Genomic DNA, 57671 nt, shown 5'->3' on the forward strand with positions numbered 1-57671 from the left:
GGTAACTTTTTGCTCAAACTTGGCCAGTAGTTCAGCAAATCCCGCTATCTTGGAGCAAGCGGTCTGGAGGAGGTTCTCTTTTTTTTCATGATTGAAAACGGTTAAGAATGAATCAAAAAGATACCTCTTTTGGGCTGCTAATCGGAGAAACTACCGCAGGTTTAGTGCAACATCACCTATACGCAGGCAGGGGTTTTGTACTTCGTAGGAGAGGTAAGTAGTAAATTTGAAGTACAGTTCTTCGAAGGAATCTCAGTAGTAAAAACCTAGCTGCGTATAGATGAGAACCGTTGATCTCACCGTATAGAATTAGAAACTTTTTAGGAGACTTTTCCACTTTAGAAAATAATATACTTTCTCGAATAAGGCTATTAAAGCAAATAATTTGAAGAAAAATTATCAAATTAAATAACGAAACAAAATAAATTATGAAAAAATTATTTCTTTCGGCGATAATCTCTTTGATGACAATTTCCGCTTTTGCTCAAAGTTCCTTTGATGTTCCAATCCAAAATATTTCTGCAGACAGCAATATTGTTTATAGATTATTTTCAACAAAGAATATGTACACATTTATCAAATTAAACACGAAAAATGGACAAATGTGGCAAGTTCATTGGGATACAAAAGGCAATCAAATTACAACTCCTATTTCACTATCTTCAAGAGTAACAAATGAACAAGAAATCATTGGAAGATTCTTTCTTTATCCAACAACAAACATATACAACTTCCTTTTACTCGATCAAATTGATGGACGAGTTTGGCAAGTTCAATGGTCAACAGAACCAGAAGAAAGAATTGTAGTACCAATATATTAAAGGTATTGACGTAATATTTTTTTAATTATTTAACAATAGATTCTCGACTTAAGACTAACGCTTTTCTAAGTGGAGTTTCCTTAGGCGAAGAAAATCCAAGACAAAAGGTAATTATAAATAGATTGAAATCATGGAAGATCAAAAGAACGAATTAATGACGTCACAAAAGGCCAATAGTCTTTCAAAGAATTTAAACAGTGCTGCGGACGCGGTTCTTATCCTGGCAATTTTAGCAATCGGTATTTACCTATATCAAAACGCTCTAATCAAAGTCCAAGAAGGTGGAATTGGAAGTTTTGAAAGATTTGAGATTGACTGGAAAGTGATTTTCACTGGAATCATGACACTTCTTGGTTCAATCGGATTGAGTTACATCTTAAAAGGTATTTCTGGAATAATTAAGCTTTTGAACGATATCAAAGAAAAGTAATGTCACTCCCCACTGACTGCTACCAGAAAATCAATTAATATTTAAAGAAAAATGAGCAAAAGGTTACCAAGTGAATTTGCAATTAATATGATGCTTGATAAAGTTGCGATCTTACAACAAGGGGACTTAGAAAGTATTAATTCCCTTAATTATTTCAACAGTGACTCTCCATGCCACATTTACTTTATCTGCAAACGGCCAAGAGTATCTATTGATAAATCCCGAATTAAAGTCACAGAGGAATATTTTGAACTATTTTTCAAGATTCAAAGGGAGGAATCATTTGAAGAATTCTCCATTAAACTAGAAAATACTTATAAAACAACTGATATTTCAATCGAATCGAAATATCCAAATACCAGATTTCAACTTCTTGTTAATGGCGAACTTATATTGGCTGCGAGTGTTGCAGTTTTCTTGCAACATTTTTATCAATATCTTGAAAAAGGTGATTTTCTTGATTTAGAGGTTTTATATATTGGACAATCATATGGAGTAGAAGGTGCAAGAACGGCACCAGATAGATTAAAAAGTCATTCTACACTTCAAAACATATATTCAGAATCTATTCAAAACAACCCAGATTGTGAAATCTGGCTTATTCTTGCATCGTTTTCCCAAATTAACTTAATGATGTTTGATGGAAGAACTGAATTTACTGAAGAAGAGAGAGATAATGATAAAGAAAGATTCCAAAAAGTATATGATAAATTGAATTGGGAAGGAATAAATGAACAACAAAAGATAAATTTTACTGAAGCTGCCCTAATAAAATACTTTGAACCGCCTTATAACAAGATTTACAAAGAAACTTTTCCAAATCCGGCACATGCAACTTATTCTGAATGTTATGATTTGGATGTTAATGCTGTTTGTATAGAACTTCAGACATTTGAGCAAGCAAACTTTTGTTTATTCTCCCAAAAAATAAAATCAGCTCCTTGGTACATGGAGAATTTTCCTTTACACTCTCCAGAAGAAAGAAAAAGTATGTTTGACTGGGTGTAGTTTGTAACTACAACCTTTTATTTTTCTAACAACTATAATCATACCCCCCACTGGGAGTAGAATCGTGGCCTAAGCGGAGTTTGCAACCCCCCTCTGCTAGTACAAAAGCCAATTTGGACTAAGCAGAGTCCCTACAGCAGTTCGGGAAAAACTCTGCTTTCCTATTTAACAGTATTCGTAATTCTCTTAAGTTCAGAAAGCCTGGTATGGAATAGCCTAAAAGATTTCACTTCTTCAGCAACTTTTCCAAACGCTCCATCATCTCATCCTTTTCCTTCAGCATGCGCTCATATAGGGCGATTTTTTCCTCGTGGAGCTTAATAATTTGATCTACAGGATTGATGGAGGAATTATAAAAGATAGATGCAGGTTGATTGCAATGCTCAAAGGTATTTGATATGATATTAATCGCCTGCTCTTCATCAAAATTCTGAAAAGCCTCCACCGGAATTCTCAGAATCTCACCTACCTGCCGAAGCAGCCCCTCCTCCACTTCTTCCTTTTGCTCCAGCAAGCTTACTTTCTTCTGTGACCAATCGGGGCCGAGTTCGTAGGCCAAGCTCTCTTGCTTGATCCCCATCATCTCCCGAAATCGCTTGATATTTCTGCCGTGGTGGATTTTTTCGTTCATAGTCTGAAGTATTAGGAAGGGAAATTAACAAAATCTCTCAAAAGTCTTTGGACTAATTTATTCTATAAGGATGAGACCAGCAAGCAATCCGCGGGTTTGGATGATAAATCGAGACAAGAGGTGTCGGTATGGGTGATTTTGATTGCGAATTAGGGTGTCCATTAGCAAAGAGAATGACGCGGTAATCACAAGATGCAACATATATCGGTCATGCCTGCTTGCGGCAGACAGGCCTATGGCATTTGTAAGGGATCCTCAATGCTGTATTTCCAGTCATTTATGGTTCGACTTGGTTCGACTCCGCTCACCAACCACCGCTCACCAACCATGGCTGGTTAACTTATCGGTCATGCCTACGGCATTATTATCACGCAATTCCTCACCAGTCCCAGAGGGACGACCCATATCCATGCCAGAGGTTTCAACCTCTGGAATTTGGAATGACAATATCTCCAGGCAAAGTCCCATGGGGACGGACGATATTCACCTCCTAATCAGAATCCACCTGTTTTCATCTTTACAAAATCCCCCTAACCCACCTTGGAAAAGGGGGAGCAGCTCAGTTTTGAACTCCAATGTTTTACTAGAGAAATTGACGTTCATCTTCGAAGAGATTCATTCAAGTGAAGGGATAATTTATTCCCTCCAACTTCTATTTCATTCGATTGAGGAATGGGATAGAAATCCGGATTCATCCAATTTTCCTGAAACAAACTGAACGGAAACCATGAATTTCTTACACATTTCAAATATCCATAACTCAGTCCTCTCCCTGGGAGGCAACGTAAATGCCGTATATGGGATGGATTCTGGGATTTTTTCTGAGCTTTTGCTTCGGGCTTTGGAACTGAACAGAAAACTTGTTGCGGCGATCAGCAGGGAATGGGAATCGGAGGAACATTGTCTCGACTATGTCATTCGCCTAATAGAAGAATGCAAAAAACTTGAAGTCACCGTTTCCGAAAACCTAAAATCTCAATAGCTATGAATAGGTTAACCTGTATTCCCGGAAAAGAACTTTTTGAACTGCACGATCCCGCAACCATCCAAAAGTACCTTTGGGAAATGCACAAGGCTTGGATGCGCTACCTAAGCGAGGATATCGATGGAGAGGATCCTTCGCCCAGGCTTTTTTTCTTTGAATTGCTTTGGAACCTACTTGCTGAGTCTATACCCAGTCAAAGCCATTCCAAAAACCAAGACTCTAATTCCTAAGTTTATTTAGCCTTTCTTTAGCCTATTGATAGGTTTTCAATAGGTTAATATCAAATAAAACCTATATCACACCTTTCATAACCTTATGTGATACAATAAGTTATAGGCCTTACTATTTGGATTTTTAGCTGAATATTTTTTAATTAACCATCTAGTTACCAAACCCTTCAATTTTTAACCTATGGCTATTCTACCCAACTCCAATGTTTTCTTTCCCAAAGGAAAAGTGGGAAATCTTGTATTCTACACGCTCAATGGTAAGACAGTAGTTCGAAGTCGGCCTACCCACCCCCACAAAAACAAGTATAATCCCAGTCCACTCCAGCAAATCCAAAGGGAAAAGCTAAAAAACATCAATGCATTCCTAAAGCCCATCAAGCAAGCCTTGGACTTCGGGTATCAGGAATTTCTTACCCAAAGCAAAAAAGGAATCCACTTCGCTTATTCCGAAATAAACACCAAGGGATACAATCACACCCGCGAACCAAAAATAGACCCCGCCTATCTGCGAATCAGCAAGGGCAATCTCCTCGGTCCTGAAAATGCAGAGCTTGTAAAAAACGGAAATGCTTTGGAGTTTTCCTGGATAGATAACTCCACTGAAGGAAAGGCACAGCCTACCGATGAAACATTCATTTTGCTTTATTGCCCGGAGGAAAAAAAGTGCATCTGGCCCTCGGTAAAGTTCCGTCGTGAAACCGGTAATGCCCTGATCGAATTAGACCCCAACAATTTCTCTTTTTCTTGGCATGTCTATCTTGCCTTCAGTCAGCTGAACATTAAGAAAAAGGAATATATCCTCTCGGATTCTGTGTATTTGGGATTGATTTGATGGGGTACTTTTGGCACTTACCCCCCGCACTTGGGGACTTTATTCACGGAGTATTTGCATTCAAAGGTGTTCATGAATGCTTCCCATTTCACCCGTTGGAACGGTCATCGTTTTGACCTATATTCACTATTCATGACAAACACAGCATCAACCTAAAAATGGTGGTTCAGTGGTCAATTGAAGCTTTGTGTCCCGCACTTACGGGAATTTTGCTTGCTTGATCCCGAAGCTTTGTGACTTCAGAATCGCCTCCTTCGGGTACCGGCAAAACGTTGGCAGTAAATTAAAAATGAAATTGATGAAGATAACAATAATTGGTGGAGGAATTGCGGGTTTAACCACTGCATTGGCTCTCAAGAAACTAGGATTTGAGTGCGAACTTTTTGAACGAGCAAAACAACTAAATGAAGTTGGGGCAGGTATTTGGATACAACCAAATGCGATTAAGGTTTTAGATTGGTTAGGTGTAGGTAACCTTGTTAGAGAGAGTGGCACCTTGCTAAATCAGGTAGACATAACAAACGCTCAATTAATTCCATTTAAAAAAACGAAACAAGAAGTAATTCAAGACGAAAGAGGTAACAAAATTGTAGCTATCCATAGAGCAACATTGCAGAAAATACTTTTTGAAGCCATACCTGAGGAAAACATACATTTAGGATACGAATTCAAATCATTGGAGCAAAAAGAACATCAGGTAAAAATTTCTTTTGGCGAAAGAGAGGTTCTGTCTGATTTGGTAATAGGCGCTGATGGAATTAACTCAAAGGTTAGGGAAAGTATATTCTCAAATACTTCAAAAAGATTCTCAGGTCAAACCTGTTGGAGAGGCATTTCCGAAATTAGGCTACCCGATGAATTTCAAAATGCAGGAATTGAAAGTTGGGGGAAAAAAGTGCGTTTTGGATTTTCTCAAGTCACAGAAAATCAAGTCTATTGGTTTGCTGTTATTAAAGCTTCGCAAAACGGCACCGACAATGTCAATACACTAAAGACAGACTTAAAAAACCGATTCAGTGACTTTAACCCTTGGGTGCTAAATATCATAGAAAACACCAAGGCTGAAAAAATTATTAGAAGCGATATTTCAGACCTGAAAAGGTTGGATAAGTGGCACAAAGATAAAGTGGTATTGGTAGGAGATGCTGCGCACGCTACAACGCCTAGTATGGGACAGGGTGCGGGTCAAGGAATAGAAGATGCCTACTACTTGGCTAATATTTTAGCGAAACGCAACCCATTAGAGCAAGCCTTAAATTTATTTGAATCAAACCGACGGGAAAAAGTAGATTATGTGGTTAATAATTCGTGGAGATTTGGACAGATGGCACATAGTGATTTTGGGCAGATCGTAATGAAAACTATTATGAAATTGACACCTGATAAGGTAATGAAGCAACAAATGAATAAACTATATTCTATTCAGGAGAAGTTTTAAAAAAGGTACAGCCAACAAGACCTACCCAAGAATGGCGGTTCAGTGGTTAATTGAAGCATTTTGTTCCGCATCTACAGGATTTCTGCTTGATTGATCCCGAAGCTTCGGAACTTCGAAAACGCCACCTTCGGGTAGCTGCAAGCATGATAACAAAAGTAAAACAACAAAAAAGTATGAAATATGATAAGCTACACTAAGACAAAACCATACGCAGACTTGCTCTTATTTCTTGGAATACTTTTGTTTTTGTTTGGTCTACTCATTGGCCTATTTATTCCATTAATGACAAATCCTAGAATGGGACTTTCTGCACATCTTGAGGGGACAATGAATGGAATGTTCCTGGATATTCTTGGACTTATATGGCATAAACTTTTATTAAAAGAGAAGTGGTTAACTACCGCCTTCTGGTTAAGTATGTATGGTTCATTCGCAAACTTTTCGGCGGTGACCCTTTCAGCTATAACCGGCGCTGGAAAAATGATGCCAATTGCTGGGGGAAAAGAAGGAAATCCGGTTGTTGAAGTTTTAATTTCATCGCTACTTATTTCACTTTCTCTTGCCATGCTTGTTGTTTGTATCATTGTTTTAGCTGGGCTTTATAAGAACATGAAGCAAATCCCATCTGCCAGTAGAATAGCCGATTAGGACTAAACAGGGTTTTTAACTTCGCGTTTCATTTTAGGGAATTTGTAATTCCTCTGCTCTCCGGGGTAAAAAAACCAATGAAGAGCCCCTCCTGCCAGGGGGGAGTTGGTTCCCGTTCCTATCCAAAACCCGTTTTCTTTTGCGGTTATGAGCCTTCGTGCCCTCATTTTCCCCATTGTGCCCTTTGCGGTGATAAATAGACAAATGGGTAACCTTTCCAAATCTGAATTCCTTTGTGATTTAGCGCCTTTGTGGCCTAACAAAACTCTTTGTGCCCTTTGTGGTGAAAAATAGACAAATGGGGTACCTATCCAAATCTGAATTCCTTTGCGCCTTGGCGTCTTTGGGGCCTAACAATACTCTTTGTGCCCTCTGTGGTGAAATTCCTCCCCTTCGTTAAGTAGGATAGCCATTTAAGACTACGCTCAGTCCCTACAGCTGCGCGGAAGCCCACCGTGTTTTGATCTGATTCACGTCTCCTTACTCGCAGCACAGCTCCAGGACCGCTATTTAGCTCTCTTTTGAAAGCAGAACATTTGAAGGTTTCCTGCCTGCATAAAGAAAAATGAAAAAACCAGCCGAATAGAAAAAATTCATTTTTCCCCGGATAAACGGTTACGTTTCGACTGCCCTCTGCGACATAATGTGCCAATAATCATTTTCAACTTAATCGACAGATTACCATGAAAAACTTCAAACTCATCAAACAGAATATCCCAACTCAGCCATTTCTGGATCAAATCGCATCCATAGCAAATGCATGGGCCGGATCTACTGGTCGACAAGATAAAATTATGGTTCAACGTGAGGCACTAGCGATTCCTTTGAGAGGTCTGAGGAAATCGGCTATTGGGGATAGAAAGCGTCGGGACGTACACGAAAGCCGATGGACAACAGGCAGCAAACAATATCCTTTGTTTGTTCAATTCTTAAAGGACTTTGCCAAGGAAAGAAATGAAATTCTGGGAAGGGCAAAAATTGTTTGTTTGCCTGCTGGCAAACAGGTTTACCCACATATCGATCGAGGGGAATACTATCGCGTCAGAAATCGCTATCATTTAGTCCTAAGATCAAGCCTTGGGTCATGGATGAAAACAGGGGATGAAGAGGTACGAATGCAGGAAGGTGAACTATGGTGGTTTGACAACAATGAGGTTCACGAAGCCCGCAATGATGGAGATCAGGATCGCATTCACGTGATTTTTGACATGTTGCCTGCCGAACTTGAGGCGGAAGTTTTTAGAGTCCACTCGGCCGCTTTGTAGGCGGTTCCAGCCGTTTGTTCTATTCCTTACAGCATTACTCCCCCTGTTGGGAGTAGTGCCCTTACTTAAGCGGAGTCCTCGGTAGCATCGGGAGCAACCCCGCTTTTCTATTTTAGGGAATGTGTAATTCTCTTTACCAACTCTGTGGTAATAAAACCCATGCTAAGCCAATCCCCCATACCCCTCCCAAATCTAGTTCGGGACAGGCTTGCCAAGGGGGTTTGGATTCCATATCCCATCCCAATCTGAATTCCTTTGTGCATGGGCGCCTTTGTGGCCTAAAAATTACACTTTGTGCCCTTTGCGGTGAATAATTGACAAAAGGGTTACCCATCCCAATCTGAATTCTTTTGTGCCTTAGCGCCTTTTTGGCCTAAAAATTACTCTTTGTGCCCTTTGTGGTGAAAAATAGACAAATGGGTTCTATCCAAATCTGATTTCCTTTAAGTCTTTGTGCCTTCGCTGCCTCATCTTAAGGAACAAAAGCCCGAACCAAGGAAAAGATAAACAATGCAGTCCAGCCAAGTGCACGCCAGCGATTGACTCGGAGGAGCTTTTCGACCGTTTCCTTGGGATTTGCTCCTCGATCAAGTTCACCGTGAACGGGAACAGCGATGAAAAAGGTATTGATCCAAATCCCTACCAAAATCAATCCATCCACCAGGAAAAGGAGTGGCTCAAAAAGGATTTGCAGAGCAATTACCCCCGTTTGAATAAACAACATAGGCCCGACGAAATACAGGATTTTGCGGGTATATAGCCCATGCCAGTGATACAGCTTTTCTTTGTCTATATATCTGAAAGAGGGATAAATAATGACCTGCACCAACCAAATCAAAACAAAAAATCCCGAGTCTACCGAAAGTCGAATCCATTCCATTTTCCTCTATTTTTTTGTGGAGATTCAATGCCCGAAATCGAAAGCATGATCTCCATTAAAAAGCTCTTGTTTTTGCGTTAGCTGAGTTGCCAGCGGGTTTCGGTGTGGACTCTTTTCAGAATCAGAAAAAAGGGAACCCACCAAATCAGATCATTGGTGTACAGGGTATAGCTGAATTCAAAGGGAATTTCTTTTAGGACCAAATAATTGAACAAGAAACCGATCGGCCCAAAGATTTTACCCAAGAATCCGACAGCCACGATGGGCCAATGTTTGAGCGGATTGTAGCTTGCCCACCAATAGCCCAAGCCATATACGCCAACGATCATTCCGGTACCTTGCCAGATGCTGGGATGCTGAAGGGGAGCCATGCCCGTCCACTCGAAAAAACTATGAGGCCAAATGACCACCCAAGCACCCCATAGTATATTGTAAATTGCTGCCCATTTCAGACAGGCAGACATCCAATCGGGATAATTTTTTTCCATGTCCTAAGGACAATCCCCAAATCAAAAAGTTTGAAAATGTGCTGAATCTTTTTTCACGAAATAAAACAGATGGGGAAATATTCTCTTTCGATCAAGGGAACTGCGAGTCTAAGTAAAACTTACTCCCCCAGTTTCTGCATTAAAGACTTGTAATTCCCCCAGTTCCTTGCTAGGGGGGACTTGGTTCCGTTTCCCATCCCAATCTGAATTCCTTTGTGCCTTAGCGCCTTTGTGGCCTAAAAATTACTCTTTGTGCCCTTTGTGGCCTAAAAATTACCCTTTGTGCCCTTTGCGGTGAAAAATTGACAAAAGGGTTACCCATTCAAACATGAATTCATTTGTGCCTTAGCGCCTTTGTGGCCTAAAAATTACTCTTTGTGGCTGTCTAGGATTAAAATTGAGCTATCTCCGACTTTAGCGACCTCTATCCCAACAAATTTGTAATTTGGTTGCATCAACTGAATTTTGGCACTAAATCCTTCCCATGAATCGATTTTTGACTGGTACATTAAAGCCATTTCTTGTCCTTTGTTTTATAATGGTTTCCTATCGTGGTTATGCTCAGGAGATTGCTACACAGGATGGGGATAAGGCTCAATATGGAATCAAAGCAGGAATCAACTTTGCTGAACTTTGGGGTAAAGATGCCCTTCCTGAAAGTGACCGAAAAGTTGGCTACTCACTTGGTGCTTATGCTTCATACAAGCTCTCCAAGGACCTTAAGCTGCAGCCGGAAATCATTTGGTCACTGCAAGGGGAAGATTCCAAGGAAAGTGGTAGATATAAAATTTCTTACATCAATATTCCTTTAATGCTGAAATGGATCGAAGGGAAATTCTATTCTGAACTAGGCCCTCAGCTGGGTTTGCTGACTATCAACACATCCAAATCTGTTCCTGAGGAACTCCAACTTGAAAACTTCGAGACTTTTGATTTTTCCATTAATCTAGGACTTGGATATAAGGTAGCGGAAGACTGGACCCTTGGTCTGAGGTACAGCCAAGGACTAAGTAATATTGCAGAAGGTCGCGACTTGAAAAACAGTGTGATTTATGTGGGTTTGGCCTACAGGATATTTTAGTAAAATATCTTTGCCTTTACCTGTCGAGATGCAGAAAAACTGCTGATTCATTCATTTTTCAGGGGGATACCTAACCGGTCGTTTTCTCTATCAAGCCCCCTCTGATGGCAGAATATCCAATTAGAACCAAGCGCAGGTTTGCAACTCCGCTTTTTTGTTTTAAAAAATTTCTAACTCCTCCCCTGAAGGATGGCTTCCAGAAAGCATGTCCCAAGAATCAGAATTAACCGTCACTTGGGGACTTTCACTTTTAGGAACGACCGATATTTAATCTATATTCACCATTCCATGCATGCAAAGATCTGTTTTTGAAGGCATCCCGATTTCAGAATGGAGTCTTGTTCTTCCATTAAAGATTGTGACCTATGGGCCAAAAAAGTCCTGAGACAAGGACACCCTACAGAAGCCAAAGACAGTAAGTGATGATGAAAACCCTCTTTAAAAATCAAATCGATTAATCAAAAAAATGAAAACTTTAAGAGTTCACTACCTTCTTATTCTTTTCCTGTTACTTTTTCAAAAAGGATTTTCCCAAATCAATGCCAAAAGCAGGGTGATAATCCTGTCTGACATTGAAGCAGATCCTGATGATGCTCAGTCCTTTGTTCGTTTGCTTTTATATTCCAACCAAATAGATATCAAGGGAATGATAGCAACGACCTCTTGCTGGCAAAAAAACAGGGTAGCCCCTGAATCCATCAAAAAAATTGTAAAAGCCTACGGAAGAGTTCAAGCCAACCTGAATAAACACGAGGCTGGATTTCCTACCGAAAACGAACTTTTGCTAACCATAAAACAGGGATTGGCAAAATATGGTATGACGGGGGTTGGCAAAGGTCAGGATTCAGAAGGATCTGAATGGATTATTAAAACTCTTGAGGACGACGACCCAAGACCCTTGCATATATCAGTATGGGGCGGAGCAAATACGTTGGCGCAGGCATTATTCAAGTTAAAAGAGACGAAAAATGCCAGAGAATTACAGCGGCTCATTTCAAAACTCAGAGTTTACACGATTTCCGACCAGGATGACAGCGGTATTTGGATACGAAATACCTTCCCGGACCTTCATTACATAGTGAGCCCCGGTGATGATTATGGAAGTGCAACATGGATTGCAATAAACAGTCAAATAAAAGGAATCAGTAATGAAGAAATCAGCAACCGATGGCTAGCACAAAACATACAACAAGGTCATGGACCACTCGGAGCAGCCTATCCGGATGTGGCTTGGGGATTAGAAGGGGATACGCCTGCATATTTAAATCTAATTCCCAATGGATTAAACAATCCGGAACATCCTAACTGGGGGGGCTGGGGTGGTCGTTACGAGTTGTATAAGCCCGATTTCAGCAAGCAAAAGAAAGGTAATTCGGGTGTTCCTTTTGAACCTGAAACAAGGGCAATATGGACCAATGCCACAGACTATTACCGGCATTTCATTCCAAACAATTTCGGTAGAGCGATCAAATTAGACACTACCCAGTATAACGACAACAAAGCTTCTCTATGGCGTTGGCGTGAAGATTTTCAAAACGATTTTGCGGCTCGAATGGATTGGTGTTTAGCCGAATATAGCCATGCAAACCACCCCCCGGTCCCGGTAATTAATCAGGAAGATGAAATTACGGTAATATCCGGTCAGGGATTTGGTATAGATGCATCAGATACTTACGACCCGGATGGGGATAGCTTCAGCTATTTATGGTTTGACTATCCTGAGGCGGGTACCTATAAAAAATCCCTCAATATTTCTCCTGAAAATTATAATAATATTTGGCTAACCGCCCCTGAAGTAGAGAAACAAGAATCAGTACATATCATTCTAAAAATTACTGACAAAGGAACTCCTCAGTTATCCAGATATAAAAGAATTATTGTAACCGTATTACCAAAATAGCTATTTCCTACTGCCAAAGGACTAGCCTCCACTTTTCCTATTGACTTAGCTGGCTTTTTATGTTAACTCCTCAATCTCCCAAGGATTCCAGACAACCTGTAATCCCTGGCTTACTGATTTGTAAGTTGATTCTGATAGAAAAGCCTAAACGGCCTATTCAGCGGTTGGAAATCGGCTTTCATTTCAAAGGTGTTTGCAATTTTCCTCACCAATTTCCCTTTACCGCCTTTCCTCACCTAAAAATCATCCATCTTTCAACACATCCTTCAATACCCTAGCTGTATTATCCAGCAAAATCTTTTTTACCTCTAAAGAAGATAGGCCTCGCTCTATTAGTGCTGTGGCTAAAGTGGGAATTTGCTGATAAGTATCCAGCACAGGTTTGAAATTGCTGTCCATGTCGGTCCCGATTCCCACATAGTCAATTCCCACTACATCAACCAGGCGGAGAATATTTTCCACATATTCTTCAAAACTTTGGTTGAAGCCGGAGGGCCAGGCACCAATCACCCCTCCCGTTTGCGCGATGAGTTTGGCATGCTCCGGGGAAATCGCCCGAGCCGCAATGGGACGGTCGGCCTCCATTTTCAGGATACTGTGAGATAAAATAATTGGAGACTGAGTAAGGCTGACCACATCCTGAACAGTCTCAAATGAGGCATGGGCCACATCGATCACCATCCCTAGGGCATTCATCTTCCGAACAACCTCCTTTCCCAAGGGAGAAAGACCATGGTGGATGGCCTCATGAGTTTGCAAATCCCCCAAGGGATTGGGGGCATAATGCACCAACTGAATCGAGCGCACCCCATCCGTATACACTTCGTCGAGTTGATCTGCTGCCTCTAGGAAATCTCCCCCTTCACAACTGAGAAATCCTGCGGTCTGACCCTTTGCAATGGCTTGGGTTAGATCCTTTGGATTTTTGGCTAGGCTTAAGGAATTGATCGAAAAGAGATTGCTGAGCGTAGCCAATTGCCGCTTGTATTCTTTCCAGCCATCCCCTTTTCCAAACATGCCAGTAGGCACGATCCCGGTTTCGGTACGCTTTAGCAAGGGCCGATCCATGACCATACTGAGAAATACTCCCGACACATTTCCCATTTGCATGTCTCGAACGGTTTTGGACACGCCTTCCTCACCGGGAAAGGTTTCCATTCCTTTCATAAAGAAATTTCCGGGATGGGCATGCAGATCGAAGGCAGGGAAGATCTCGTTTTCATCCTCTTTCAAAAACGAAAAACTCATCCCGGTAAAGGAAAGTCCGGCTAAAGCAATCGCCTGTCGAAGAAACTCTTTGCGTGTGGTCATGGATATAAGATACAAAAAGTGGAAAGGATTTCATGATAAATCTCCCTTACCTCCTTTTAAAATGGGGGAGTTTTTCCTGTTCTAGGGCAATGTTTAAAATCCGAAAAGAACATTCTTTTATTGATAAATTTTGTTCTGAGCAAAAGTGCGGTGGGTGGAATTGGCCGCGAGGGTGCGGTAGGAAGGTGCGTGAGGAGCATAGCCAATTCTTGACCTTTTGGTTCTTTTGGGTCAAGCCAAAAGAACAGAGAAAAATCCTTAAGGACTGCTTAATAATACAATAACAAAAATTGGCTCCCCTTCTAATCAAGGAGAAATCTTACCATTTGAAACTACCCAGCCCCAGTTAAAAGAAGCTGATTTGCTACTTCTCGTACTCAATCTTCCTGATCTTCCAAGCCATCTGCATAGTCGGAGTTTGGACGATCGCCTCATCCCCTACTTCTTTTTTGAGCAGGGCCTGCGCCATTGGAGAATCTACTGAAATGTAATCCCTCCGTTCAAAAATCTCCTCCCCACCTACGATTCGGATGCGAATCTTGTGTCCTTTAGCATTTTCCACCTCCACCCAAGCCCCGAACATGACTTTTCCTTCCTGAAAAGGGGTGTAGGGAATCACCTTCAGATTATCCAGCATTTTTCGTAGGTAATGCACGCGACGGTCGATTTCCCGAAGACGTTTTTTGTTGTAGGTATAATCGGCATTTTCGGAGCGGTCCCCCAAGCTTGCCGCCCAGGCTACCTTTTGGGTAGTCTCCGGACGCTCCACCTTCCACAGGTGATCCAATTCGGCCTTCAGCTTTTCCAGGCCTTCGGGAGTAATCCACAGTGTTTTCATTTTGATAAGATTGGAAGATTAGAAGATTGAAAAATTAAAAGATTGATTTTAGTAAATCCATTGATCCATACTTATTGCTCATTGATGATTGGCTATTGATAATTGCTTCACTAGCGCAAGCCCGCCTGGAGGACGGACAGGTCTCCTGACCTGCCTGCAGCAGGCAGGCTTGTGCTTTGCATCAGCCCTTTCTTTAGCCTTTAAAATTTTCTATTGCAAAATAATTTATCGGCTAATTACCGTCAGCCAAATACTCCCGCAGACTTTTGAAGGTTTCGAATGGTCCTTCAGCCAGGGATAAATTCATCAGCCAGGCAGGGATAGAACCTCCCGGATCGATCAAAATGCTGTGTTTGATCTCTATATGATGATCATCCACCACCTGAATGTACCAATGTGCCTCACTCAGAGGAACTCGTACAAATCCATCACGGGGAGGAATAAATCCAGGTCTACCGATAGCAGAAAAATGATATTCGTTGGGCTTACTTCCCTTTGACATTTTCACCTGTAGGATCAAGTCCCTGTTGGAAACAGGCCAAGGAGTCTGCAGCTCAGCACGATAGACAAATTCCTCTGATGAAATTCGCTTCAGCATTTCCGTTTTCCGGATTTTGTATTGCCATTTGTGGAAGTTATCCAGATCAAACAAAGCCTCCGAAAGTGCTTCAATAGAAGTAGAAACCGTGAAACTCGACTGGATAGAATTAATCTTGGAGTCTTCCATTTTACAGGTGTAGACTTCGATGCCCTCAGCAGATTTTCGAAGCTCACAATCCTTTTGCTGTGTCCCAAATGGAAAAGTGAAGAAGGTTAAAAGGGCAATCGTAAGGGTAATTCTCAAGGCTTGGTATTTTCAGGGTTACTTGAAATCGAAAATAGGGTAAAAAGTTTACTTCCCTATTCTGAAAAACAAGCATATTCTTACTTTACCCTAGGGAAACCTACAAGCCCCATCTCGAGGGAAAGATTTTGTCAGACAATTAGGCTTTAGAAAAGAAAAAATAATCCATAAGTCTGAGTATTGGTCAGGCACAAAACTCCACCTTCCACCATTTACCAAAAAATCAGTAGATTAAGCATAAATGGCACTATCGATGAATTGTAAGAACTGCGGAAATCTGGTAGAGGAAAACTTTTGCGGGAATTGCGGTCAAAGCATAAAGATCAGCAGGATCAATTTTTCAGGTTTTATCAATGACCTTTCCGATTCGGTATTTCAAGTCAATCGGGGGCTGTTTTTCACTATTTGGGAATTGATTGTGAGACCCGGAATTGCTATAAAAAACTTTCTTCAAGGAAAGAGAAAACCCTATTTCAAGCCTTTTGCTTTTTTATTGACTACTTCTACCTTTTACTTCCTTTTGGCCGAATTCACAGATCAAAGTACCTGGCTGGACTCCTTTTATTCAGGCTGGATCTCAGGTGCCTCAGATCTAAACCAAGAATCCAATGCGGAAAAAGTGTTGAGCTGGTTTGTTTACAATTTTCGGATATCGACTTTGTTTCTTCTTCCTGTTTATTCTTTTGCATGCTTCCTTTCCTTTCGAAAATTTGGATTCAATTTTCTTGAGTTCATTGTCATCAACTGCTATGTCTCAGGGCAGCAAGCTTTAATTTACGGAATCTGTACTTTGGGAGAGGCCCTGTTTCAAAACCAGTTGTTTGAGAGTAGTTCCTTCTTTTTGTCCACGGGGTATGCCTTTTGGGTATTTTGGAAACTATTTGATCAAGCCAAGCCGGCCGGAAGAGTTTTCCGTACCCTTCTTACCTATTTGCTCTACCTCACTTTTGGGACACTCTTACTATTTGCAGCTATGGCTGTAATCACTTTAGCTCAAAAAATTTGATATCTTAAAGAATGATTTACCAGCTGAGTCGGAATGAAAACCGATTGAATGACTTTTAAAACCAATTGAAAAATGGAAAAGAATAATTATGAAGAGATGAGTAACGAGCAATTGCTAGCCGAGGTAAAAAAGGAAAAAACCTCCAAAAAATACCATGCTTTTGGGATTGGCTTTCTTGCCGGAATTCTGATTTTTGGGTTTGGAGCATGGATTCTTTCGCCAGAAAAGCGAATCGGATTCCTGATTCCGATGATTTTTCCAGTCTTTTTTATCTACAAACTCCTAAAAAATCCAAGAAACACTTCTGAACTAGAAAAGGTCCTGAAAGAGCGGGGTTTGATTTAAGTGAATCATTGGCTTTTTCTGAAAGGAAAAAAGAAAAGCCTTGAATTTTGGGTAACTTTAAACAAAGGCCAAGCCTTTTTTACAGCCACCAAACCCTCAATACGATGAAAAATTCAATCCTAATCCTGCTGGGACTATCCCTGACTTTTTCCTGCAAAAGCCCAAGTGAATCCAGTGAAGAAGCCCTTTCCATGCCTGAAGAAAGCTCCTCCCAACCAGAAGAAATAATGGCAGGAGGCTGGGAAGAAATACCTGTAGATCAGGAAGTCGAAGAGGCTGCCAAGTTTGCTTCAGAAAATATCGACCCGGAATTTTACCTTCAGAAAATCCTTTCCGCGAAGCGACAGGTAGTGAAGGGATACAATTACGATGTGACCTTCACTTTGGAAAACGGAGAGACCTGGAATGCCATTGTCTACCGGGACTTGGATGGCAAGTATAGCCTTACCCAGCATACACTATTGCCCAAGGAGGAGTAATTTTCAAGTCACCATTGAATGGTGTACAGACTTCTGATTTCTAAAGCTATTTACTAACCAATGCGGAATTTGAGCGAATGGCTCTAAGTAAAAACCAAGCTTTACAATCCAATCTTTTTCGTTTGAAGGCGAAGTCATGAACCTAAATAATTAGCTTTCGACTTGTACCGACAGAACCATAGAGGAAGACATGTTTGGGTACACTTTCCACCTATTCTGCGCACCATATTTGTAGTAGTGCGTTTGAAAAAGTGCAGGCATGGATATATTCAATGCAAAAGTATTGCCGACCTTACTAGCTCCTATCCACTCTATGCTAGCGACAACAGTACCACTCAGGACCTGATTTTCCTCCTCCAAATCCAAGGTCACCCACCCGCTTTTTTGGTTTACAATCTGTCTGATGATGGGTTTGGCTTGCTGGATTTGAGTAAGCTTTCCTGATTCCAACTGATAAAAATTTATCCGAATCAACAGCGTGTCGAAATTGTTGTAGGCCAGATGAAATTTAAGTTTGGAAAGATAATTAGGTTTATCACTCAGCCGGAATTTCCGACCGATTTCAGCCCCGAGATTCATATTGGGTTGATTACTGATTGCCAGGTTGGTTTTTATGGCAGTTTTTTCGTCTGGATTCCCATATTCAATAGTCTCCAGAGCTCCGGATTTTACGATCACCTCATCGAGTGAAAAGGTGTTTTCCTTAAGCTGAAAATGCAGAGGTACGCCTAGGTCCACCTCGGTCAGGCCTTTTTCCACTGGCTCAAATCCCATGGAAGAAACACGCAATATGGAATTTGAGGGAGGGGTTTCCTGTAGGAAAAGGATGAATTCTCCTTCCATATTGGACACCGTTCCAATAGAAGTATCCACAAAACCAACGCTCGCAAAAGAAATAGGCTCGTCCAGTTCGTTAGTTACCTTACCGACTAGCACGATATCCCCATGAGCGAAAAATGAAAGTAGGCAAATGCAATAGGTTAGAAAGAAACACTTCACTATGAGTTGATTTTTGGATGAATAAAATATGATCTTGGGAAACACAGACTTTACCCTGTAGAGGTAAGGGCTTTAGGGTTGAATTTTCAACTTTTTCTTCCAATCTCTGGAGACTTTGGCCAAAAGAAATGACCCGACGAGGGTGGGTGCAAGCCAAATGATCCACCCCAGATTGAAATGCAGATTGGTGACCAAAAAAGCGGTCAAGGTAGCAATATAGGCCCCTCCTATTCTTCCGATATGCTGAATAAGCCAGGACTTCTGATTGGGTTTGAAAGTAGGATTCTTGATCACCAGCCGCAAATCACGAATCGCAAAACCCATCAAAAAAACACCGAATACTCCCATTACAGAAACAAATAGGGACTGGGATTCCAGCATCCGGAAGATTGGTTGAAGGATCATACCAGCAGCTATGACTAAGGCAAAAAGTATAGGAACTAAGTCTTTCCAACTGTTGCGGTAGTCTTCTTTCAGCCGAAAATAGAAGATTGACCGCTGTCCTGTATAGGTCAGGTACAAGGTAAATACCCCGACGGTAAAGAGAAAGGGATTAGGTTTCAGAAAGGTCATGGCGATGGCGGAGAGACCCACTGAATACATCATAAGCACGTATGCTTTGCCGGTTTTTAGGTGATTTTTTTGTCCCTTTTGAGAAGCAATAGCCAAAGCCCCGAATAGAAGGGCAAAAAAGCCCGTGACGACATGAAGGATAAGAATGGATTGATAAAGCATAAGTCCTGTTGTTTTTTGTCAAACTTATGACGGGGTCCAATCACGAAAAAATAACAGGGGCAGAGGGCAGGAATTTGGGACAAATAGCAATCCTTGGGCTAAATGACCAAGCATTTGGTGCCAAATGACAAGGTCTAATCGAGCAATTCTTTGATTTTTCCCACCCGATTCCGGGAAACAGGAATTTCATTTGAAATAGATTTAAGCTTGAGTTGAAGGCCTTGTGCGTTTCCCTTGAAACTTTCTAAAAAATCCAGATTCACCAGAAAAGCACGGTGACATCTTACCAAATGCGGATAGTCCGCCACATCAGTTTCGAGTCTCCCCAAAGTACTTCTGACCATGGATTTTTGGAGCTCTCCATTATGAAGATGATGTATGGCTATGTAATTGTCTGCTGCTTCTGCATAAATCAAATCCTCGGCAAAGATTTCAAGATCGTCTTTCTTAAGCTCGGAGTGAATTTGGATTTTGGTGTGCAGATTCGATTTTCCCGATTTTATGGATTTCGAAAGGCTTCCTGAAAGATCATGGGCAGTTTTGCTGTTTTTGCTCAGTAATCGGGTGTACTTGAACATCATGAAAAAAAGGATAGGAAAAATTCCTACTCCCAAGGTATAGAACTGAAACCATAAAAACCCCTTTAAACTGAGTCCGATAGCAAATTGATAGTTGGAATAAAGGGCATTGACTCCCCCAATAAGAAAAAAGTAAAGCAAGGTGATGAGGAGTTCGCGACCAAAAACCCAATTTTTCTCCAGGAAATAATTCGGAAAAAGAGACCGGATACCCCATGTGGTCAAAACCATGGTAAAAAAGGTAATCAATCCATACATCGAGGTCACCTTCAAAAGAGCTCCCCATGTATCCGATACTAATCCAAAGGGCTGAAAAAAAGACAAAAACAAAAAGACAAAAACGGATATGATTGCAGCCAGCCAGGTCATCTTCCTGAATGAATTGATAGGATAGGGTTGTTTTAACAGCTGGACTAACCACATAGCGACTTGGTCAATATAGTTAAAAATACAGCTCCAGTGGAATAGCAAGGGAAGAAAGACAGGATCAAATCCAAGTTTAAGCCTTTTGGAAAAAGATAAACCGGGAGGGATGGATTGCAGGCTTGTGTAACCTTTCTAAAAACCAAAAAAAATACCCTAAACAGGGTATTTCTTGGAATACCTTATTGCCATTAATTAGGGGTTCCTTTATCTTAAAAAAATAAAAATCAACCACCCCTACACCTTATGCAAGGATCCATGCTCTCTGAATCCCATGATTCCAATTTCAAACCTGATCTGATTATCCCGAAATCTTCCCTTCATCTAGTCATGGAGACGGCTCGCTGGGGGAATTTCCTCTCCATTGTAGGCTTCGTATTTGTCGGGCTTATTGCAGTTTTGGCCTTTAGTATTGGATTTATCATGGAAAATCTTGTTGAAGCACCTTCTGAAGATTTTCCTTTTGAGTCCAGTGGAATAATCACTGTCATCTATCTCCTGGGTGCTTTGCTTTATTTCTTTCCCTGCCTGTATCTATATCGGTTTTCTGCAAAAATGAAAGCAGCTGTACTTTCCCGAGATCAAGATCAACTTTCTGGAGCTCTGGAAAATCAGAAATCTCTGTTCAAGTTTATGGGGATATTGACCATCATTGGTTTGGCCTTTTATGCGATTGCGCTATTATTCGCATTCTTGGGTTTTATGGCCTTTTAAGTAAAAAAAGAACATAAAAAAAGCGATCCGGTCGGATCGCTTTTTTCTATTGAACTTTTAGTGATTAGGAATCAAATCTGTCCAAGTTCATCACCTTGTTCCAAGCTTTCACGAAGTCTTTGACAAATTTTGCCTTGGCATCTTCGCATGCATATACTTCTGCATAAGCTCTGAGTTCGGAATTGGATCCAAAGATCAAGTCCGCACGGGTACCGGTCCACTTAGGCTCTCCTGTTTTTCGATCACTTCCTACAAAGACATTCTGCTTGTCAGAAGTAGCTCTCCAAGTGGTACTCATATCAAGAATATTGACAAAGAAATCATTGGTCAGCTTGCCTGGAGTGGAAGTCAAGACTCCATGCTTTCCTCCATCCCAATTTGCACCCAATACTCTCATACCCCCTACCAATACAGTCATTTCAGGAGCGGTCAGAGTGAGCAGTTGAGCCTTATCGATCAAAGCTTCCTCTGCCTTCACAGTTGATTCTGCACTCATGTAGTTGCGGAATCCATCTGCCCAAGGCTTCAGCCACTCGAAAGAATCTACTTCGGTATCTTCTTGAGCGGCGTCAGTTCTTCCAGGAGTGAATGGAACAGCCACATCAAATCCGGCGTCTTTTGCTGCTTTTTCTACAGCAGCCACACCACCCAGGACGATCAGGTCTGCCATGGAGATTTTTTTACCTCCATCAGCAGTGCTGTTGAACTCTTCCTGAATGCTTTCCAATACACCTAGTACTTTGTTCAATTGAGTTGGGTTATTTACCTCCCAATTCTTCTGAGGCTCCAATCGAAGTCGGCCACCATTAGCACCACCCCTAAAGTCAGAACCTCTGAAGGTAGATGCAGAAGCCCAAGCTGTAGACACCAACTCAGATACAGTCAAGCCAGAAGCAAGAATATTGGCTTTCAAGCCAGCGATATCCTTCTCGTCAGCCAGAGGATGATTGACAGCAGGGATAGGATCTTGCCAGATCAAATCTTCAGCAGGAACCTCAGCACCCAGATATCTGGACTTTGGTCCCATATCCCGGTGAGTAAGCTTAAACCAAGCTCTTGCAAAAGCATCGGCAAACTCCTCTGGATTTTCATAGAATCTTCTGGAGACTTTCTCGTATTCCGGATCAAATCTCAAGGACAAGTCCGTAGTCAGCATAAATGGCTTGTGGAATTTGCCAGGGATGTGAGCATCTGGGATAATGGCCTCAGAATTCTTTGCTACCCACTGATGTGCTCCGGCAGGGCTCTTGGTCAGTTCCCACTCGTACTCGAAAAGGAACTTGAAGTAGTCATGTCCCCACTTGGCAGGAGTAGATGTCCAAGCACCTTCGATACCAGAGGTAATGGTATCTTCTGCGTTACCTTTGCCATAGCTACTGTTCCAGCCGGTACTCATCTCTTCGATGGATGCACCTGCAGGCTCAGCACTCACGTATTTTCCTGGGTCTGCAGCACCGTGAGTTTTTCCGAAAGTATGTCCACCTGCGATCAGAGCCACGGTTTCATAGTCGTTCATAGCCATTCGCCCAAAAGTCTCACGGATAGCCTGAGCAGCCAATAGCGGATCAGGAACGTTGTTTGGACCTTCTGGATTGACATAGATCAGACCCATTTCCGTAGCTCCAAGTGGATTTTCCAAAGCCTCTGGGCTTCTGTGAGCCTTCCATTCTTTTTCTGATCCCCAGTAAACGTCCTTTTCAGACTCCCATACATCTTTTCGGCCTCCGGCAAATCCAAAAGTCTCAAAGCCCATGGATTCCAAAGCCACATTACCGGTAAGGATCATCAAGTCTGCCCAAGAAATTTTCTTTCCGTATTTCTGTTTTACTGGCCAAAGCAGAAGACGAGCTTTATCCAAGTTGGCATTGTCTGGCCAGGAGTTCAATGGAGCAAAGCGAAGGGTACCTGTACCGGCACCGCCACGTCCATCCTGAACTCGGTATGTACCAGCACTATGCCATGCCATTCTAATCATGAATGGACCATAGTGTCCATAGTCAGCTGGCCACCAATCCTGAGAAGTAGTCAACACTTTCTCAATGTCAGCTTTCACTTCCTTAAGATCCAAGGTCTGGAATTCTTTAGCATAGTCAAATCCCTCATCCATTGGATCAGAAAGGGAAGAATGCTGTCTAAGAATGTTGATATTCAATTGGTTGGGCCACCAATCTACATTTTGCTGACCTTTTCCTGCAGCTGCAGTCATGGTCCCATTGTGGAAAGGACATTTAGAGATGTCTCCTCCGTTGCTGTGATGTGTATCCATAGTATAAATTGATTTAGTAATTACTTAGATGACGAAATTAATGAAAAGTATCTGTATTTAATTTTTTTTTCGATAGATAAAAACTATGACTCTTTTTTCCATTCTGTGGTCCATAAGTCCAGAAAAGAGCCAATACGCCAAATGGAGGGGTATTTTGTATGGAAATCAATTAGATAAAATGAATCAACCCTGAAAAGATTGACAAAAATCAGCTCTCAAGAAACTAACGCCCCAAAAGATCCTTTGTTTGGAGTGTGGGTAAAGGAATGAAAAGACAAAGAGTTGAATTTACCTGGTAATCAGATGTAGAGAATCCAAAAGAAAACAAAAACACCAAACCCCATTCCGGCAATAAACACACTGTATGCCCTATTGAGTAAGCGGTATTTTCGACTTAAAATTTTCCCTTGATAATAAAGAGAAACTGACATCTGATCCATGATATCTTTTTTCCCCTCCAAGACCTGATGGGTTTTTTCCAGGTAGTCTTCTAAGTTGTAATACTCTGTAGTGCCAAAAAACAAAACGCTGAATGAGGGTTTGTCACCGGGATTTTTGGGTTTTCCCAAAATTTTTGGCTTAGCTACCTGCACTGCCAAGATGGTGGAGGTAATAATTATTCCCAAAAAAATCAAAATAGGCAGGAGGATCAAAGGATTGTCCACTTCCACCTGGGAGGAGATCGAGCCGTAACTGACCAAAGCGATCATGGAAGAAAGTACCAAGGCATTGATACTGATGATTATATTAGCCTTATTATCAGCGATTTGAAGCAGATTACTTGAATTTTGGAAAGCTACCCGATAAAAGGTTTGTCTTTCTCTTCCGGCTTTATCTTTTGGCTCTTTGTGAAAGAAATTGGTTTCCATAGGCGATGATTGATTTGAAGATAAGCAAAAAATCAATTTAGGATTTCCACATCATTTTTTTCTTTTGCATGAGTCTGGAATCGACCCGCCATCTTTACTTCATATCCTGTGCTTTTAATGGCTCAGAAAAACAGCGGCAAGAACTTTCTTTTGATTTTTACCATATTTGATGATCCATTTCAGCTATGAAAAATAACGACATCCTAAAAACCCTGAGGTATACTTTTGATCTCAACGACTTTGAGATGATATCCATTTTTGAAAATGGAGGAATCGAGGCAGACCGCTCCAAGGTGAGCAATTGGCTGAAAAAGGAAGACGATCCAGAATTCAAGTCAATTTATGATGTCGACTTGGCGGCCTTTCTAAATGGATTTATCATTCTCAAACGGGGAAAAAAAGAAGGTGATTCAACCCCTGTAGCTGAAAAAAAGCTGAACAACAACCTCATCCTCAGAAAGCTCAAGATTGCCTTAAACCTGAAAGATGACGACATGCTGGAGATTTTTGGTCTGCGAGGGTTCCGAATCAGCAAGCACGAGCTCAGTGCTTTCTTCAGAAATCCTTCCCAACATCAGTACCGGGAGTGTAAGGACCAAATCCTAAGGAATTTTCTGATGGGATTACAGATGAAATTCAGACCCTGATCAAAAACAGCCTTTGTTCTATTTCAACGGAACAGGCTTCTTGCCGATCGTCCCCAAATCCTGCATATCAGAATCTTTCTCTATACTTTTTAACCTGATTTCTTTTAACTTTTAGCTTAACCTGACATTTCTTAACCATGGATAAGCTAAAAAGAGAAGACATTCCTCAAGAGGCATTTGACCTCTACGATTACTATTGCCACAACAAGCTGGACAGAAGAACTTTCGTAGAAAAGCTCTCTGCTTACGCAGTAGGAGGCATCACAGTCACGGCACTCATGAGTTCTATGATGCCGGACTACATCAATACCCGCACTGTAGAGCCTACCGATGAAAGACTGCAAAGCTCAGACTACGTCATGTACGATTCTCCAAAAGGAGGTGGGCAAATCAAAGGACTACTTTCCAAACCTGCAGGAAGCGGAAAATTTCCCGGTATCGTGGTGGTCCATGAAAACAGAGGGCTCAATCCCTATATCGAAGACGTAGGAAGGAGATGTGCTGTGGATGGATTTATTTCAATTGCACCGGATGCGTTGACACCACTTGGAGGCTATCCCGGCAATGATGATGAAGGACGGGCGATGCAGTCCAAGCGAGATAGAAATGAAATGCTGGAAGATTTCATTGCGGCATATGAGTTTTTAAAAAACCATCCGGATTGTGACGGAAATGTAGGTGTGGTCGGTTTTTGCTTTGGTGGATGGATATCCAATATGATGGCTGTGAGAATTCCTGATTTGAAAGCGGCTGTACCTTTCTATGGTGGACAGCCAGCTGCTGAAGATGTACCAAATATCCAAGCCCCACTTCTGGTGATTTATGCTGAACTCGACACTCGAGTCAATGCCGGCTGGGAAGCCTATGAGGCTGCTCTAAAGGCTAATGGCAAGAAATACGAGATGATCAACTACCCGGGAGTGAATCATGGATTCCACAACAATACCACTCCACGGTATGACGAAACCGCCGCAAAGCAGGCTTGGGATCAAACCATCGCATTTTTCAAGGCTAATCTGAAATAAACAAACGAGGCTGTCTCATAAATCGTTTCGTTGTCAGCCTGAGCGGAGTCGAAGGCCGTTTCCAGCTCTCTGGACGACATTTCGACTTCGCTCAATGTGACAAACTTTAATTTTGAGACAACCTCGCTTTTTCATAAAATCCTGATAGAGTCCTGCTACCAAGTAGTATGTTTTAGTTTTGGAAAGGCTCTGACTACATCACTCAAACTTATTTGGCCAATCAATCGGCCCTCTTTCAGCACAGGGAATCTTCGGATCTGATAATCCAAAAACTTCTGAGCAGCGTCAAAAAGAGTGATATCCGGACTGAGGGTCATTACATCCTTGGTCATCAGGTCTTTCACTTTGGCAGGGAAGCGGATGGTGTTCGTATATTTTCCTTTGATGATTTCTTTGAGACAATCTACCTCTGAGATGATCCCTACCAAAGCACCGGATTCATCCACCACAGGAGCACCGGAGATTTTTCGCTTGGTCAAAATCTCCATGACCTGATCTATAGTATCCTCAGGCCGAAAAGTGACCAAACTGGTACTCATATGATCTTTGACTAAAATTGGCTGTGCGGGCTTCTTTGGCTCTACCATTCTCACCCCCTGAAAACTTTTTACCATGACAAAACAATTATTTATGAGATTAATAAGATACTGATTTTCAGCAGAAATTAAAATTATTAATCTATAAAATTAAAAAGAAAAAAATTTTATTAAATAAAAAAGCCTATTCAGAAGAATTATATTTTGAATTAAAAGAGTTTTTAAGAGAAATTAAAATAAACCTTTCACACTCTATCAAAAGCCGCAAAAAGCTGAACACCAAATTTATTCAGGGATTAAGTTGATTTCTCAACACCACAAAAGGCTTCCAATCTCCTTTTGGGGCCTGGTAGAGCTGATTGAAATCAAATGCCCCCACGACCAAATCCTGATCCCCATCTCCATCCAAGTCTCCTTGAGTAAGAGTCAGCCAGTGCATATCAGGAGATTGAGCTAAAACGAAAGGCTGAAAACCCATTCTCTCCTGATGGAAAAAGACCAAATCCTGTCTTGGTTTTTGCTTCGAATCAGGAAAAAAAGCAATCACAAATAGGTCTTTTTTCCCATCCTGATCAAAATCCCCCACTTCGAGTCCGCTTGCCCCGTGCAAAGGATAAAACCAAGTCTCTTCAAACTCTCCTTTCCCATTATTCTTAAAAATCCGAACACCATGGTAATTCTTGAGAATTTGGGATTGGTCTGCATTGTCCCCATTCACCAAAACAATATCTCTCAATCCATCTCCATCCATATCTACCCATCGGAAGTCGCTGGAACCAAAGGCCGGATGAAATTCCAAAAGTTTCTTTTCCCGGAAATTTCCCTGACCTTGATTTTCAAATAAAAGTACAGACTCCTTCGCCTGAGTCATCAGCACCAACAAGTCCAAATCCCCATCCTCATCCCAATCCGTGGCTATAGAGCGTCTAGCCCCAGGGTCATTTTTTAGAATTATTTCTTCAAAGCCATCCGGCTGACTGAGGTAAAGAGAAAGCTTCCCCAAGTGATTGCCGAAATGACAAACCGCGTAATCCTCCTTTCCGTCTCCATTCCAATCTTCCACTTCTACATGAATCGGTCGAATCAGTTGTTCAAAAACCGGTGTTTCTTTCCATCCTTTCCCCTCTTGGGAAAATTCCGACCAAATCCCCAGGGAGTCATTGGCCGGGTCCATCAGTCCCATACTAAGCAACTGAAAATCCCCAGAATCCTTCCAACGGATTTCTACCGGGGCAACAGCTGTGGGAATGGAATCCAATTGGGAAAACCCCTTTGAAGAATTCAATTCAAACAAAGCCCGAAAGCGATGCCCCAACCAGAGATTTCCTGTCTCTGGGTGAATCCTGAGCATAGTCACCAGACTGGGTCGCACAAAATCAAATTGAGGAATCTCCAGCTGAAATCCGGGAATCCCAGCTTTTGGCTCTATTTTTTCCGCCTGTGGAATTGGGGATTCTGGAGCTGATTGGAGATAAAAATCCTCGATTTTGACCCAATTCTCCCGGGAAATCATAGGCTGACTGGAATAGATCCCCTCAGGCACTCCCTCGTCCTGAGGAAGAGGTGTCCCAAAATCTTCTTCCAAATACAAGCCCAATCGTTTTCTCATATCCGGAAGAACCTTAGCCCAAGTCTTTTGGTCCAAAATTTCCGGAGAAGGCATGACATGACAGCTACCACAGTACCCTTTCGCCAACTGCTCTCCAGAAAGATCTAGGTCGGTTTGAGAAAGTTCATAAAGTGAGGGAGGTGGCTGCTTTCGCTCTCCAATCTGACCACAAGCCGCAACTAAGCACAAGATTCCTACTACCCAACTTCTCTTCATGATTTACAAAACTGCTTGAAATTCCTTGACCAATTCAGGGTTGACTCCCCATTGCTTGCCATATTCCAAAGGCGCGGAGGAAAAAGAAAGGTCAGGGGAAAGGTGAGCGTTACCCGTAGCTTGCTCAAGCTTACAGGAGGCATGCACTTCCTTGAGGAATCCGGATGCCCGAAGCTGGGAAACATGTTCCGGCTTGGTGCCTCCGCCGGGTAAAATTATGATTCGCTCTCCAGCCTGCTTCAACAAGGACAAAACAACCTCAAGGCCCTCAGTAAGTGTGTTTTTGCCTCCAGAAGTCAAAATCCTCTGAAAGCCTAGGGCAATAATCTTCTCCAGAGAATCTGTCAAAACCAAAGAAGCATCAAATGCCCGATGAAAAGTACAGGGCTTCCCGTTGGCAGCTCGGAGAAGCATTTCGCAGGCAGACTCATTGACTCTCCCCTGTTCATCCAAAACTCCAAAAACAAAGCCATCTGCTCCCATTTCTCCCAAAAGCTGGATATCCTGCTTCATGACCAGAAGCTCTTTTTGAGAGTAGACAAAATCTCCCCCTCGAGGTCGTATCATGACAAATACGGGGATATCTACCTCACTTTTTACAAATCGAAGCATCCCCGCACTAGGCGTCTCTCCTCCCTCTGGAAAATTGGAGCACAACTCCAATCGGTCGATTCCTTTTTGCGCAGCATCCAATGCCGCTGTAAGATTAAAAACCGGGGCTTCAAGTAGTATTCTGCTCATGATTGAAAATAGCTTCCAGCATCTATCAATACATTCCCTGACTCGGTGGCTTTGGCATAGTTAAATCCAGGGTGAACAGCAAATGCTCCAACCTCACCGTATTTATTGATAGCCAAAAAACCGGCCTGAATATCCTCCATTCCTTTGTTTTTGGCGACCAGTCGCTTTACAGCCTCCTCACATGCTTCCTGAGGAGTACGTCCCTGACGCATCAGCTCCACAATCAGAAAGCTCGCACAGATCCGAATAATGGACTCACCCAACCCGGTCGCGGTAGCAGCACCTACCTCGTCATCGACATACAGTCCCGCTCCAATAATCGGGCTATCTCCCACTCTACCGTGCATTTTGTAAGCTAAGCCACTTGTAGTACAGCTCCCTGCCAGCTTTCCCTCTGCGTCCAACCCGATCATCCCAATCGTATCGTGATTTTCAATATTGATAATCGGCTTGTATTGACTGGTCTTTTTCCACTCTTCGTAGGCCTCTTTGGCCTTGGGGCTGAGTTCCTCCTTTTCCAAAGGAAAACCTTGGGCTATGGCAAATTGTCTGGCTCCTTCTCCAGCCAGCATCACATGGGGAGTCTTCTCCATTACAGCCCGGGCCAAGGAAATCGGATGTTTGATTTGCCTAACAAAGGCCACTGAGCCACAAGCTCCATCTCCGGTCATGATAGAAGCATCCAAAGTGGTAATTCCTTCACGGTCCGGAAGTCCCTGCAATCCCACTGTAAGATTGTTCATATCGAGTTCCGTATTTCGGACTCCAGCCTCAACCGCATCGAGAATACTCCCTCCTCCCTTCAGCTTTGCCCAAGCATCCGCATTGGCAGGAATTCCGTGGTTCCAAGTGGACAAAATGAGCGGTTTCTCACCAGAAACAGGGCTTTGTTCAGCAGTTTGGGCAAAAGCAGAGGCCACTCCGGGCAAAAAAAGAGCAGAACCCATCAGGCTTTGCTTGATAAACTTTCTTCTTTGAGACATGAATCTTATTTTAGAAATCAGCTTTCAAATTATCACTTTTGAAAGAAAGATTCCCTTCCTTTTCCACAAATCCCAAAATAAGTATGAGACCCTACCTACTCAAAGAAGCCAACTGGAAAGACCTTCAGCATTTTCGCTACGAAATGGCCGTTCTTCCATGGGGCGCAACGGAGGCCCACAATTACCATATGCCCTATGGCACGGATGTATATGAGGCTGATGCCATTGGTGCCGAGAGTGGGAGAAAAGCCTGGGAACAGGGAGCAAAAGTGGTCATTTTACCCACCATTCCCTTTGGAGTCAATACCGGTCAGTCAGACATTTATCTGGATATCAATATTTACCCGAGTACCCAACTGATCATTCTCAGGGATATTTTGGAAACGCTGAACCGTCAGGGCATCAAAAAATTCCTGATTCTCAACAGCCATGGAGGCAACAACTTTCAGCCCATGTTGCGGGAATTAGGATTGCAGTTTCCGGACATGATGCTATTCACCTGCAATTGGTTTCAGGCTTTAGACAAGAACCAATACTTCGAGGAATCCGGTGACCATGCCGACGAAATGGAAACCGCCTTAATCCAACTTTTACATCCTGAATTGGTCTTGTCCTTGGAAGAAGCTGGAGATGGGGCAGAAAAAAAATCCGTCATTCGGGGTGTCCGTGAAAAATGGGCTTGGGCAGAGCGAAAATGGTCCCAAGTCACCGAAGACACCGGAATCGGCAATCCAAAAAAATCAACTCCAGAAAAAGGAAAGCGCTACTTTGACGATGTGACCGACAAAGTAGCGGATTTGATTTTGGATATCTGTTCGGCAAGGCCAGGTGAGCTTTACCGTTAAGGAACTAAACCCTTAAGTTCAGCTGCCTCAGGAAAGCGGACGGTTAGAGATTTGATTTTCGGAAAACGAGTAGTTTTCCGCGGTTTTGTGCTGCTGCGAAAAGAGATTGACCATTCGCACCTTCAAGTCTGACTAGGCCTTTAGCATCTCCCGGCACTACAAAGCCGCTTTCTCTGGAATTGACAGGAGTAAACCCTCCATTTCCATCTCCCAAAAGCAACAATCCCAAAGAAGCATCCAATCGCCCGATGAATATTTCATTTCCATAGTCATTTCCGGTGAGCAGGATGTCTAGGTTACCATCTCCGTTCACATCGTAGGTGGCTATTCCGTACACCGGTGCCAATTGGGCTAGGGTAGGTAATTCGTGGACTTGGAATTTCCCTCCTCCCAGATTCTCGACCCAAACAGAACGATCATAATTGCCAGTCAGGATTAATGCATCTTTTTTCTCCTCCTCTGTGAAAAGAGTAGTTTCGGTGGTCAATGCAAAATACTTGTATCGCTCGAATTTTCTTCTGAAAAGAGTACTCTGTCCATTCAGGTCATCCCAAAAATGGCTGGGGAAGGAATTGTACCCTCCACCGATTTTGTCTTTGTAATAAGAAAAGACCACTGGGTCAACGCTGCCATTGGAATCAAAATCTTTGGCATAAATCCTCACGGGTCGCTCGGCAGAAGGGTGGTGATGATTGTTGGCGCCGAGATTCCCTGCTACCCAATCCATGTCTCCGTCCCCGTCCAAGTCGGCAGTCTGAATCGCATTCCACCAGCCCAGATGATTTTCCAAACCTGTATCCGAAAGCTTCTGAAAGTTTCCTCCTGAATTCTTGAAAACCGTAATCGCCATCAGCTCTCCCACCACCACTAAATCAATCTGTCCATCCCCATCTACATCGGTCCAGGCAGCATCAGTGATCATCCCCAAATTCTGAATTTCAGGAATTCTCTCTTTGGTCACATCCACCAAAGTGCCCCGCTTATTATGCAATAGGAAGCTTTGCTCGGGATAAGGAAATTGGGCAACCGGAGTCCTACCTCCTACAAACAAATCCACAAAGCCATCTCCATCAAAATCAGCTCCTTTGACTGTATTTCCGTTGCCTTTGATTCCCGAGAAGTTTTTGTCTAAGGTAAAATTCCCACGTCCGTCATTGAGGAGAAGCCTATCCTCATAGTAGACCGACCCGGGAGCAAATTCGGCACTTCCACTGACCAAATACAAGTCCAAATCCCCATCATTTTCTATATCAAACGCGAAAATAGCCGCTTCCTCGTACATCATATCCTCACCGGGTAAAAGGGAGTTTTCAGTAAATGTTCCGGAAGAATTTTGCGCATACCATAGAGGAGTAAATCCTGAGGAAGACCCAATCACCAAGTCCTCCAATCCATCTCCGTTCAGGTCCCCAACTGCCATAGCTGGTCCATATTGCGAAAGCTTGTGAGGAAGAGTTCTCTGAATATTGAAGTCAATTTTATCCTCTTCTTGATGGACAAGGCTAATTCCAAGCTCATCGGAAACCTCCTCGAAGACAGGATTTCCTTCACCCCAGTCCATTATTGCAAAGGAGCTTTTTCCATTTGCAGCATCTTGATAGCTGATTTCCAAAACTTGATTGGCATCTGTTGAGGATAGCGTTGACTCTTTTCCATCCAGCCATATCACTCGGACTTCCTCAACCGAATTTGCCCCTCCCAACCCGAAATGAAGAATATTTTCCACGGAAGACATGTACCCACGGGCTACTTGCGCCTCTTGAAAAAGCCGAAGTGAATCATTGACCGTAACCAAAACCTTGGCCCCCAAACCATCCGGGTTGGAAGCGGGTCCTTTGAGCTTAACTCTAAGGAAGCTGGAAGTGGGACTCTTTTCATTTAGGGAATTTTCAAAGACAAAGGCTGGGTCATTGATATTATTGACCACGTAATCCAAATCCCCATCCAGGTCGAGATCGGCAAAAACCGCTCCGTTGGAAAAGGAAGGCGTATTGAGTCCCCATTCCTCACCGCTGTCTTCAAAGGTCAAATCTCCTTGATTTTTGTAGGAGTAATTGGGAATCTTTACAATTGGAATTGAATCCAAAAGCTGTCTTACCGTAGCTATGCTTCCCACATCCGCCCGATAGTTGGCGAAATCCTTATCCGTAATGTCTCTTGGAAATCCATTTGTAATCAACAAATCCCGGTACCCGTCATTGTCCACATCCACAAATAGCGGTGCCCAAGACCAGTCAGTCTGATAGACTCCAGCCATCAGGCCGATTTCACTCATGGGCAATTCTGCCCCATTGTTGAGATGCAGCATGTTTCGGACATACTGGTATTCGTAGCCCCACTGTTCGTTGTTGATATAGGTTTGATAGACATTTTTACCAATGGTGGTTTTCTTCCGGTAGTTGTCTTCTCCCAGCATATCTATGGTGATCAAGTCTGGCAAACCATCATTGTTGAAATCAGAAATATCCGATCCCATAGAAAACTGGCTTTGATGACGCAGTCGATCTTTGGTTTGATTGGAAAAAGTCCCATCCTGATTATTGATATAAAGGATATCATTGGTGATGTAATCATTGCTGATATGGATATCCGGCCAACCGTCATTATTCATATCAGCCACGGCAATCCCCAATCCAAAACCCTCGATGGTAATTCCTGCTTCTAGGGTGACATTAGTGAAAGTCCCATCCCCATTGTTTCTATAAAACGCGTCATTGTTCACTGCTGATCCATCGGTCACTTTCTCTTTGAAATTTGTGGGCTTAGCAATGACTTGTTCGTTATTGAGTACATAGAGATCCAAATCTCCATCTAGATCATAGTCCAAAAATGCCGCTCCCATTCCATTACCCGGGTCAGCAATCCCAAAAGATTCAGCCATTTCCAAAAAGGTAATATCCCCTTTTTCGTTTTTTCCCTGATTGACAAAAAACAGATTATTTCTTTCGCCTTGACCTTTTCTCATAGCAGCTGCCACATAGATATCAGGCCATCCATCGGTATTGATATCTACAATGGTGACTCCAGTACACCATTTTTCAGAAGCCATTATTCCAGAAGTCTCTGAAACATCTTTAAACCGAAAGTCTCCTTGATTGAGATAGAGTCGATTGGAGACTTGATTGCCGGTAAAAAAAAGGTCCGGTAAACCATCCTGATCAAAATCTGCCACCGCAACACCTCCACCATTGAATATATATTCATCAGTCAGGATATTGAAGCTATCAGATTCTGTGATCAGGTTATTGAATGTAATTCCTGTTTCATCAGAGGACTTTAAGGCAAAGAGTTTAGCCTCTTTTTTACAGGAAAAAAACAGGATTGAAAGGAATAGAATTGAGAAAGGATAATAGGACTTCATGAATTTCATAGGGTGCTTTGGGAAGTGAAAAATACCCATTTCCCATATGGAAATGAAGAATATGAGAAATAAATGGGCAAAAAAAAGAGGGCTTTTGGCCCTCTCTTTATATTAATTAAATCAAGTGATTAGAAACCTGGGTTCTGAGCCAAAATATCAGCACCAACCAAGTCGATTTGATCCTGAGGGATTGGAACCCACTTGTATTTTTCTGTATATCTTGCACCACCCAAAGCAGCTGGCAGCTTCGCACCATCATATGGGAAGTAGAGGTTGTTCAATTCTGCATCAGCAGTTCCCCATCTTTGAAGATCATAGAATCTGTGACCTTCCATACCCAATTCTAGCAATCTTTCCATTCTAACAGCTTCTCTAGCTACGCTAGCATCTGTCCATGGAGAATCGTAAGTCTTGATGTCGTAGTTTGCAGCCATAGTTCCATCCCCTCTCATCAATTTGGAATTAATGGCGCGGGTTCTCACTCTATTTACATAAGTTCTTGCTGTCTCCAGATTCCCTAATTCAACCTCTGCTTCAGCAGCTAGAAGAAGAATATCTGCAAATCGGATGATCATGAAATTGATACCTGTGTATCCAGGAGTCCAAGAGGAGTTGTCCTGGAAAGAACCTTGTTCTGATCTAGCATAAACATACTTTCTTGGTGAATAAGGACCTGCGTTAGGCTGATTTCTGATCCAAGCCTGACCAGGATGATCTTGCCAATCCAAGTATGGAATTCCTCTTCTTCCTACAGTGTGATCCAATCTTGGGTCAAGTGGACCAGAATCTGGAGTGAAAGCCTCACCGGAAGCAACACCCATATCATTCTTTACTTCGTTTGCAGCACTATTGTAAGACTTATCCAAAAGAGGTAGGCCATCCTTAGTTCTGAAAGCATTTACAAAAGTAAATGTAGGTTGGAAGAATCCGCAGCAGTTACCAGGACCCGCAGGGCCGGTATTGTATGGAAAGTTCAAATCAAATTCAGGGTTTGCATTTTGAACTGCTCCTGTATTAGCTGCAGACTGATAAGCCCATACAGACTCTTCATGATTGTCGTTAGCTGCACGGAAAGCATCATCATAGTAAGGTACCAAATCATACTTCAAACCATTTGAAGTAACACCATTGGCAATCACATCATCAAACAAAGCCTTTGCACGGCTGTATTCTTTGGTGTACATGAATACTTTGCCCAAATAAGCTTTTGCTGCCCATTGATTCACTCTACCTACTTGAGGTTGAGTAGCAGGAAGGTTAGCAATTGCATATTCCAAGTCAGCAATGATGAAAGGCCATAGGTCCTTGTCGTTTTTCACTTCTTCCAAGCCTGATCCATAATCTACAGTTTCATCCACATAAGGAGTTCTGTTGTAGTCTCGGGCCAATTCAAAATAGAAGTGCGCTCTCAGGAATCTTGCCTGAGAACTTAATCTGATAACATCATTATCAGTAACCTCAGGTTGACGGCTTTCCAAAAGACGAAGTACATTGTTTGCTCTTGCAATACCTTCATAGCAGACATTGTATTTATCTCCCATATTTCCTCCTGCAGCATCGTTTTCAAATCGCTGAATTGGATTTATGGTGGCAAAATCTCCAGGGTCGGTACCTTTGTTAGCCTCTCCCCCTCTAATACTCCCCCAAACCCAGTTGGAAGGAGACCCTAATCTGTTTCCGCGGCCATTTACCTGAGAATAGGCTGCGATCAATGACGCATCCAATCCTGCCAAAGAAGTTAGCTGTGCTTCAGACAGCTGACCAACTGGCGGAACTTCCAGGAAATCTTCGCTACAACTCACTGCTACCATCATCGCTGTGGATGCTAGTAGGGCGCCGATTTTTAATTTGAAATTGTTCATTTTGTTAATCTATTATATTGTCTATAACTCGATTCTTGTTAAGTAGTTTGGTTTAGAAACTTAAATTTAAACCAAATGTCCAACCTCTGGTCACTGGGTAGTTTCCTACGTCGATACCAAAGGTCAAATCCGCATCACCACCTACTGCTGGATCCAATCCTTCATATCCGGTGATAGTAAACAGATTGTTTACAGAAGCAAATACTCTTGCTCTTTCCATCTTCAACTTCTGAAGCAAACTTGCAGGTGCAGAATATCCTAATGTCAAGTTCTGCATTCTCAAGTATGAACCATCTTCCACATAGAAAGAGTTGGCCACGTTAGAAGTAGAGAAGTTTGCAGTTCTTTCGACAACTGGAATTTCAGCATTCAAATTCTCAGGAGTCCAAGCATTCTTTAAGCGCTCAGAGATGGCAGCACCTTCGAAAGTCTGGAAGAAGTCGGTAAACCAACGAGACTGATTCCAAATTTCATTTCCGATGGAGGTGTAGAGATAGGCAGAAAGATCAAAGCCTTTGTAACCTAAAGTGAAAGTCAAACCTCCTGTGAAGTCAGGTACCGGATTACCCAAGAAAACTCGGTCGTTTGGAGTAATTACGCCGTCACCATCGACATCCTCAAACTTGAATCGGCCTGGGGCAGCACCGTCTTGAGTAGCATGGGAGTTTACATCTTCCTGATTTCTGAAAAGACCTAATGTATTAAATCCAAAGAAAGAAGACAGTGGTTGTCCTACTGCATTTCTGATTGGCTGAATACCTCGGTAAGATGGGTTAACAGTCGTGATGAAGTCTAGTCCAGGAGAGAGAGAAACGATTTCGTTCTTCAAAGTAGAACCAGTCAATGTCAACTCATAAGTCAAATCAGAAGTGAAGTTGCCTCTGGTGGTTACCAAAAGGTCCAAACCTCTATTCAACATTTCACCAATATTCACCGCTGGAGGTGCAGCATTGCTACCCGCAGTTAAAGGAATTGGAACGGTGAAGAGCAAGTCTTTGGTATCTTTCTTCCACCAGTCAAAAATCACATCCAATCGACCGTTGAAGAAAGTACCGTCAAAACCAATGTTTTGAGTTACGGCAGTTTCCCACTGTGCATTAGGGTTACCGATTCGAGATCTTCTGAAACCGATAACTGCACTAGAGTTGGTACCTCCAATATCGTAGGAAGAAGCGTTGATATTACCGGCAAACAAAGAGAACTGGTTATTCGGATCCACGTTGTTAGAGTTACCCATTTGACCCCAGCCACCTCGAATTTTCAAATCATCAATCCAAGTAGCTCCTTGAAGGAAGGACTCAGAAGAAATTCTCCAAGCAGCTGAGAATGCTGGGAACACCCCGTATCTCGCATTTTCACCAAATCTGGATGAACCATCTCTACGAACAACTGCACTGAACAAGTACTTGTCATTGTAGGTATATTTCACCTGACCAAAGTAAGAATTGAAATTAACCCCTTTGAACTGATTAGAGTTTACTTGTCTTGTACTTACCGGCAAGTTAGAGATAGTGATGAAATCAGGATCTTGTGAGAATGGATTCTGACCAACTGCGTTCATGTTTCTACCAGCACCGGTGTTCAAAGCTTCCTGACCCAACAATACATCAAATGCATGCTTGTCGATTTTCTTTTTCCAAGCCAAAGTGTTGGTGAATGTCCAAGCAAATGAATATCCAGCAAATTCGTTATAACCAAACGCGGAGTTGTTTTCAGAGTTTTCATACTGCAAACGAGTATAACCTACTCCGTAGAAGTTGTCATACTGACCACCAATAGAGGTTCTGAAGGTAAGGTCATCGATGATATCCCACTCACCGTACAAGTTACCAAAAGCATTAGCGTTGAAGCTTCTATTGTTCAATTGACCTTCTCTGTTAGCAACAGGGTTTCTAGGGTTATTAAAACCTCTGGAAGCTGTACCTGCATATCCACCAAATTCATCATAGATTGGAATGATAGACGGCATACGGAAAGCCTGAAGAATGTCATTTTCGTCATCAGATACACCTCGACCTCCGGTACCCCCTTGCTGACCCAATACCTGACGGTAAGTGGCCTGGAAGTTCTGCCCTACTCTGATTCTCTTGGTCACGTCGAATTCAGAGTTAGCTCTCAAAGAGTATCTTCTGAAGTCGTTACCAATCATGATACCAGCCTGCTCCTGTAGACCTACACCGACAAAGAATCGGGAAGTTTCAGAACCGCCATTAAAGCCCAAGGAATGTCTGTGCAATGGAGCGTTTCTAGTCAAGGCAGCATACCAATCTGTACCTTCACCGGTCATTGCTCTAGTCAATTGACGGACAGTTCCGCGAGTAGGATCGATGTTATACCATTCTCTTTGCTGATCAATTTGAGCTTGAGAAAGTGGTCCTGGCTGACCAGAAGCAACTCCCAAAGCCCCAGTAACAGGATCCTGAGTGATCAAACTCAAATAATACGGCATCACTGGAGATGTTCCTGTACCAAATTGAGGGTGACCATACTGAGGAGCTCTGTTTTGAAGACGAGCAGTGTTTGTTTCTGCAAGCCAAGTGTAAGTGGCATAATCCTGTGGATTCATCATATCCAATCCAGTACCAGGATCGGTTACACCATACATACCGTTGTAATCCACTCTTAGCTTCTTGTTTCTAGCACCTTTTTTAGTGGTGTAAACGATAACCCCGTTTGCAGCACGAGCACCATAAATAGAAGCCGCAGCTGCATCCTTCAATACGGTAGTAGACTCGATATCATCTGGGTTCAAGAAGTCAGTAGAACCTGTAGGAAGACCATCGACAATGTACAAAGGTTCGTTACCACCGAAGGCACCGAAACCACGAACACGGATAATGGAAGAAGTACCTGGCTGACCATTGGTAATTACTGTCACACCGGATACACGACCCTGAAGAGTTTGTTCCACGTTACCGGTAGGAATAACCTGAAGATCTCTAGGATCGACAGTGGCAATCGCACCGGTTGTTTCTCTTCTGGAGTCAATGGAGTAACCCGTTACCACCAATTCAGTAAGGGTTCTTTCATCAGGTTGCATGCTTACATCGATTACGCTTCTTGCACCAACGACTTGCTCGACAGCAGCATAACCAATAAATGAAAAGACCAAAGTAGCTTGGTCATTAGGCACATTGAGGGAGTATTTACCATCAATGTCTGTGGCAGTACCGGTAGTAGTACCTTTCACCAGGATTGAAACACCCGGCAAACCTACTCCGTACTCGTCAAGAACCGTACCCGTGACTGTTTTTTGCGCCATAACAGCGCCAGCGGATAGGACTAAGAGCGTGAGACACACACTTAGGATTTTGTAAACTTTTTTCATATACGTAGATAGATTGGGTAACAAGATTAATCTCAAAAACTTGTTTGTTTATTGTTTGTGCAATCGTTTGCGATTATTCTTAAAATAATAGCAATAGGTATGTGTCTGATTTCTAGACTTCTATTGCAACTATACCTGGCCTGGGTAAGGCCTGCGAATTAAATAACCTGTAGGTTTGAGTGCATCGGTCGATGCTAGGCGAGAGTAGGAAATAGTCAGGTAATAAGGATCATAGGCAGAGTAATTTTGGGTTAAATGTTAATTCTTAATCGTCAATGTTAAATAATCTAAAACAAATTTCAAATCCCAAACCCTAAATATTATTCTGAAAAGGCATTTTTTTCATCACTTAAAAATTCTATTCGAAGAAAATGCCAAAATATTCCCTTGAAAAATAAAGGTTTATAACTGCTTGCCTCGATTAAAAAAACTTTCTAAAGAAAAGTCCAAATATTATTTCAAAACTTAATTCGAATTGAAAGCCTTAAAAAACTCATCTGTCTCTCTCAATTCCTGAAAAACAGGATCTTGAAAAGCCTTTTCTGCCAATTGCCGATTTGACTCTACTGCCCGCTTCAGGTGAATCAATGCGATCTCTGCCTGCCCCGACCCTGCAGCAATCATAGCCAAACCATAATATCCATAACCAAAGCTCCTTCCCAAAATTACCGACTCCTCAAAAGCTGCATTTGCCTCAGCAAAATCCTCAATCAAGTAAAAAGCCAAGCCTTTATTAAAATAGTCTTTAGGATCGGTAAACTCGTAATCAAATCGCAGGGTAGCCAGCTTATAATCACCTCTCAAAATATCCAAAGCTCCCCGCAGTGCCTCATTTCTCCGAACCAAGTCCTTATTTTGAATCCCTGTAGAGGCATCTGATAGTTTTTTATAAGCCTCCCAATAATTCCCTTTTAAAGCCAAAATCTGCCCTTGATTGTGAAGTGAATAGGGATTTACCTCCACACGATAGGCCTGAACGAGCAGACGGTCTGCTTCATCCCAAAGAATTTCCTTTGACCCATAATCCAAAGTACGCTGGGCCTGACGCATCCGAACCACAGCCATATTATTATACGGCAAGGGAGAATGGAAATACTCGGTCATTTTTGAAAAGATGACCGCTTTTTCATCCAAACTATTTGTCGCTTCTGCCGCTTGGATCCATTCTTCGAAAGTCAAAAGCGAGCCTGAGGTGGTATTTTTCAGTGCTTCATTCAGCTTTCGGCTCTGCTCCATATCCAAGCCTTTCCTAGGCTTGGCCACAACTTCAACTTTGACTACACGAAGTTTTGGAAACAGGTCCTTCTGTACCTGAGAAAATCCCGGAATTTTCACCAATCGCTCATATTGATCCTGAAAAGACTCCCGGTTCATCACTACAGCATACATTTCATCTTTTCTCTGCGTAGAAATACCCTCATAATCCCTCAATAGCAACCTGAGGTCAAACCAATCATTCCATCGGGAATCCACCCTGATCATCGAGTCAGGGAAAGCCGAAAGACGGGTATCCAATTCTTTTTTCACAGCTTCTGCCCTACTCATACCCAGCTGACTGGATTTGCCCTCCGAAGATTCAGGGGATTGCAATCCGGTAATTTTAATTGCCTGCACTAGAGGATTCCTTTGCAGAAAGTCATCCAATTGGTTTATCGAAGATGAAAAGGCAGAGTTTTTTTTGATTTGTGTCTGTCCGGGATCGAAATAAAAAACAAACTCTTCCCTTTGCACGGCATCCCTATCTGTTTGACCTGAAAGCATGTATGCACCCACTTCAGGGATGGGTTCATCCGCATAGACTTCCCCCAGTTTGACCATCAACTGAGGAGCCAACACTCCCTTGGTCAGGGCCTTTTTCTCCAATATTTCCTCACCTGAGCGCTTTTGTTGGACAAACTGTAACTCCAAACTTGCCCCCAACATCCAGTCTTCGAAGAGAATGGAATAAGATTTCTCAAATCGAAAAGCTGTGCCCTCCCTAAGTAAAGGAATCTCTCCTAGGTCCAAGTTTCTGGACTGAGCCTGATAAAAAAGCCTAAGTTTACTGTTGCGAATCGCCATCACTGACTCAATCGGAATCGTCCCTGCCACCTCAAAGCGAAGGGAATCGCCTTCTAATTTTAATTTGTAAGGATTGATCCGGGCAGTGCTTAAATACTTGCTTTCAGGCATAGTTCTTGCCTCGGATTCGACACAAAAGCCTGATAGCCAAATAAAAAATATCAGGATTGAAAACAATCTTACATAAAGTTTACTTATTGGAAAGACAAGCATTTATTCTATTTTTGATCGACTAAACCACCACAAATCATGGAAAAATTAAAACTATTCTTCGAAGAACGAGCCTTCGGTGTTTGTTCCCGACTTGGGGAGAAGCTCAATTTTCCCATTGACAGCATTCGTTTATTTTTCATTTACTCTTCTTTCATCACTCTTGGCTCCCCTGTAATCGTGTATGTCTCGATGGCCATGATGATGAAAATCAGAAAATATTTCCGCAAGATGAACAATCCTGTGCTTTTCGACTAAAGATCTGAAAAGGTCTTTTTCCCTAAGACAAAAAAGTGCCAAAAGACCAAGCGCACTGGACCAGACCGGAGAATATTCCGGTCTTTTTGTTTTTTGGGGTTGGAAATGAGCAAGTTCTTTGTTTTCAGAAAATCAAGATAGCCATTTACTACTGCCTGAGAGGAGTCTTTATCCCCTTTTAAATAAAATTGCAAAGAGGACAGCATCTCCAGAAAACCTTTCAGCACAAAAACCATCCAAAACTTGGGCTTGGACAAATTTTTATAAAGCATGCTAAGGCTGTTTCTGATGTTAAGGTAAAGCTTTTTTGGACTTGAACGGGACAAGGTCGCCCCTCCCAGATGATAAACTTTCACTGCACCATGATACCCAATTTTTCTTCCCGAAAGCCTCAGTCTCCAGCAAAGGTCAATCTCCTCCATATGGGCAAAAAAATGAGCGTCAAAGCCTTCCTGCTCGTAAAAATCATGAGATCGTATAGCCATGCAAGCTCCTGATGCCCAATCTACTGATATGGAATCATCGTATTGCCCAGAATCATTTTCCAGCACATCCCAGATTCTTCCTCTGCAATAAGGGTAGCCCAGGCTATCCAAAAATCCTCCTCCAGCACCTGCATAATCAAATTGGTCCCGCTGGGTCCAGGAAAGAATCTTGGGCTGCACACTGGCAAATTCTGGATTTTGATCTAGCCAGGTAACCAGATTTTGATCCCAATCGGGAGTCACCTCTACGTCAGAATTGAGGAGAATCAAGTATTCGTACTGTTCCTTAAGCGATTCCAGGCCCCAATTGTACCCTCCGGCAAAGCCAAAATTGGAGGCGAGGCGAATGAGTTGAACCTCAGGAAACTCATTTTCCAACAAGGAAATCGAGCTGTCTGTGCTGCTGTTATCTATCACCCAAACATCTGATTGGCTATTAGCCAAAACAGAGGGAAGGAAAATAGGAAGAACCTTTTCTCCATTGTAATTGAGGATAACTACTGCAGATTTTTTCATAAAAATAGGAAAGGTCCACCCCGAGATTTCTCTGAGTAAGACCCCAGTTTCAAAAACTTCCCCTTGCTTAGCCAAACATGCTACCCAAGTCCATACCCGGTATGTTGGGAAGCATACCTTGTGTGGCCGCTTTCATTTCTTCTTTGATTTTTACCTCGATGGCTTCCATTGCCTTGTTGGTAGCGGCTACGATCAGGTCACTCAGCATCTCTTTGTCACTTGGACTGAGAAGAGATTCATCCATTTCTACGGTCAGAACTTTCCGCTCCCCATTCACCCAAACTTTGACCATTCCTGCACCTGCTTCTCCCTCTGCACGCAAATGAACCAGCTTGGCCTGAGCCTCTTTTATTTTCGCCTGGGCTTCTTTGACTTTGCCCATCATTCCCATCAGATCAAACATATCGCTAATTTTTTTTTCAAATATATCTTTTTCAACACGCAGAAATCAACCTTTCAGATGAGATTATATTCTTTTTTTTGATCCAAAAACAAAATATTATTTCATAAAAATGGATTTTATATCCCTCATAAGAATATTTTAGCCAACTTTTAGCTGGATTATTCTGTAAAAGAGATTGTAACCCAAACTCTTCAACCATGAAAACCATCACTCGGATCGAAAAAGAAGCGATCCGCAACTTATCCTTTTCCAAAAGAGAAGTTCTTTCTAGTCCTGAACAGAAAAAACAAAGAGAAGCCGCGCTTCATCGATCTCAAACACTCGGAAATCTTCTGCAAACCAAAGTTTACCTCACCTTCGAAAGTGCAGATGGAACCACCTATCAGGTACACACCACCGTTTGGGCAGTTGGAGCTGATTTCGTTGTCCTTAAAGAAGGCATCTATTTGCCTGTATCAGCAATTTTGGAAGTGGATTAAACCAATGCCTCAACGGCTTTTTCGAGGCTTAGGCTTTCTTGCTCTCCCGTCTTTAAGTTTTTTAAAACTAAGGTTCCAGAATTGATTTCAGCATCACCACAAATCCCCACGAAGGGGATTTCTTTTTTGGAGGCAAATTCCAATTGCTTTTTCAGCTTGGATGAATCCGGATAGATTTCGGCTTTGATTCCTGCTGCTCTGAATTTGCCCAAAATAGATAAGGCATAGTCAAAGCCCTTTTGGTCAAAATAGGCCAAAAGCAGGCGGGTTCCCTGAAGGCTTTCTTCTGGAAAAAGCCCCAACTCATCCAACACATCATAGATTCGATCCACACCAAAGGAAAACCCGACCCCAGACACACCCGGCAATCCAAATACTCCGGTAAGATCGTCATATCTTCCACCTCCACTCACCGATCCGATAGAGACGCCATGTACCTTGACTTCGAAAATGGCTCCAGTGTAATACGAAAGCCCTCTAGCCAATAAAATATCAAAATCCACATGGGCCAGGTCCTCACCCATTTGTTTCAATATAGTCAAGGCTTCTTCGATTTCCTGAATCCCTTTAAGGCCGGTTTCTGAGCTATTCAGAAATTCACGTAGAAAATCCAACTTTTGGGTTAGCCCTTCTTGCAGATTGACCAAAGGCACTAACTTTTGAATGGAATCCTCTTCAAAACCTCTTTGAGACAACTCCTCCTTCACTTTTTCCCAACCTATCTTATCCAGCTTGTCGATGGCCACACAGAGCGGCCCTTCTTTTCCTGCTTCCCCTATTGCTTCTGCGATACCTGTGAGAATCTTTCGATTGTTTAGCTTGATGCTATACGACTTCAGACCCAACTTGGCAAATACCCTCCGAATCATCAGAATAATCTCAGCCTCGCAGACCAGGCTATCGGTACCCACCACATCCGCATCGCATTGATAAAACTCCCGATATCGACCTTTTTGAGGCCGGTCTGCCCTCCATACGGGCTGGATTTGGTAGCGTTTGAATGGAAAAACCAAGTCATTGCGATTCATCACCACGTAGCGGGCAAAAGGTACAGTCAGATCATAGCGAAGACCTTTTTCGGAAACTTTTGGAAGAATTGAAGGGCTGCCGTTTTTCAGATCATCTTCCGTCACGTCCTTGGCAAAATCCCCTGAATTCAGAATTTTAAACAAAAGCTGATCTCCTTCATCTCCATACTTCCCGGTGAGGGTGGAGAGGTTTTCCATGGCGGGAGTTTCGATCTGCTGATAGCCAAACAGCTGAAAAGTCTCTTTGATGGTATCCAAGATGAAGTTTCTTCGACCCATTTGAAGGGTTCCAAAGTCTCGCGTTCCTTTGGGAAGGGAGGGCTTTTGCATGATTTTTTTGGTGATTTAGGCTCAAATTTACCCAAAAATCCCCAAAAGGCCGGACCATCCGGCAATTTCTCCAAGAATAATTTGCCAGATTTTTAGGCATAAAAGAATTGTCTTCCTATCTTTGCGCCTCATTTCGAATCCAAAAACTTAAACATATACGGCCATGGGTGTAACTACTCTTAAAAGAAAATTGAGAAGAAAAAGACAGAGCCAGAATGCTCGCGTGATCAAAATCAAGCAGTTGAGTGCGAAGCCTGTGATCAAAAACGTGGACATCGAAGAGCTTAAGGCTTCTTTCTCCAAGTAATTTCTTCCTCTGAGAAGACAAAAAGCGGCCCTAAAGCCGCTTTTTTTATTTTAAACTCTCCCCCTTTTTCCCAACTCCACCACTTTTAGATTGGTGATTTTTCCATTGTCTAGGTCAAAAAGCAGCATAGTTCTCATCTGATGAAATCCCTGCTGTCCTATGGCTCCCGGGTTCATGTAGAGGCAACTGAGCTCCCGGTCAAATTCCACTTTGCAAATATGGGAATGCCCGCAGATGAATACTTGGGCTTGGGACTCCCTGATTCTGCTTTTCACTCCTTTTGCATACCGAGGCGGCTTCCCTCCTATATGCGTCATCAGTACTTTGACTCCCTCAAGGGTAAATTTATTCCACTCCGGAAAGCGCTCCTGTACCTCCTGATCGTCAATATTTCCAAAAACTCCCCTGACAGGAATTCCTTTGGGAAGGCTTTCAATCACCTGAAGATCTCCTACGTCTCCTGCATGCCATATTTCATCTACGCCTTGCAAATATTCCAGCGTTTTGTGATCAATGTAACTGTGGGAGTCAGAAATCAAACCGATCTTTTGGGGCATTTTGAGTAAATTTAGAATCAATTCTAAATCAAATTGACCAGATAACCATAGGCTAAAGTCCAAAATGAATTTCAATTGACACTGATAATTCAGCCCAAAAAAGTTAAAATCAAAATCTCATTCGTTAAACTCAATTCCAAGACAAAAAAACCATGAAAACCAAGCTGCTCCTCATCCCATTTGCTGTATTGCTTTTTGTTTTTTCCGCTTCGGCACAGGAAGCCCTACAGGATTCCATTCAGGTCATTTCCATAGAAAAATTCGAAAAAATGTCCACAAAAAAGAAGGCCAGAATTCTCGATGTCCGTACTCCTGAGGAAGTTTCGGAAGGACATCTCACCGGCGCATTAAACATCAATTATCTCGGGGAAACCTTCGCTGAAGAGATTGAAAAACTCGACAAAAAGAAAACTTATCTCCTGTATTGCCGTTCGGGAAGCCGTACCCGAAAAGCTGCCGACCTCATGCAGGATGCAGGATTCAAACATGTGTACATGCTCGAGGGCGGAATTACCGCCTGGAAAGAAGCTGGCAAACCCATTGAAAAATGAATTTGATCCAATCAATTAACCCTTTTACCGACCAACTATTAAAGGAATTTGTCCCCCTTAACCTAAAAGAAGCCAAAAAACAGGTAACTCAAGCACAAAACGCTTTCGAGGCTTGGAAAGAGACCCCCTTGGCACAAAGAGCTGCTTTGATGAAAAAAGCAGGAGAGCAACTCAGAAACCAAAAACAACACTACGCCCGGTTGATTTCCCTGGAAATGGGAAAAGTAATCAAGGAATCCCTAGCTGAAATAGAAAAATGTGCCTGGGTTTGCGACTACTATGCCGATCATGCGGAGAGCTTCCTTCAGGATGAACCTATTTCCCTTCCTGATGACAAGAAGGCAAAAGTGATTTATCAGCCCTTGGGGGTAATTCTTGCTGTGATGCCTTGGAATTTCCCATTCTGGCAGGTATTTCGATTTGCAGCCCCTACCCTAATGGCAGGCAATGCAGGACTTCTCAAGCATGCCTCCAATGTCCCCCAATGTGCTTTGGCCATTCAGGAGGTATTCGATAAAGCCGGTTTTCCGGAGGGACTCTTTCAATCCCTATTGATCAATTCCCAAGTCACCTTAAGCCTAATCCAAGAACCACAAATCCGGGCAGTATCTCTTACAGGAAGTGAGGGCGCGGGCCGGGCCATTGCTGCAGCAGCAGGAAAAGGACTCAAAAAAACTCTCCTGGAATTGGGTGGAAGTGACCCCTTTGTGGTGTTTGCAGATGCGGATATCGATCAGGCTGTGGAAACCGCCGTCAAAGCCCGAATGATCAATTTTGGCCAGAGTTGCATTGCGGCCAAGCGGTTTTTGATAGAAAAACCGGCATATAAACAGTTTGTGGATAGATTCCAAGAAAGGTTAAGCCAACTCAAGGAAGGGGATCCCTTAGACGAAAATTCAGATTTTGCCTGCATGGCAAGACCTGATTTAGCCAAGGAGCTATTTGATCAGGTGAAAAAGACAAGACTTCTGGGTGGCAAAATTCCTTTTGGAGGAGAAAAGCCGGAGCAAGGGTCTCCATTTTTCAAACCCACTATCATCACCGATATCCCTAAAAATTCCCCTGCGTTTCAGGAGGAGATGTTTGGACCTGTGGCTTCTTTCTTTTCCTTTCAAAGTGAAGAAGAAGCAGCACAGATCGCCAATGCAACAGATTTTGGACTGGGTTCATCCGTGTGGACCAAGGATTCCGATCGTGCCGAGCGAATGAGCCGGTCCATAGAAAGCGGAGCTGTTTTCATCAATTCCATGGTGGCCAGTCATCCTTGGCTTCCCTTTGGAGGAATCAAAAACTCCGGCTATGGTAGAGAATTGAGCCGTCAGGGCATTCTCGAATTTGTCAATACCAAGACCGTTTATCTGGGGTAAAATCCTCCTGGACAAAGAATCGGGCAACTTTTGCAAATGCCCGATTCCTTCCTATTTTTACGAGCCAAAATTTTGTCTTTAAATCATGAGAGAAATACAATTCAGGGAAGCTTTGAGAGAGGCGATGTCCGAAGAAATGAGACGTGATAAGAACGTTTTTTTAATGGGTGAAGAGGTGGCCGAGTACAACGGCGCCTACAAAGTATCCCAAGGAATGCTCGATGAATTCGGACCTGACCGCGTTTATGATACCCCAATCTCCGAATTGGGCTTTGCAGGATTGGGAGTAGGTGCTGCGATGAACGGCCTCAAGCCTATCATCGAGTTCATGACTTTCAATTTCTCTCTGGTAGCTATAGATCAGATCATCAACTCTGCTGCTAAGATGTATTCCATGTCGGGTGGAGCCTATTCAGTACCTGTGGTTTTCCGAGGTCCTACGGGAAATGCCGGACAGCTTGGCGCTACTCACTCTTCCAATTTTGAAAATTGGTTTGCCAATACACCTGGCCTTAAAGTGATTGTGCCCTCCAATCCTTACGATGCAAAAGGTCTGCTCAAAGCTGCAATCCGTGACCCAGATCCAGTGATTTTCATGGAATCCGAATTGATGTATTCTGACAAGGGGGAGGTTCCAGAATCAGAATATCTTCTTCCTATCGGCGTGGCGGATGTGAAGAGAAAAGGAAAGGATGTCACCTTGATTTCCTTTGGAAAAATGATGAAAGTAGCGCTTGAGGCTGCCGAGGAAATGGCTAAAGAAGGTATTGAGTGCGATGTGATCGACTTGAGAACAGTTCGTCCAATCGACTATGCCACTTGCGTAGAGTCTTTGAAAAAGACAAACAGAGCAGTAATTGTGGAAGAGGCCAATCCTATTGCGGCTATTTCTTCAGAATTGACTTATCACTTCCAGCGACATGCTTTTGATTATTTGGATGCGCCGGTGATTCGAGTAAACTCTATGGACATTCCACTGAGCTACTCTCCAACCTATATCGACGCTACTCTTCCCAATGTGAAGAGAACTGTAGATGCGATCAATAAGGTACTTTATAGATCCTAATAGAGAAAAAGCCCGGTTTTATCCGGGCTTTTTCATTTTTCCTTTTTCAATTCAATAAACTGAGTTCGATCTATCAGACTACCCAAGCCTTCGTTTTATTTGCTGGCAGTTTTGTTTTCCAAAAGCGGGGAAAAATCTACCTTCTGTCCTACCTCGTACTTCCCTTTGTGATCTAACTTCCAAGTTGGTCGAGCATTGATATTTCCGGGATTGATAGGGATAATTTTATAACCTACCATACCATTGAATTTCTCTTCATTGGGCTCATAAATCTCAGAAACCACCCAGATGGTTGGTTCTTGCGGAATGATCAGTTTCTTTTCTGGAGAACAGGAAAAAATTAGGAAGGAAAAGAAGATCAGGGCAAATAGCTGAAAGAGAAAAACAAAAGAATCATTCAATTTTTTGAATTTGACAGATGAATTCATTTGTGATTTTGTTCTCGGGTTTAAAGATTAGGACTTCACTTGCCATTTCGAAGATTTTTCGAAAATGGATAGGGGTGATTATTTTTTTGGACTTCCTATCCTAAGCTTACCAATTTTCATACCATCAATTCAGACTTGCTTTAAAATTGGATGATAAAAAGAAAAAATGGGGGCAAAATGAGATGAATGAAAGAATGGTATGGAGATTCGTACTCAAATAATCAGTCTAAAATAAACCTGTGTGCTTCTTTTTGGATAGAATAAAAAAACCAGGCCTAAAAAGCCTGGCATTTTTGTTACCCAATCTATCTATCAATTGTGGGAAAAACCGGAATGGTGAGTTCCGGACTTTAATGAGGTAGTTATATCTAGCTGGAAAGGAAGAAAGTTCCTTTTGGAATAGCTTTTGGGTTTACTAAGTCCCCTCCCTTGAGTTAAGAGGGGACTCATAATCTCGATTTATCTGTTTCTTACGGGAGCACCACCTCCATTTTCCATTCCTCCATCTCCTCCTCCGTCTTTGAGGTCATCGTTGTTGATGGACTTTCTTCTTCTAGGTCTTTGATCCATGCTGAGCTTTCCGATTCTGTAGTTGAAGTTGATTTTGAAGTTCAGATTTCGGATCGCATTGGTGCTGTTTTGGATGATGGTAGGCGTGATGATTTCGTTGCGGAAGACAAACTCCTTCGCAAGGAAGTTTTCAGCACCAAATCCGATCGAACCCCTTTTCTCATTAAACTGCTTGTTGAAGCTCAATCCATACACAGCAAAACCTCCTGAGGTACCCTGTAGCTCCACTCTTCTGCCTCTGGCAAAGGAAAACAGCTGCACCTGCCAGTTTTTAGGCAAAGTATAGTTACCAAACAACCTTCCGGAGATCACGAAGCCTTCGTTTTGCGCAGCAAACTGAGGGTCAGTCAGCCCATTATCCAGCATCGCATAGTACAAGTCCCCCCCCCCATTCAAGGAAAGCTTGTTACTGATATTGATGTTGAAGAAGATGTTGGTACCTACTGCTTGTTCCTGACCTACGTTTTCGTAAGTAGTGAAGATGATGCCGTCGTTTTGAGTAGTTCGGATTGGTTGGATAGAACCTGTGGTATTTCTAAAGAACCCGGTGAAATTGATCGTTGTGTTCTTGATGAAGGTGCTGTAGCCCAATTCGTAATTATCGGTCAATTCCGGCTCCAACTCAGGATTACCTTGAGTGATCAGCTGTGGGTTGACCGCTTCAATGTTCGGGTTAAGGAAGCGGAGAGAAGGTCTCTGAATTCTTCTGTTGTAGGCAGCCTTGATCATGTTTCCGTTTTTCAGCTTTCGGCTGGCATTGATACTTGGGACAAGGGTACCATAGGAAGGAATTTCCGCTTCAAACTCCGTTTTGAAATCAGCATCGATCATCGTGTATTCGTATCGGAGACCTGTTTTCAAGGTGTAGTTTTTCAACAGAGGGAAGGTGTAGGACAAGTATCCCGCAGTTACATTCTGATCATAGCTGAATTCATTGCTCAGACTTGGATCTTCCAATTGAACAAACTCTCCCTCAGCACCTTGAGCTGCGAAGTAGGAGAAGTCTGAATAGGCTTTTCTCAGAATATTCTTTGCTCCATATTCCAAGATTTGATTTCCCTTTTGATCCAAAGGAGTCACATAATCGATTTGAACCGTAAACTCCTCGTTTTTGCTTGGGTTGATGTTCCTCAATCGGGACAACACATCGATTTGGTTTTCCTCAAAAAGAGTATTGGTGAAGGAGTTTTCTCTATCGTTTACAGAGTAAAGGGTCAAAAAGCTCAATTCTCTGCCTTTTTTCTCGTAAGTTCTAGTGTAGTTCAAGCTGACATCTACAGAATTGGAGTTGTCTAGTGAATTGGTAGCTCTCAATTGCTCTCCTCTGAGTACATCATCCAGAAAATTCTGAGTTAGGAAGTCGTTTTGCCAGTTTTTGGAATTTCTAACACCGAAATTGACTGAACCTGTGATGAAGTTATACTGGTCGATTTCATAGTCCACCCCGAAATTGTAGCGACCAAAAAGGTCTCTTCGCTCTGTTTCGGCTGATTGAAGTGTCTTGGAAACAGTCCCATCCGCATTGTTGGTGATTTGCTGATTGTCAAAACCACCAAGGATATTGTATCCGGATCTACCGAAGCCTCCTAGGGAAAAGCCAAACTTTCCAGTTCTCGCACTACCCTGCAGCCCCAAGTTAGATCCTCTCAAACCGAAGCCTGAGTTGATATTAAGGGTAAGCCCCTGCAGATTGTTCTTTTTGGTCACGATATTGATGACGCCGGAGGTACCTTCCGCATCAAATCGAGCCGAAGGTGAAGTGATTACCTCAACGGCTTTGATTTCGTCTGCAGGAATCTGACGAAGCGCATCAGAGATGGATGAAGCCGCGATGGCAGAAGGTCTGTTGTCGATCAGAACCAGAATGTTAGAGCTTCCTCTCATGGATACATTTCCGTCCAGATCCACTGAAAGCATGGGAACTCTTCGAAGTACATCCGTGGCATCACCACCTGCAGTGGTTTTGTCGTTCTCAGCTTTATAGATAGTCCTGTCTACTCTTTCTTCGATCAATTCCCGCTGACCTTGTACCGTCACTTCTTCCAAAGCAACCCCTTCGTCACTCATTCCGATTTCTCCCAAGTTGATTTCTGTTTCCAATGAGTTGATGTTTACCACCCTTTTGACAGTCTCGTATCCCAAGAAAGTCACTTGAAGCTCGTATTCTCCCAATTCATATCCGGTAATATAAAATACACCATCTCCATCAGCTACAGCACCCGAAGTACTGACGTCTGTTCCGAGTTTATATAGTGCGGCTGTGGCATAGCCTACGGGTTCGCCGGATTTGAGGTCTTTTGCCACCCCGATAATTCTTCCGGAAGTTTTCTTTTCCGGATTGTCTTGAGCCTGAGCGAAGCTCGCTCCCAAGATCAAAAATGCAAGTACTAGATTGAGTAGTTTATTCATGGTTTTGTTTTCAAACAAGGTATTCGCCTATTAGTACCCCAAAGTTGAGGGCAATGTTCAGGCTCAAAAAATGTAATAGACCGCCCTGCACCTTTTATCGACAAACCCAATCTAAAAGGGGATGAATCCCCGGATTACACGAATAGCAGGCTTAATCCCAAGAAAAGGGAGTTTCATGGGAATAATACTTGGTTTCGTAGATTTGATTTGAGGGTGAAATAGAAATTGCCTTAGTTTGGATACTGAAAATCAACCGAATGCCAAATCTGATCCCCAATAAGAACCTTTCTCTTTTGGTCCACCTCTTAGGCTGGGTCATGTTAGTCGTGGTGCTTTTATTGCTTTCCCCGCTTTCCTGGAGAATGGGAGAGATCGAGCTGCCCTATCAGTTTTGGATGAAGCAAGTCTTCCTTGTTGGGATATTGATTACGATTTTTTACTCCAACTCCTCCATATTAGTCCCAAAGATCCTTCTCAAGGGCAAAAATTACCTTTACTTGTTAATGGTCCTCTTGGGGGCTGTATTGTTTTATGGGCTAATCGTTTACTTCGAGCAGTTCATCGGTTATGGCAAAGCCATGCACATGCTCTTTAATCCTGACAAGCCTTATGATCCTTCCAAAAGATGGCTTCCGGGAGATGTTTTCCAGCTACTGCTCTTTGTGATCTCAATAGGCTTGAGTACTTCTGTGGCCTTGGTGACCAAATACCAAAAAGATGAAACCCTGAGAAGAGAAATGGACCGGCAGCGGATCAATACCGAACTCTCCTACCTCAAGGCACAGATCAATCCGCACTTTTTCTTCAATACGCTGAATAACATCTATGCACTGACCAATCTGGAGGTGAGCAAAGCTCAGGAAGCCTTGCTCAAGCTTTCACGAATGATGCGGTATGTGCTATATGAAAACCAAAAAAATGAAACCCTACTGTCCAAAGAGCTGAATTTTATACAGGATTACATTGAGCTGATGAAAATGAGGCTCTCCTCCAAAGTCAAGCTGAATATCCAAATCGATGAACCCAAAGACGATCTGATCATCGCTCCCATGCTGCTGCTTCCTTTTCTGGAAAACTGCTTCAAGCACGGCATCAGCTCCCAAAAGGAAAGCGAGATCATCGTAAAAGTGGAAATCATGGGAAAAACCCTCTTTTTCGAAACCCGAAATCATATCTTTCCTGTCAATCCTGATAGTCCCGAGGCCCATGAAAACGGAATCGGGCTGACCAATACCCAACGTAGGCTAAGCTTGATCTATCCCGAAAAACACCGCCTGAAATTTGGCAAAGACGAGGCAAAACAGGAGTATTGGGTAAATCTGACCATTGATTTGTCATGAAAATCAAATGCATAGCTGTAGACGATGAGCCTTTGGCTCTTAGCCTGCTGACCAAATTCATCAAGCAAACCTCATTTCTGGACCTGATCGGGGAGTTTTCCAACGGAATTGAGGCCTTGGGCTTTGTCAACCAAAACGAAGTTCAGCTGATTTTTATGGACATTCAGATGCCTGACCTTTCGGGAATGGAACTGGCCCGGATTCTGGATGGAAAAAAGAATTCTGACAAAACCCGAATTATTTTTTGCACAGCCTATCACCAGTTTGCCATTGAAGGATACAAGGTGGAAGCTCTGGACTACCTCCTCAAACCCTACAGCTACGAGGACTTCCTGGCAGCGGCTACCAAGGCTTATCAGTACTTCGAAAAAGTAAAGCAAAACTCAGAAGTCCAGCCCCGGAAAGAATCAGAGGCGCAGCCAGAATATATTTTCCTAAAAGTAGAATACCAGCTGGTCAAAGTGATGCTGAAAGACATCACCCATGTGGAAGCTTACAAAGACTACGTCAAAGTCCACCTGAAATCGAAGCCCAATCCGCTTCTGTCCCTGACCAGCATGAAAAACATGGAGGAACTCCTTCCATCGGATAAATTTATGCGGGTGCATCGCTCCCACATCATTGCTTTGGACCACATTGACTCTATTGCCAAAAACACGGTCATCATCGGCAATCATCAAATCTCGGTTGGAGACAATTACAAAGAGCCCTTTTTGGAGTTTCTGAGCCGTTGGATTAGCTAAATCTTGGCCGATTAATTTTTCACAAAACCCAAAACATCCTTATACCCCTTGCTCCATGTCCAGAAATATTGGGTGATCATGGGAATATGCTTGGTTTTGGGGTAAAAGGAGTAGGTCAAGTCTGTGCCTTTTTCCTCAGCTTCCTTTCTAAACCGGTCCACGGTCAATCGAATACCGGGGTAGGTTTTTTCTCCTTCCATAAGCAGTAAAGGAATCTCTTTCCCATCCAGAAAGTATATCGGCGAATATTCCTTCCACACCTCCGGATTGTCGGTAAAGGCATCGTAGTTGTCTTCGGCGTCGTACTTTTCCTTTCGCTCAGTCAGAAACCAATACCAATCCAATCCTGCCGGGTCGTTCAGAATCGCCCCTTTGAGCGGATTCTGGATTCCCAATTCTTGCCAAGGCTCTTCTTTGATGGCAACCAAAGCAGCCAAATGGCCTCCTGCAGAATGACCAGAAACATAAATGTTGTTCGGGTCGCCGCCATAATTGGCAATGTTTTCCTGCACCCATTGGACTGCCCTGGCGCTTGCCTTCTCCATGGCAGGCACTTGATAGTATGGTGCCAAAGGGTAATCGATAATTACCGTAACCACACCCCTTCTGGCCATCCGACTTCCCATAAAATCATAAATTTCCTTTCTGCCTTTGTTCCAGCTGCCCCCATGAATAAAGATCAACACGGGAGCATTTTTAGCTTTTTTGGGAGAAAATACATTGAGCTGCTTTCCCGGTAGTTCGGATGAAGACTCTAGATAAGTCAGGTTTTTGGTGCGGGTAACGGATTTAAAAGCGCAACTAGAGGCCATGGCCAGCAGGGCCAACGCGAGAATTAGGTGTTTCATTGGTGGTGATTTGGAGAAAAAAGAAAAAAACTAGGCACTTTGTTTTCAGAAATTAAAAAAGACAACCGGTTAGGATTGCCTTTTTGAATTCCGATTTTCAGACTGCCTACTGCGACTGATTACTGCCTAATGAACAGCTAGTTCCTGCTTACTCAGGCCCTCATCAAATCCCTCAAACTTTCCGAAAGTAGGTTATCTCCCTGAGCCAATAGCTCTGGCGAACCCACCTCTACCAATTTTCCCTGATCCAATATCAACACCTCGTCTGCAAGCAGGGCAGGCCGGATGCGGTGAGTCACTATGAGGATGGGAATCTCTTCCTTTAGCTTCAGGATCAAGTCAAGCATCTTTTGCTCAGTCATCCGATCCATAGCTCCGGTAAATTCATCCAACAACAACACCTGAGGCTTTTTGAGCAAAGCCCTGGCAAGACCAACCATCTGCTTCTGTCCGCCAGATAGATTCACTCCTGCTTCTCCCACCTGAGTAAAATAGCTTTGAGGAATTCGCTCAAAAAATTCATGCAACCCCAAGTCCTGACATCTTTGGATCACTTTTTTATACCCTACCGGATTTGTGTTTAAGCAGATGTTATAGATCAAACTCCCGTTGAAAATCTTGATCTCCTGAGGCACGTAACCTACACGTTCTCGCCAGCCGATTTTAGAAATATCTTGCAGTGACCTATCCCCATTGATCAGGACAGACCCCGATTCTGGGGGATAAAAGCCCATCAAAACCTGCAACATCGTACTCTTTCCTCCCCCGGACTCGCCTAATAGCACGCTCAATTTGCCTTTCTTCAATTCAAAACTCAGCCCCTTGTAGAGCAGTTTTCTTCCCGGAAACCGAAAACTCAGGTTCTCCACCTGAATCTGATCTATGGCATCAGGAAGTTCCATTTCTCCGGAGATTTGCTCCTGTTCCAGCTGTACAAATTCATAGAGTCTATCCCCCGCAATCTGTGCTTCTTGGATTTGGAGGTTGGAAAGGGCCAATTTGTTCACCGCCGGGACCAGCATCCCCAGCATTCCGCTGATTGCCACGAGTACTCCGAGTTCCATCTGCTTCTCTGCCACCAAATAGCAACTTGCCGCCAGTACCGCCACCAGAAATACCACCCCAGCCAGTTGCGACATCAGGGCCAAGCGGTTACTGACTTGTCCTAGAGAGAAAGCGCTTTCCTGAAACTTCCGGTAGGCACTTCCATTCATTTTTAAAAATTGCTCAGATTTAGATTCTCCCTTGATGGCGCCTATTCCTGTCAGCGTATCGATAAATCCCGACTCCGAACCCGAATACTGCACCATCAGATCCTCCTGCCCCTTTTTGATGGGCCGATGATACCGATAAATCAACAGAAAATAAATCGGGAGAAAACCAAAAACCAGACAGCCAATCTGCCAAGAGTAGAGGAAAATCGAAACCGTGGTCACTATCACCACAAAGGAATCCACCATCAACTCTGTAGTCAATACCGAAACCGCTCTCTGAATCCGCCGCGAATCATTCATCCGGGAGGTGATGTCTCCGACCTTTCTGGAATCAAAAAACACCTTGGGCAATCCCAGCAACTGCTCAAAAAACCCATTGATCAGCCGAAGATTCAGTTCTTTGCTTTGTCGTACCAAAATGGAAGAACGGAGGTAGCTAAGTACCGACCTTCCGATCAAGAGGACAAAAAGCAAAACCAGACCCAAACTCAGCTTTTGCCAGGCTTGATTGGGCAGAAATTCATCAATCAGCTTTTGGGAAAATACCGCCACAGCCAGACCCAAGATCGTGGTGACCAAACCCAGAAAACCTGAAATCAGCAAAATCGGTATGTCGGACCGGATCAAGTCCAAAATCCATTTTCGCTTTTTCTGCCGACTACTTTCCAAGGTCTCAAATCCAGCTCCAGGCTGTAACAAAACCAGTGTCCTGCTTTGCCAGATCTCCAATAGCCCCACTTCAGAAACCCACTTCTTGCCAAGGGCCGGATCCATAAGTAAGTATTGATTTTCCTTCTTTCCATAGCACACCACGAAGTGGCTAAACTTCTGATCGATGACCACATGAAGTAGGGCTGGGAATTCCAACTCATCCAAGTGATGAAGATCCTTCACCCGGAAGGCATCACCTTCCATTCCTATCTGACGGGCAGCCTCTACTAAACCCAATACCGTGGTACCCTGAACAGCTGTCCCACTGATCTGCCGTAGGTACTCCATAGACCGCTCACCACCAAAATACCGAATCACCGAAGCCAAGCAAGCTACCCCACAGTCGGAACTCGCCTGCTGCAAGACCACAGGAATCTTATCTGGAACGATCATGGGCCTTTTGAATAGACACTTTCAAATCCGAAATAGAGATTGCACCCAAGGCATAATCCACCAGATTACCCTCTACATCATAGATAAAGGTGGCAGGCACTCCCGTCAACTTAAAGGCGTTGGCAAGGCTGTAAAGGGTATCGGAATAAAAATGATGCGAGGATAAACTATCAAGCTTGTATAGCGCAGAAAACTCCTTA

Annotated in this window: 54 protein-coding genes (1 of these 54 running past the window's edge); 26 read left to right on the plus strand and 28 right to left on the minus strand. The window is 42.9% G+C overall.

Annotated elements, in window-relative coordinates:
• The first annotated feature begins 428 nt into the window (after nt 1-428).
• The 3 genes from AAA938_RS08090 to AAA938_RS08100 all read left to right on the plus strand — a co-directional run bounded on the left by AAA938_RS08090 (nt 429) and on the right by AAA938_RS08100 (nt 2259).
• Nucleotides 429-821, plus strand: a complete 393-nt coding sequence (locus AAA938_RS08090; RefSeq protein WP_338228138.1) for a hypothetical protein — start codon at nt 429-431, stop codon at nt 819-821.
• Nucleotides 822-951: 130 nt separating this feature from the next.
• Nucleotides 952-1251, plus strand: coding sequence for a hypothetical protein (locus AAA938_RS08095; RefSeq protein ID WP_338228139.1), 300 nt, complete (start codon nt 952-954; stop codon nt 1249-1251).
• A 51-nt stretch (nt 1252-1302) separates the two neighbouring features.
• Nucleotides 1303-2259 (plus strand): hypothetical protein, encoded by a 957-nt coding sequence (locus tag AAA938_RS08100; RefSeq protein WP_338228140.1) that lies wholly within the window; start codon nt 1303-1305, stop codon nt 2257-2259.
• Between the two features lie 226 nt (nt 2260-2485).
• Here the strand turns inward: AAA938_RS08100 and AAA938_RS08105 are convergent, their stop codons facing one another.
• Entirely contained in the window at nt 2486-2890 is a 405-nt protein-coding gene (locus tag AAA938_RS08105; RefSeq protein WP_338228143.1) for an XRE family transcriptional regulator, read from the minus strand.
• Nucleotides 2891-3617: 727 nt separating this feature from the next.
• Here AAA938_RS08105 and AAA938_RS08110 point away from each other — a divergent pair.
• The 6 genes from AAA938_RS08110 (at nt 3618) to AAA938_RS08135 (ending at nt 8288) form a co-directional block, all read left to right on the plus strand.
• Nucleotides 3618-3872: a hypothetical protein gene (locus AAA938_RS08110; protein WP_338228145.1), complete on the plus strand. Its 255-nt coding sequence runs from the start codon at nt 3618-3620 to the stop codon at nt 3870-3872.
• A gap of 2 nt (nt 3873-3874) precedes the next feature.
• Nucleotides 3875-4105: a hypothetical protein gene (locus AAA938_RS08115; protein ID WP_338228146.1), complete on the plus strand. Its 231-nt coding sequence runs from the start codon at nt 3875-3877 to the stop codon at nt 4103-4105.
• A 181-nt stretch (nt 4106-4286) separates the two neighbouring features.
• Nucleotides 4287-4937, plus strand: coding sequence for a DUF6266 family protein (locus tag AAA938_RS08120; protein WP_338228147.1), 651 nt, complete (start codon nt 4287-4289; stop codon nt 4935-4937).
• Between the two features lie 298 nt (nt 4938-5235).
• On the plus strand, nt 5236-6375 hold the full coding sequence (locus AAA938_RS08125; protein ID WP_338228148.1) for an FAD-dependent monooxygenase: 1140 nt from the start codon (nt 5236-5238) through the stop codon (nt 6373-6375).
• Nucleotides 6376-6555: 180 nt separating this feature from the next.
• Nucleotides 6556-7023: a hydrogenase gene (locus AAA938_RS08130; protein ID WP_338228150.1), complete on the plus strand. Its 468-nt coding sequence runs from the start codon at nt 6556-6558 to the stop codon at nt 7021-7023.
• A 683-nt stretch (nt 7024-7706) separates the two neighbouring features.
• Complete coding sequence (locus tag AAA938_RS08135) at nt 7707-8288, plus strand: aspartyl/asparaginyl beta-hydroxylase domain-containing protein (protein ID WP_338228151.1); 582 nt, start codon at nt 7707-7709, stop codon at nt 8286-8288.
• 472 nt (nt 8289-8760) lie between these two features.
• Here the strand turns inward: AAA938_RS08135 and AAA938_RS08140 are convergent, their stop codons facing one another.
• Nucleotides 8761-9168, minus strand: coding sequence for a hypothetical protein (locus AAA938_RS08140; RefSeq protein WP_338228152.1), 408 nt, complete (start codon nt 9166-9168; stop codon nt 8761-8763).
• Nucleotides 9169-9245: 77 nt separating this feature from the next.
• A complete protein-coding gene (locus tag AAA938_RS08145; protein WP_338228153.1) occupies nt 9246-9656 on the minus strand; it encodes an alkyl hydroperoxide reductase in 411 nt (136 codons plus the stop codon).
• 484 nt (nt 9657-10140) lie between these two features.
• Between AAA938_RS08145 and AAA938_RS08150 the strand changes: the two genes are divergently transcribed.
• Together AAA938_RS08150 and AAA938_RS08155 are read left to right on the plus strand one after the other, a co-directional pair.
• Nucleotides 10141-10737, plus strand: a complete 597-nt coding sequence (locus AAA938_RS08150) for a porin family protein (RefSeq protein WP_338228154.1) — start codon at nt 10141-10143, stop codon at nt 10735-10737.
• Nucleotides 10738-11203: 466 nt separating this feature from the next.
• Nucleotides 11204-12637 (plus strand): nucleoside hydrolase-like domain-containing protein, encoded by a 1434-nt coding sequence (locus AAA938_RS08155; protein WP_338228156.1) that lies wholly within the window; start codon nt 11204-11206, stop codon nt 12635-12637.
• A 243-nt stretch (nt 12638-12880) separates the two neighbouring features.
• On the opposite strand, the gene AAA938_RS08160 is transcribed toward AAA938_RS08155, so the two are convergent.
• The 3 genes from AAA938_RS08160 to AAA938_RS08170 all read right to left on the minus strand — a co-directional run bounded on the left by AAA938_RS08160 (nt 12881) and on the right by AAA938_RS08170 (nt 15630).
• A complete protein-coding gene (locus AAA938_RS08160) occupies nt 12881-13948 on the minus strand; it encodes a dipeptidase (protein WP_338228157.1) in 1068 nt (355 codons plus the stop codon).
• A 364-nt stretch (nt 13949-14312) separates the two neighbouring features.
• The gene (greB, locus tag AAA938_RS08165; protein WP_338228158.1) at nt 14313-14786 is read right to left on the minus strand and encodes a transcription elongation factor GreB; all 474 of its coding nucleotides are present in this window, start codon (nt 14784-14786) and stop codon (nt 14313-14315) included.
• A 232-nt stretch (nt 14787-15018) separates the two neighbouring features.
• A complete protein-coding gene (locus AAA938_RS08170; RefSeq protein ID WP_338228159.1) occupies nt 15019-15630 on the minus strand; it encodes an START domain-containing protein in 612 nt (203 codons plus the stop codon).
• A gap of 253 nt (nt 15631-15883) precedes the next feature.
• On the opposite strand from AAA938_RS08170, the gene AAA938_RS08175 reads away from it, so the two are divergent.
• From AAA938_RS08175 to AAA938_RS08185, 3 genes are all read left to right on the plus strand, one after another.
• Nucleotides 15884-16636 carry a DUF3667 domain-containing protein gene (locus tag AAA938_RS08175; protein WP_338228160.1) on the plus strand — a complete coding sequence of 251 codons (753 nt, stop codon included), beginning with the start codon at nt 15884-15886 and terminating at the stop codon, nt 16634-16636.
• Between the two features lie 72 nt (nt 16637-16708).
• Complete coding sequence (locus tag AAA938_RS08180; protein WP_338228161.1) at nt 16709-16981, plus strand: hypothetical protein; 273 nt, start codon at nt 16709-16711, stop codon at nt 16979-16981.
• Between the two features lie 104 nt (nt 16982-17085).
• The gene (locus tag AAA938_RS08185; RefSeq protein WP_338228162.1) at nt 17086-17460 is read left to right on the plus strand and encodes a cystatin domain-containing protein; all 375 of its coding nucleotides are present in this window, start codon (nt 17086-17088) and stop codon (nt 17458-17460) included.
• A gap of 150 nt (nt 17461-17610) precedes the next feature.
• Here the strand turns inward: AAA938_RS08185 and AAA938_RS08190 are convergent, their stop codons facing one another.
• From AAA938_RS08190 to AAA938_RS08200, 3 genes are all read right to left on the minus strand, one after another.
• Nucleotides 17611-18459, minus strand: a complete 849-nt coding sequence (locus tag AAA938_RS08190; RefSeq protein WP_338228164.1) for a carboxypeptidase-like regulatory domain-containing protein — start codon at nt 18457-18459, stop codon at nt 17611-17613.
• Nucleotides 18460-18531: 72 nt separating this feature from the next.
• Complete coding sequence (locus AAA938_RS08195; protein ID WP_338228165.1) at nt 18532-19194, minus strand: DUF2306 domain-containing protein; 663 nt, start codon at nt 19192-19194, stop codon at nt 18532-18534.
• A 134-nt stretch (nt 19195-19328) separates the two neighbouring features.
• Complete coding sequence (locus AAA938_RS08200) at nt 19329-20141, minus strand: LytR/AlgR family response regulator transcription factor (protein WP_338228166.1); 813 nt, start codon at nt 20139-20141, stop codon at nt 19329-19331.
• Nucleotides 20142-20441: 300 nt separating this feature from the next.
• Here AAA938_RS08200 and AAA938_RS08205 point away from each other — a divergent pair, with 300 nt between their 5' ends.
• Complete coding sequence (locus AAA938_RS08205) at nt 20442-20909, plus strand: DUF5362 family protein (protein ID WP_338228167.1); 468 nt, start codon at nt 20442-20444, stop codon at nt 20907-20909.
• A 64-nt stretch (nt 20910-20973) separates the two neighbouring features.
• Here AAA938_RS08205 and katG read toward each other — a convergent pair whose 3' ends face one another.
• Nucleotides 20974-23175, minus strand: coding sequence for a catalase/peroxidase HPI (katG, locus tag AAA938_RS08210; RefSeq protein WP_338228168.1), 2202 nt, complete (start codon nt 23173-23175; stop codon nt 20974-20976).
• 299 nt (nt 23176-23474) lie between these two features.
• Nucleotides 23475-24044 carry a Pycsar system effector family protein gene (locus tag AAA938_RS08215; protein WP_338228170.1) on the minus strand — a complete coding sequence of 190 codons (570 nt, stop codon included), beginning with the start codon at nt 24042-24044 and terminating at the stop codon, nt 23475-23477.
• Between the two features lie 185 nt (nt 24045-24229).
• On the opposite strand from AAA938_RS08215, the gene AAA938_RS08220 reads away from it, so the two are divergent.
• Complete coding sequence (locus tag AAA938_RS08220; protein ID WP_338228171.1) at nt 24230-24691, plus strand: YehS family protein; 462 nt, start codon at nt 24230-24232, stop codon at nt 24689-24691.
• A gap of 137 nt (nt 24692-24828) precedes the next feature.
• Entirely contained in the window at nt 24829-25716 is an 888-nt protein-coding gene (locus AAA938_RS08225) for a dienelactone hydrolase family protein (protein ID WP_338228172.1), read from the plus strand.
• Between the two features lie 155 nt (nt 25717-25871).
• Here AAA938_RS08225 and AAA938_RS08230 read toward each other — a convergent pair whose 3' ends face one another.
• From AAA938_RS08230 to AAA938_RS08245, 4 genes are all read right to left on the minus strand, one after another.
• Nucleotides 25872-26330, minus strand: coding sequence for a CBS domain-containing protein (locus AAA938_RS08230; RefSeq protein ID WP_338228174.1), 459 nt, complete (start codon nt 26328-26330; stop codon nt 25872-25874).
• Nucleotides 26331-26541: 211 nt separating this feature from the next.
• Nucleotides 26542-28077 (minus strand): FG-GAP repeat domain-containing protein, encoded by a 1536-nt coding sequence (locus AAA938_RS08235; RefSeq protein ID WP_338228175.1) that lies wholly within the window; start codon nt 28075-28077, stop codon nt 26542-26544.
• Between the two features lie 3 nt (nt 28078-28080).
• Complete coding sequence (locus tag AAA938_RS08240; protein ID WP_338228176.1) at nt 28081-28818, minus strand: copper homeostasis protein CutC; 738 nt, start codon at nt 28816-28818, stop codon at nt 28081-28083.
• Nucleotides 28815-29801 (minus strand): isoaspartyl peptidase/L-asparaginase family protein, encoded by a 987-nt coding sequence (locus AAA938_RS08245; RefSeq protein WP_338228177.1) that lies wholly within the window; start codon nt 29799-29801, stop codon nt 28815-28817. Before AAA938_RS08245 ends, AAA938_RS08240 begins: the two co-directional genes overlap by 4 nt.
• Before the next feature lie 83 nt (nt 29802-29884).
• On the opposite strand from AAA938_RS08245, the gene AAA938_RS08250 reads away from it, so the two are divergent.
• A complete protein-coding gene (locus tag AAA938_RS08250) occupies nt 29885-30646 on the plus strand; it encodes a creatininase family protein (RefSeq protein ID WP_338228178.1) in 762 nt (253 codons plus the stop codon).
• Nucleotides 30647-30689: 43 nt separating this feature from the next.
• Here the strand turns inward: AAA938_RS08250 and AAA938_RS08255 are convergent, their stop codons facing one another.
• The 4 genes from AAA938_RS08255 to AAA938_RS08270 form a co-directional block, all read right to left on the minus strand.
• Nucleotides 30690-34007 carry a VCBS repeat-containing protein gene (locus AAA938_RS08255; RefSeq protein ID WP_338228179.1) on the minus strand — a complete coding sequence of 1106 codons (3318 nt, stop codon included), beginning with the start codon at nt 34005-34007 and terminating at the stop codon, nt 30690-30692.
• Between the two features lie 128 nt (nt 34008-34135).
• Nucleotides 34136-35869, minus strand: a complete 1734-nt coding sequence (locus tag AAA938_RS08260; RefSeq protein WP_338228181.1) for a RagB/SusD family nutrient uptake outer membrane protein — start codon at nt 35867-35869, stop codon at nt 34136-34138.
• A 52-nt stretch (nt 35870-35921) separates the two neighbouring features.
• The gene (locus AAA938_RS08265) at nt 35922-39197 is read right to left on the minus strand and encodes a SusC/RagA family TonB-linked outer membrane protein (RefSeq protein ID WP_338228182.1); all 3276 of its coding nucleotides are present in this window, start codon (nt 39195-39197) and stop codon (nt 35922-35924) included.
• A 465-nt stretch (nt 39198-39662) separates the two neighbouring features.
• Nucleotides 39663-41369, minus strand: coding sequence for a TPR end-of-group domain-containing protein (locus AAA938_RS08270; RefSeq protein ID WP_338228184.1), 1707 nt, complete (start codon nt 41367-41369; stop codon nt 39663-39665).
• 138 nt (nt 41370-41507) lie between these two features.
• Here AAA938_RS08270 and AAA938_RS08275 point away from each other — a divergent pair, with 138 nt between their 5' ends.
• Nucleotides 41508-41726, plus strand: a complete 219-nt coding sequence (locus AAA938_RS08275; RefSeq protein ID WP_338225687.1) for a PspC domain-containing protein — start codon at nt 41508-41510, stop codon at nt 41724-41726.
• On the opposite strand, the gene AAA938_RS08280 is transcribed toward AAA938_RS08275, so the two are convergent.
• Both AAA938_RS08280 and AAA938_RS08285 read right to left on the minus strand, forming a co-directional pair.
• Complete coding sequence (locus AAA938_RS08280; protein WP_338228185.1) at nt 41723-42727, minus strand: glycosyltransferase family 2 protein; 1005 nt, start codon at nt 42725-42727, stop codon at nt 41723-41725. The two genes, AAA938_RS08275 and AAA938_RS08280, sit on opposite strands and share 4 nt — an antisense overlap.
• Before the next feature lie 67 nt (nt 42728-42794).
• Entirely contained in the window at nt 42795-43130 is a 336-nt protein-coding gene (locus tag AAA938_RS08285; protein WP_338228187.1) for a YbaB/EbfC family nucleoid-associated protein, read from the minus strand.
• Nucleotides 43131-43327: 197 nt separating this feature from the next.
• On the opposite strand from AAA938_RS08285, the gene AAA938_RS08290 reads away from it, so the two are divergent.
• On the plus strand, nt 43328-43609 hold the full coding sequence (locus tag AAA938_RS08290; protein ID WP_338228188.1) for a hypothetical protein: 282 nt from the start codon (nt 43328-43330) through the stop codon (nt 43607-43609).
• On the opposite strand, the gene hisS is transcribed toward AAA938_RS08290, so the two are convergent.
• Nucleotides 43606-44967, minus strand: a complete 1362-nt coding sequence (hisS, locus tag AAA938_RS08295) for a histidine--tRNA ligase (RefSeq protein ID WP_338228189.1) — start codon at nt 44965-44967, stop codon at nt 43606-43608. The genes AAA938_RS08290 and hisS overlap by 4 nt on opposite strands.
• 163 nt (nt 44968-45130) lie before the next feature.
• Here hisS and AAA938_RS08300 point away from each other — a divergent pair, with 163 nt between their 5' ends.
• On the plus strand, nt 45131-45274 hold the full coding sequence (locus AAA938_RS08300) for a hypothetical protein (RefSeq protein WP_338228191.1): 144 nt from the start codon (nt 45131-45133) through the stop codon (nt 45272-45274).
• A 50-nt stretch (nt 45275-45324) separates the two neighbouring features.
• On the opposite strand, the gene AAA938_RS08305 is transcribed toward AAA938_RS08300, so the two are convergent.
• Entirely contained in the window at nt 45325-45831 is a 507-nt protein-coding gene (locus AAA938_RS08305) for a metallophosphoesterase family protein (protein WP_338228192.1), read from the minus strand.
• A gap of 152 nt (nt 45832-45983) precedes the next feature.
• On the opposite strand from AAA938_RS08305, the gene AAA938_RS08310 reads away from it, so the two are divergent.
• The 3 genes from AAA938_RS08310 to AAA938_RS08320 all read left to right on the plus strand — a co-directional run bounded on the left by AAA938_RS08310 (nt 45984) and on the right by AAA938_RS08320 (nt 48815).
• Nucleotides 45984-46382 (plus strand): rhodanese-like domain-containing protein, encoded by a 399-nt coding sequence (locus tag AAA938_RS08310; RefSeq protein ID WP_338228194.1) that lies wholly within the window; start codon nt 45984-45986, stop codon nt 46380-46382.
• Nucleotides 46379-47749, plus strand: a complete 1371-nt coding sequence (locus tag AAA938_RS08315) for an NAD-dependent succinate-semialdehyde dehydrogenase (RefSeq protein WP_338228195.1) — start codon at nt 46379-46381, stop codon at nt 47747-47749. The genes AAA938_RS08310 and AAA938_RS08315 overlap by 4 nt, the downstream gene beginning before the upstream one ends.
• Nucleotides 47750-47834: 85 nt before the next feature.
• A complete protein-coding gene (locus AAA938_RS08320; protein WP_338228196.1) occupies nt 47835-48815 on the plus strand; it encodes a pyruvate dehydrogenase complex E1 component subunit beta in 981 nt (326 codons plus the stop codon).
• A gap of 95 nt (nt 48816-48910) precedes the next feature.
• Here AAA938_RS08320 and AAA938_RS08325 read toward each other — a convergent pair whose 3' ends face one another.
• Nucleotides 48911-49243, minus strand: a complete 333-nt coding sequence (locus AAA938_RS08325) for a hypothetical protein (RefSeq protein WP_338228197.1) — start codon at nt 49241-49243, stop codon at nt 48911-48913.
• Between the two features lie 459 nt (nt 49244-49702).
• A complete protein-coding gene (locus AAA938_RS08330) occupies nt 49703-52222 on the minus strand; it encodes a TonB-dependent receptor (protein ID WP_338228198.1) in 2520 nt (839 codons plus the stop codon).
• 257 nt (nt 52223-52479) lie between these two features.
• Here AAA938_RS08330 and AAA938_RS08335 point away from each other — a divergent pair, with 257 nt between their 5' ends.
• Both AAA938_RS08335 and AAA938_RS08340 read left to right on the plus strand, forming a co-directional pair.
• Complete coding sequence (locus AAA938_RS08335; protein ID WP_338228199.1) at nt 52480-53562, plus strand: sensor histidine kinase; 1083 nt, start codon at nt 52480-52482, stop codon at nt 53560-53562.
• Complete coding sequence (locus tag AAA938_RS08340; RefSeq protein WP_338228200.1) at nt 53559-54305, plus strand: LytR/AlgR family response regulator transcription factor; 747 nt, start codon at nt 53559-53561, stop codon at nt 54303-54305. The genes AAA938_RS08335 and AAA938_RS08340 overlap by 4 nt, the downstream gene beginning before the upstream one ends.
• Before the next feature lie 11 nt (nt 54306-54316).
• Here AAA938_RS08340 and AAA938_RS08345 read toward each other — a convergent pair whose 3' ends face one another.
• From AAA938_RS08345 to AAA938_RS08355, 3 genes are all read right to left on the minus strand, one after another.
• The gene (locus AAA938_RS08345) at nt 54317-55153 is read right to left on the minus strand and encodes an alpha/beta hydrolase (RefSeq protein ID WP_338228201.1); all 837 of its coding nucleotides are present in this window, start codon (nt 55151-55153) and stop codon (nt 54317-54319) included.
• A 152-nt stretch (nt 55154-55305) separates the two neighbouring features.
• On the minus strand, nt 55306-57471 hold the full coding sequence (locus tag AAA938_RS08350) for a peptidase domain-containing ABC transporter (RefSeq protein ID WP_338228202.1): 2166 nt from the start codon (nt 57469-57471) through the stop codon (nt 55306-55308).
• On the minus strand, nt 57455-57671 hold the 3' portion of the coding sequence (locus AAA938_RS08355) for a peroxiredoxin family protein (RefSeq protein ID WP_338228203.1). It continues 314 nt past the right edge of the window; 217 of the gene's 531 nt are visible here — the last part of the coding sequence; its start codon lies off the right edge, out of view; it ends in the stop codon at nt 57455-57457. The genes AAA938_RS08350 and AAA938_RS08355 overlap by 17 nt, the downstream gene beginning before the upstream one ends.

This window comes from Algoriphagus taiwanensis (genome assembly GCF_036245645.1).
Classification (GTDB): domain Bacteria; phylum Bacteroidota; class Bacteroidia; order Cytophagales; family Cyclobacteriaceae; genus Algoriphagus; species Algoriphagus taiwanensis.

Bases quoted from the DNA above. Each gene is read 5' to 3' on its own strand.
- AAA938_RS08090 (WP_338228138.1), top strand. From the start codon at position 429: ATGAAAAAATTATTTCTTTCGGCGATAATCTCTTTGATGACAATTTCC.
- AAA938_RS08095 (WP_338228139.1), top strand. From the start codon at position 952: ATGGAAGATCAAAAGAACGAATTAATGACGTCACAAAAGGCCAATAGT.
- AAA938_RS08100 (WP_338228140.1), top strand. From the start codon at position 1,303: ATGAGCAAAAGGTTACCAAGTGAATTTGCAATTAATATGATGCTTGAT.
- AAA938_RS08105 (WP_338228143.1), bottom strand. From the start codon at position 2,890: ATGAACGAAAAAATCCACCACGGCAGAAATATCAAGCGATTTCGGGAG.
- AAA938_RS08110 (WP_338228145.1), top strand. From the start codon at position 3,618: ATGAATTTCTTACACATTTCAAATATCCATAACTCAGTCCTCTCCCTG.
- AAA938_RS08115 (WP_338228146.1), top strand. From the start codon at position 3,875: ATGAATAGGTTAACCTGTATTCCCGGAAAAGAACTTTTTGAACTGCAC.
- AAA938_RS08120 (WP_338228147.1), top strand. From the start codon at position 4,287: ATGGCTATTCTACCCAACTCCAATGTTTTCTTTCCCAAAGGAAAAGTG.
- AAA938_RS08125 (WP_338228148.1), top strand. From the start codon at position 5,236: ATGAAGATAACAATAATTGGTGGAGGAATTGCGGGTTTAACCACTGCA.
- AAA938_RS08130 (WP_338228150.1), top strand. From the start codon at position 6,556: ATGATAAGCTACACTAAGACAAAACCATACGCAGACTTGCTCTTATTT.
- AAA938_RS08135 (WP_338228151.1), top strand. From the start codon at position 7,707: ATGAAAAACTTCAAACTCATCAAACAGAATATCCCAACTCAGCCATTT.
- AAA938_RS08140 (WP_338228152.1), bottom strand. From the start codon at position 9,168: ATGGAATGGATTCGACTTTCGGTAGACTCGGGATTTTTTGTTTTGATT.
- AAA938_RS08145 (WP_338228153.1), bottom strand. From the start codon at position 9,656: ATGGAAAAAAATTATCCCGATTGGATGTCTGCCTGTCTGAAATGGGCA.
- AAA938_RS08150 (WP_338228154.1), top strand. From the start codon at position 10,141: ATGAATCGATTTTTGACTGGTACATTAAAGCCATTTCTTGTCCTTTGT.
- AAA938_RS08155 (WP_338228156.1), top strand. From the start codon at position 11,204: ATGAAAACTTTAAGAGTTCACTACCTTCTTATTCTTTTCCTGTTACTT.
- AAA938_RS08160 (WP_338228157.1), bottom strand. From the start codon at position 13,948: ATGACCACACGCAAAGAGTTTCTTCGACAGGCGATTGCTTTAGCCGGA.
- greB (WP_338228158.1), bottom strand. From the start codon at position 14,786: ATGAAAACACTGTGGATTACTCCCGAAGGCCTGGAAAAGCTGAAGGCC.
- AAA938_RS08175 (WP_338228160.1), top strand. From the start codon at position 15,884: ATGAATTGTAAGAACTGCGGAAATCTGGTAGAGGAAAACTTTTGCGGG.
- AAA938_RS08180 (WP_338228161.1), top strand. From the start codon at position 16,709: ATGGAAAAGAATAATTATGAAGAGATGAGTAACGAGCAATTGCTAGCC.
- AAA938_RS08185 (WP_338228162.1), top strand. From the start codon at position 17,086: ATGAAAAATTCAATCCTAATCCTGCTGGGACTATCCCTGACTTTTTCC.
- AAA938_RS08195 (WP_338228165.1), bottom strand. From the start codon at position 19,194: ATGCTTTATCAATCCATTCTTATCCTTCATGTCGTCACGGGCTTTTTT.
- AAA938_RS08200 (WP_338228166.1), bottom strand. From the start codon at position 20,141: ATGACCTGGCTGGCTGCAATCATATCCGTTTTTGTCTTTTTGTTTTTG.
- AAA938_RS08205 (WP_338228167.1), top strand. From the start codon at position 20,442: ATGCAAGGATCCATGCTCTCTGAATCCCATGATTCCAATTTCAAACCT.
- katG (WP_338228168.1), bottom strand. From the start codon at position 23,175: ATGGATACACATCACAGCAACGGAGGAGACATCTCTAAATGTCCTTTC.
- AAA938_RS08215 (WP_338228170.1), bottom strand. From the start codon at position 24,044: ATGGAAACCAATTTCTTTCACAAAGAGCCAAAAGATAAAGCCGGAAGA.
- AAA938_RS08220 (WP_338228171.1), top strand. From the start codon at position 24,230: ATGAAAAATAACGACATCCTAAAAACCCTGAGGTATACTTTTGATCTC.
- AAA938_RS08225 (WP_338228172.1), top strand. From the start codon at position 24,829: ATGGATAAGCTAAAAAGAGAAGACATTCCTCAAGAGGCATTTGACCTC.
- AAA938_RS08230 (WP_338228174.1), bottom strand. From the start codon at position 26,330: ATGGTAAAAAGTTTTCAGGGGGTGAGAATGGTAGAGCCAAAGAAGCCC.
- AAA938_RS08235 (WP_338228175.1), bottom strand. From the start codon at position 28,077: ATGAAGAGAAGTTGGGTAGTAGGAATCTTGTGCTTAGTTGCGGCTTGT.
- AAA938_RS08240 (WP_338228176.1), bottom strand. From the start codon at position 28,818: ATGAGCAGAATACTACTTGAAGCCCCGGTTTTTAATCTTACAGCGGCA.
- AAA938_RS08245 (WP_338228177.1), bottom strand. From the start codon at position 29,801: ATGTCTCAAAGAAGAAAGTTTATCAAGCAAAGCCTGATGGGTTCTGCT.
- AAA938_RS08250 (WP_338228178.1), top strand. From the start codon at position 29,885: ATGAGACCCTACCTACTCAAAGAAGCCAACTGGAAAGACCTTCAGCAT.
- AAA938_RS08255 (WP_338228179.1), bottom strand. From the start codon at position 34,007: ATGAAGTCCTATTATCCTTTCTCAATTCTATTCCTTTCAATCCTGTTT.
- AAA938_RS08260 (WP_338228181.1), bottom strand. From the start codon at position 35,869: ATGAACAATTTCAAATTAAAAATCGGCGCCCTACTAGCATCCACAGCG.
- AAA938_RS08265 (WP_338228182.1), bottom strand. From the start codon at position 39,197: ATGAAAAAAGTTTACAAAATCCTAAGTGTGTGTCTCACGCTCTTAGTC.
- AAA938_RS08270 (WP_338228184.1), bottom strand. From the start codon at position 41,369: ATGCCTGAAAGCAAGTATTTAAGCACTGCCCGGATCAATCCTTACAAA.
- AAA938_RS08275 (WP_338225687.1), top strand. From the start codon at position 41,508: ATGGAAAAATTAAAACTATTCTTCGAAGAACGAGCCTTCGGTGTTTGT.
- AAA938_RS08280 (WP_338228185.1), bottom strand. From the start codon at position 42,727: ATGAAAAAATCTGCAGTAGTTATCCTCAATTACAATGGAGAAAAGGTT.
- AAA938_RS08285 (WP_338228187.1), bottom strand. From the start codon at position 43,130: ATGTTTGATCTGATGGGAATGATGGGCAAAGTCAAAGAAGCCCAGGCG.
- AAA938_RS08290 (WP_338228188.1), top strand. From the start codon at position 43,328: ATGAAAACCATCACTCGGATCGAAAAAGAAGCGATCCGCAACTTATCC.
- hisS (WP_338228189.1), bottom strand. From the start codon at position 44,967: ATGCAAAAGCCCTCCCTTCCCAAAGGAACGCGAGACTTTGGAACCCTT.
- AAA938_RS08300 (WP_338228191.1), top strand. From the start codon at position 45,131: ATGGGTGTAACTACTCTTAAAAGAAAATTGAGAAGAAAAAGACAGAGC.
- AAA938_RS08305 (WP_338228192.1), bottom strand. From the start codon at position 45,831: ATGCCCCAAAAGATCGGTTTGATTTCTGACTCCCACAGTTACATTGAT.
- AAA938_RS08310 (WP_338228194.1), top strand. From the start codon at position 45,984: ATGAAAACCAAGCTGCTCCTCATCCCATTTGCTGTATTGCTTTTTGTT.
- AAA938_RS08315 (WP_338228195.1), top strand. From the start codon at position 46,379: ATGAATTTGATCCAATCAATTAACCCTTTTACCGACCAACTATTAAAG.
- AAA938_RS08320 (WP_338228196.1), top strand. From the start codon at position 47,835: ATGAGAGAAATACAATTCAGGGAAGCTTTGAGAGAGGCGATGTCCGAA.
- AAA938_RS08325 (WP_338228197.1), bottom strand. From the start codon at position 49,243: ATGAATTCATCTGTCAAATTCAAAAAATTGAATGATTCTTTTGTTTTT.
- AAA938_RS08330 (WP_338228198.1), bottom strand. From the start codon at position 52,222: ATGAATAAACTACTCAATCTAGTACTTGCATTTTTGATCTTGGGAGCG.
- AAA938_RS08335 (WP_338228199.1), top strand. From the start codon at position 52,480: ATGCCAAATCTGATCCCCAATAAGAACCTTTCTCTTTTGGTCCACCTC.
- AAA938_RS08340 (WP_338228200.1), top strand. From the start codon at position 53,559: ATGAAAATCAAATGCATAGCTGTAGACGATGAGCCTTTGGCTCTTAGC.
- AAA938_RS08345 (WP_338228201.1), bottom strand. From the start codon at position 55,153: ATGAAACACCTAATTCTCGCGTTGGCCCTGCTGGCCATGGCCTCTAGT.
- AAA938_RS08350 (WP_338228202.1), bottom strand. From the start codon at position 57,471: ATGATCGTTCCAGATAAGATTCCTGTGGTCTTGCAGCAGGCGAGTTCC.